At 38.1% G+C, this 57671-nt stretch carries 56 protein-coding genes, 1 tRNA gene and 2 pseudogenes (2 of these 59 only partly in view); 24 read left to right on the top strand and 35 right to left on the bottom strand.

Going from position 1 to position 57671, the window contains the following annotated elements; all coding sequences use genetic code 11:
* The 7 genes from EYB29_RS02345 to EYB29_RS02315 form a co-directional block, all read right to left on the bottom strand.
* Positions 1–856: the 5' portion of an ABC transporter substrate-binding protein gene (locus EYB29_RS02345; protein WP_205710584.1), read on the bottom strand. It extends 500 nt beyond the left edge of the window; 856 of the gene's 1356 nt are visible here — the first part of the coding sequence; it begins with the start codon at positions 854–856; the stop codon falls past the left edge of the window.
* Positions 857–862: 6 nt separating this feature from the next.
* Positions 863–1684 carry a carbohydrate ABC transporter permease gene (locus tag EYB29_RS02340; protein ID WP_026867046.1) on the bottom strand — a complete coding sequence of 274 codons (822 nt, stop codon included), beginning with the start codon at positions 1682–1684 and terminating at the stop codon, positions 863–865.
* Between the two features lie 12 nt (positions 1685–1696).
* The gene (locus EYB29_RS02335; protein ID WP_166626453.1) at positions 1697–2590 is read right to left on the bottom strand and encodes a carbohydrate ABC transporter permease; all 894 of its coding nucleotides are present in this window, start codon (positions 2588–2590) and stop codon (positions 1697–1699) included.
* A complete protein-coding gene (locus tag EYB29_RS02330; protein WP_166626452.1) occupies positions 2580–3635 on the bottom strand; it encodes an ABC transporter ATP-binding protein in 1056 nt (351 codons plus the stop codon). The genes EYB29_RS02335 and EYB29_RS02330 overlap by 11 nt, the downstream gene beginning before the upstream one ends.
* A gap of 303 nt (positions 3636–3938) precedes the next feature.
* Positions 3939–4730, bottom strand: a complete 792-nt coding sequence (locus EYB29_RS02325; protein ID WP_166626451.1) for a VLRF1 family aeRF1-type release factor — start codon at positions 4728–4730, stop codon at positions 3939–3941.
* A 96-nt stretch (positions 4731–4826) separates the two neighbouring features.
* Entirely contained in the window at positions 4827–6008 is a 1182-nt protein-coding gene (locus tag EYB29_RS02320) for an MFS transporter (protein ID WP_035856450.1), read from the bottom strand.
* Between the two features lie 89 nt (positions 6009–6097).
* Positions 6098–7510 (bottom strand): FAD/NAD(P)-binding protein, encoded by a 1413-nt coding sequence (locus EYB29_RS02315; protein ID WP_166626450.1) that lies wholly within the window; start codon positions 7508–7510, stop codon positions 6098–6100.
* Positions 7511–7602: 92 nt separating this feature from the next.
* Between EYB29_RS02315 and EYB29_RS02310 the strand changes: the two genes are divergently transcribed.
* Genes EYB29_RS02310 through EYB29_RS02300 form a run of 3 tightly spaced genes read left to right on the top strand, consistent with a single transcriptional unit; the run spans position 7603 to position 9874 of the window.
* Complete coding sequence (locus EYB29_RS02310) at positions 7603–8130, top strand: pyridoxamine 5'-phosphate oxidase family protein (RefSeq protein ID WP_166626449.1); 528 nt, start codon at positions 7603–7605, stop codon at positions 8128–8130.
* Positions 8131–8140: 10 nt separating this feature from the next.
* Positions 8141–8656 carry a GNAT family N-acetyltransferase gene (locus EYB29_RS02305; protein WP_026867042.1) on the top strand — a complete coding sequence of 172 codons (516 nt, stop codon included), beginning with the start codon at positions 8141–8143 and terminating at the stop codon, positions 8654–8656.
* 21 nt (positions 8657–8677) lie between these two features.
* Positions 8678–9874, top strand: a complete 1197-nt coding sequence (locus tag EYB29_RS02300; protein WP_166626448.1) for a CynX/NimT family MFS transporter — start codon at positions 8678–8680, stop codon at positions 9872–9874.
* 47 nt (positions 9875–9921) lie between these two features.
* Here EYB29_RS02300 and EYB29_RS02295 read toward each other — a convergent pair whose 3' ends face one another.
* The 5 genes and pseudogenes from EYB29_RS02295 to EYB29_RS11465 form a co-directional block, all read right to left on the bottom strand.
* A complete protein-coding gene (locus EYB29_RS02295; RefSeq protein WP_166626474.1) occupies positions 9922–11100 on the bottom strand; it encodes an Nramp family divalent metal transporter in 1179 nt (392 codons plus the stop codon).
* A gap of 63 nt (positions 11101–11163) precedes the next feature.
* A complete protein-coding gene (locus EYB29_RS02290) occupies positions 11164–12105 on the bottom strand; it encodes an agmatinase family protein (RefSeq protein WP_166626447.1) in 942 nt (313 codons plus the stop codon).
* Positions 12106–12466: 361 nt separating this feature from the next.
* The gene (locus tag EYB29_RS02285; RefSeq protein ID WP_166626446.1) at positions 12467–14629 is read right to left on the bottom strand and encodes a DEAD/DEAH box helicase; all 2163 of its coding nucleotides are present in this window, start codon (positions 14627–14629) and stop codon (positions 12467–12469) included.
* 106 nt (positions 14630–14735) lie between these two features.
* Positions 14736–14939 (bottom strand): annotated as a pseudogene (locus EYB29_RS11470) (winged helix-turn-helix domain-containing protein); the annotation flags it as partial.
* Positions 14940–14951: 12 nt separating this feature from the next.
* Positions 14952–15233, bottom strand: a complete 282-nt coding sequence (locus EYB29_RS11465) for a response regulator (RefSeq protein ID WP_205710582.1) — start codon at positions 15231–15233, stop codon at positions 14952–14954.
* 193 nt (positions 15234–15426) lie between these two features.
* Here EYB29_RS11465 and EYB29_RS02275 point away from each other — a divergent pair, with 193 nt between their 5' ends.
* Genes EYB29_RS02275 through EYB29_RS02250 form a run of 6 tightly spaced genes read left to right on the top strand, consistent with a single transcriptional unit; the run spans position 15427 to position 20319 of the window.
* Positions 15427–16050 carry a DUF2848 family protein gene (locus tag EYB29_RS02275; RefSeq protein WP_051220529.1) on the top strand — a complete coding sequence of 208 codons (624 nt, stop codon included), beginning with the start codon at positions 15427–15429 and terminating at the stop codon, positions 16048–16050.
* A 5-nt stretch (positions 16051–16055) separates the two neighbouring features.
* Positions 16056–16853, top strand: a complete 798-nt coding sequence (locus EYB29_RS02270) for a carbon-nitrogen family hydrolase (RefSeq protein WP_026867038.1) — start codon at positions 16056–16058, stop codon at positions 16851–16853.
* Positions 16854–16876: 23 nt separating this feature from the next.
* On the top strand, positions 16877–17863 hold the full coding sequence (locus tag EYB29_RS02265) for a TRAP transporter substrate-binding protein (protein WP_166626445.1): 987 nt from the start codon (positions 16877–16879) through the stop codon (positions 17861–17863).
* A gap of 15 nt (positions 17864–17878) precedes the next feature.
* Positions 17879–18352: a TRAP transporter small permease gene (locus EYB29_RS02260; RefSeq protein ID WP_051220528.1), complete on the top strand. Its 474-nt coding sequence runs from the start codon at positions 17879–17881 to the stop codon at positions 18350–18352.
* Positions 18334–19620, top strand: a complete 1287-nt coding sequence (locus EYB29_RS02255; RefSeq protein WP_166626444.1) for a TRAP transporter large permease — start codon at positions 18334–18336, stop codon at positions 19618–19620. The genes EYB29_RS02260 and EYB29_RS02255 overlap by 19 nt, the downstream gene beginning before the upstream one ends.
* 24 nt (positions 19621–19644) lie before the next feature.
* Positions 19645–20319 (top strand): GntR family transcriptional regulator, encoded by a 675-nt coding sequence (locus EYB29_RS02250; protein WP_166626443.1) that lies wholly within the window; start codon positions 19645–19647, stop codon positions 20317–20319.
* Between the two features lie 46 nt (positions 20320–20365).
* Here the strand turns inward: EYB29_RS02250 and EYB29_RS02245 are convergent, their stop codons facing one another.
* The 8 genes from EYB29_RS02245 to EYB29_RS02210 all read right to left on the bottom strand — a co-directional run bounded on the left by EYB29_RS02245 (position 20366) and on the right by EYB29_RS02210 (position 28008).
* Positions 20366–22264, bottom strand: a complete 1899-nt coding sequence (locus EYB29_RS02245; protein ID WP_166626442.1) for an endonuclease MutS2 — start codon at positions 22262–22264, stop codon at positions 20366–20368.
* Positions 22265–22635: 371 nt separating this feature from the next.
* Complete coding sequence (locus EYB29_RS02240; protein WP_166626441.1) at positions 22636–22962, bottom strand: branched-chain amino acid transporter permease; 327 nt, start codon at positions 22960–22962, stop codon at positions 22636–22638.
* A complete protein-coding gene (locus EYB29_RS02235; RefSeq protein ID WP_166626440.1) occupies positions 22962–23669 on the bottom strand; it encodes an AzlC family ABC transporter permease in 708 nt (235 codons plus the stop codon). The genes EYB29_RS02240 and EYB29_RS02235 overlap by 1 nt, the downstream gene beginning before the upstream one ends.
* A 16-nt stretch (positions 23670–23685) precedes the next feature.
* On the bottom strand, positions 23686–24240 hold the full coding sequence (locus tag EYB29_RS02230) for a helix-turn-helix domain-containing protein (RefSeq protein ID WP_166626439.1): 555 nt from the start codon (positions 24238–24240) through the stop codon (positions 23686–23688).
* 293 nt (positions 24241–24533) lie between these two features.
* Positions 24534–25007 (bottom strand): nucleoside 2-deoxyribosyltransferase, encoded by a 474-nt coding sequence (locus tag EYB29_RS02225; RefSeq protein ID WP_166626438.1) that lies wholly within the window; start codon positions 25005–25007, stop codon positions 24534–24536.
* A gap of 51 nt (positions 25008–25058) precedes the next feature.
* Entirely contained in the window at positions 25059–26450 is a 1392-nt protein-coding gene (gene nhaC, locus EYB29_RS02220) for a Na+/H+ antiporter NhaC (protein ID WP_026867026.1), read from the bottom strand.
* A gap of 26 nt (positions 26451–26476) precedes the next feature.
* Positions 26477–27571: an NAD/NADP-dependent octopine/nopaline dehydrogenase family protein gene (locus EYB29_RS02215; RefSeq protein ID WP_166626437.1), complete on the bottom strand. Its 1095-nt coding sequence runs from the start codon at positions 27569–27571 to the stop codon at positions 26477–26479.
* Positions 27572–27654: 83 nt separating this feature from the next.
* Positions 27655–28008 (bottom strand): DUF2200 domain-containing protein, encoded by a 354-nt coding sequence (locus EYB29_RS02210; protein WP_166626436.1) that lies wholly within the window; start codon positions 28006–28008, stop codon positions 27655–27657.
* Positions 28009–28078: 70 nt separating this feature from the next.
* On the opposite strand from EYB29_RS02210, the gene EYB29_RS02205 reads away from it, so the two are divergent.
* From EYB29_RS02205 to EYB29_RS02190, 4 genes are all read left to right on the top strand, one after another.
* Entirely contained in the window at positions 28079–28960 is an 882-nt protein-coding gene (locus EYB29_RS02205; protein WP_166626435.1) for an SAP domain-containing protein, read from the top strand.
* Positions 28961–29100: 140 nt separating this feature from the next.
* Entirely contained in the window at positions 29101–30279 is a 1179-nt protein-coding gene (locus EYB29_RS02200) for a M20 family metallopeptidase (RefSeq protein ID WP_166626434.1), read from the top strand.
* A gap of 15 nt (positions 30280–30294) precedes the next feature.
* Entirely contained in the window at positions 30295–31101 is an 807-nt protein-coding gene (locus tag EYB29_RS02195; RefSeq protein ID WP_026867021.1) for a DUF3100 domain-containing protein, read from the top strand.
* A gap of 2 nt (positions 31102–31103) precedes the next feature.
* Positions 31104–31559 carry a hypothetical protein gene (locus tag EYB29_RS02190; protein ID WP_166626433.1) on the top strand — a complete coding sequence of 152 codons (456 nt, stop codon included), beginning with the start codon at positions 31104–31106 and terminating at the stop codon, positions 31557–31559.
* A 42-nt stretch (positions 31560–31601) separates the two neighbouring features.
* Here EYB29_RS02190 and EYB29_RS02185 read toward each other — a convergent pair whose 3' ends face one another.
* The 5 genes from EYB29_RS02185 to EYB29_RS02165 form a co-directional block, all read right to left on the bottom strand.
* A complete protein-coding gene (locus tag EYB29_RS02185) occupies positions 31602–32003 on the bottom strand; it encodes a hypothetical protein (RefSeq protein ID WP_166626432.1) in 402 nt (133 codons plus the stop codon).
* A 128-nt stretch (positions 32004–32131) separates the two neighbouring features.
* Positions 32132–33784, bottom strand: coding sequence for a BCCT family transporter (locus tag EYB29_RS02180; RefSeq protein WP_166626431.1), 1653 nt, complete (start codon positions 33782–33784; stop codon positions 32132–32134).
* Between the two features lie 325 nt (positions 33785–34109).
* Positions 34110–34991 (bottom strand): RluA family pseudouridine synthase, encoded by an 882-nt coding sequence (locus EYB29_RS02175; RefSeq protein WP_166626430.1) that lies wholly within the window; start codon positions 34989–34991, stop codon positions 34110–34112.
* Between the two features lie 23 nt (positions 34992–35014).
* The gene (locus EYB29_RS02170; RefSeq protein ID WP_166626429.1) at positions 35015–35458 is read right to left on the bottom strand and encodes an SRPBCC family protein; all 444 of its coding nucleotides are present in this window, start codon (positions 35456–35458) and stop codon (positions 35015–35017) included.
* A gap of 32 nt (positions 35459–35490) precedes the next feature.
* Complete coding sequence (locus EYB29_RS02165; RefSeq protein WP_166626428.1) at positions 35491–36894, bottom strand: YfcC family protein; 1404 nt, start codon at positions 36892–36894, stop codon at positions 35491–35493.
* A 356-nt stretch (positions 36895–37250) separates the two neighbouring features.
* Between EYB29_RS02165 and codB the strand changes: the two genes are divergently transcribed.
* The 4 genes from codB (at position 37251) to EYB29_RS02145 (ending at position 40672) form a co-directional block, all read left to right on the top strand.
* A complete protein-coding gene (gene codB, locus EYB29_RS02160; protein ID WP_166626427.1) occupies positions 37251–38531 on the top strand; it encodes a cytosine permease in 1281 nt (426 codons plus the stop codon).
* Positions 38521–39783, top strand: a complete 1263-nt coding sequence (locus tag EYB29_RS02155) for a cytosine deaminase (RefSeq protein WP_166626426.1) — start codon at positions 38521–38523, stop codon at positions 39781–39783. The genes codB and EYB29_RS02155 overlap by 11 nt, the downstream gene beginning before the upstream one ends.
* Before the next feature lie 104 nt (positions 39784–39887).
* Positions 39888–40034, top strand: a complete 147-nt coding sequence (locus tag EYB29_RS02150; protein ID WP_166626425.1) for a hypothetical protein — start codon at positions 39888–39890, stop codon at positions 40032–40034.
* Positions 40034–40672 carry a DsbA family oxidoreductase gene (locus EYB29_RS02145; protein WP_166626424.1) on the top strand — a complete coding sequence of 213 codons (639 nt, stop codon included), beginning with the start codon at positions 40034–40036 and terminating at the stop codon, positions 40670–40672. Before EYB29_RS02150 ends, EYB29_RS02145 begins: the two co-directional genes overlap by 1 nt.
* Before the next feature lie 35 nt (positions 40673–40707).
* Here EYB29_RS02145 and EYB29_RS02140 read toward each other — a convergent pair whose 3' ends face one another.
* Positions 40708–41847 (bottom strand): glycerate kinase family protein, encoded by a 1140-nt coding sequence (locus EYB29_RS02140; RefSeq protein ID WP_166626423.1) that lies wholly within the window; start codon positions 41845–41847, stop codon positions 40708–40710.
* A 117-nt stretch (positions 41848–41964) separates the two neighbouring features.
* On the opposite strand from EYB29_RS02140, the gene EYB29_RS02135 reads away from it, so the two are divergent.
* Complete coding sequence (locus EYB29_RS02135) at positions 41965–42963, top strand: acrylyl-CoA reductase family protein (RefSeq protein ID WP_166626422.1); 999 nt, start codon at positions 41965–41967, stop codon at positions 42961–42963.
* Positions 42964–43091: 128 nt separating this feature from the next.
* Here the strand turns inward: EYB29_RS02135 and EYB29_RS02130 are convergent, their stop codons facing one another.
* Together EYB29_RS02130 and EYB29_RS02125 are read right to left on the bottom strand one after the other, a co-directional pair.
* Entirely contained in the window at positions 43092–44687 is a 1596-nt protein-coding gene (locus EYB29_RS02130) for a M20/M25/M40 family metallo-hydrolase (protein ID WP_166626421.1), read from the bottom strand.
* Between the two features lie 126 nt (positions 44688–44813).
* A complete protein-coding gene (locus tag EYB29_RS02125) occupies positions 44814–45320 on the bottom strand; it encodes an SRPBCC family protein (RefSeq protein WP_166626420.1) in 507 nt (168 codons plus the stop codon).
* Between the two features lie 100 nt (positions 45321–45420).
* On the opposite strand from EYB29_RS02125, the gene EYB29_RS02120 reads away from it, so the two are divergent.
* Complete coding sequence (locus EYB29_RS02120) at positions 45421–46101, top strand: DUF554 domain-containing protein (protein WP_166626419.1); 681 nt, start codon at positions 45421–45423, stop codon at positions 46099–46101.
* A gap of 34 nt (positions 46102–46135) precedes the next feature.
* Positions 46136–46208, top strand: a tRNA-Ala gene (locus EYB29_RS02115).
* A gap of 178 nt (positions 46209–46386) precedes the next feature.
* Here EYB29_RS02115 and EYB29_RS02110 read toward each other — a convergent pair.
* The 4 genes from EYB29_RS02110 to EYB29_RS02095 form a co-directional block, all read right to left on the bottom strand.
* Positions 46387–46791, bottom strand: coding sequence for a hypothetical protein (locus EYB29_RS02110; RefSeq protein WP_166626418.1), 405 nt, complete (start codon positions 46789–46791; stop codon positions 46387–46389).
* 379 nt (positions 46792–47170) lie between these two features.
* Positions 47171–48199, bottom strand: coding sequence for a M42 family metallopeptidase (locus tag EYB29_RS02105; RefSeq protein WP_166626417.1), 1029 nt, complete (start codon positions 48197–48199; stop codon positions 47171–47173).
* 110 nt (positions 48200–48309) lie between these two features.
* A complete protein-coding gene (locus EYB29_RS02100; protein ID WP_026867004.1) occupies positions 48310–50064 on the bottom strand; it encodes a GMC family oxidoreductase in 1755 nt (584 codons plus the stop codon).
* Positions 50064–50858 (bottom strand): gluconate 2-dehydrogenase subunit 3 family protein, encoded by a 795-nt coding sequence (locus EYB29_RS02095; protein ID WP_026867003.1) that lies wholly within the window; start codon positions 50856–50858, stop codon positions 50064–50066. The genes EYB29_RS02100 and EYB29_RS02095 overlap by 1 nt, the downstream gene beginning before the upstream one ends.
* Positions 50859–51146: 288 nt before the next feature.
* On the opposite strand from EYB29_RS02095, the gene EYB29_RS02090 reads away from it, so the two are divergent.
* From EYB29_RS02090 to EYB29_RS02080, 3 genes and pseudogenes are all read left to right on the top strand, one after another.
* Positions 51147–51881, top strand: a complete 735-nt coding sequence (locus tag EYB29_RS02090; protein ID WP_051220523.1) for a hypothetical protein — start codon at positions 51147–51149, stop codon at positions 51879–51881.
* Between the two features lie 99 nt (positions 51882–51980).
* A pseudogene (locus tag EYB29_RS02085) lies at positions 51981–52715 on the top strand (class I SAM-dependent methyltransferase).
* 24 nt (positions 52716–52739) lie between these two features.
* Positions 52740–54884 (top strand): DNA topoisomerase III, encoded by a 2145-nt coding sequence (locus EYB29_RS02080; RefSeq protein WP_166626416.1) that lies wholly within the window; start codon positions 52740–52742, stop codon positions 54882–54884.
* A gap of 131 nt (positions 54885–55015) precedes the next feature.
* Here EYB29_RS02080 and EYB29_RS02075 read toward each other — a convergent pair whose 3' ends face one another.
* The 3 genes from EYB29_RS02075 to EYB29_RS02065 form a co-directional block, all read right to left on the bottom strand.
* Entirely contained in the window at positions 55016–55312 is a 297-nt protein-coding gene (locus EYB29_RS02075) for a HesB/YadR/YfhF family protein (protein WP_026867001.1), read from the bottom strand.
* Between the two features lie 81 nt (positions 55313–55393).
* Complete coding sequence (locus EYB29_RS02070) at positions 55394–56080, bottom strand: phosphoribosylaminoimidazolesuccinocarboxamide synthase (RefSeq protein ID WP_166626415.1); 687 nt, start codon at positions 56078–56080, stop codon at positions 55394–55396.
* Positions 56081–56254: 174 nt separating this feature from the next.
* The gene (locus EYB29_RS02065; RefSeq protein WP_166626414.1) at positions 56255–56848 is read right to left on the bottom strand and encodes a TetR/AcrR family transcriptional regulator; all 594 of its coding nucleotides are present in this window, start codon (positions 56846–56848) and stop codon (positions 56255–56257) included.
* A 147-nt stretch (positions 56849–56995) separates the two neighbouring features.
* On the opposite strand from EYB29_RS02065, the gene EYB29_RS02060 reads away from it, so the two are divergent.
* A protein-coding gene (locus EYB29_RS02060) for an ABC transporter permease (protein ID WP_166626413.1) crosses the window boundary here: on the top strand, positions 56996–57671 show its 5' portion. The gene runs 527 nt beyond the window's last position; only the first 676 of its 1203 coding nucleotides appear in the window; it begins with the start codon at positions 56996–56998; the stop codon falls past the right edge of the window.

The raw sequence follows: 57671 nt of genomic DNA, 5'->3' as shown, positions 1-57671 counted from the left end.
CACCACGGCTAAATGGACCTGACATATATCCATCTTCCCCAGCAGTTCTTGCCCATCCTGCGTCAATTCCATCTACTATATACTGCATCGGTTCTGTCGCATTTTCTTCACCGATATCGACTGTTGAAAGGTCATCTGAAATCCACTCAGCCCCATTTTGTCTCGCCATTGTTTCAAGTTCCATTTCAACACCTGCTTCAAGACCTAAAGCAAAACGCTCATCTCCAGCTTCTTGCATCTCTTCACCTAATGCTTGTACATCTTCAAATGTTGTTGGTACTTCTGCGTCATACTCTTCTAAAATATCTTCATTTACATACATGATTCTTACTGATTTAGAAAAAGGTAAAGCCATCGTTTGATCTTCATATGAAACACCTTCTAAAAATCCTGGAATAATGCTGTCATAAGTCTCTTGATCAAAATTTTCTCCTGACAATAAGTCATCTAATGGGATGATTAAATCATTTGATGACCAGTCAGGAATATTCGAAGCAGTCGCCTGTGAAATTGTCGGTAAATCATCAGATACCCCTGAAGCCATAATACTTTGGTTTAGAGTTTCATAGTCACCTTGATTTTGTTCAACCACTTCATACTCATCCTGTGATTCATTAAATTTGTTTGTTAGTTCCGTGATCGCTTCTTGGTGTGGACCATTCATTGCATGCCAAAAAGTAATTTGTGTCGTGTCACCTGAAGTTTCTTCTGACGATTCTTCAGAAGTTTCACTACTTTCTGTTGATGTTTCATCTCCTGAAGTTTCTTCTGTCGTACCCTCTTCTCCTCCACCACAAGCTGCAAGTACAAAAATCATCATTGTTAACATTAATCCCATCAATAATTTCTTGTTCATGGTAAATTATCCTTTCGTTCCGGTATTTGCAATACCTTTAATAATATATTTTTGGAAAATCATGTAGAACACTATCATTGGTACAATCACAAATGTCGATGCTGCCATAAGTAGTTCAAAACGCGTACCAGCCTCTGTCGTGAAGGCTTGAAGTCCAACAGGTAAAGTTCTCATCTCAGTGTCATTCGTTACAAGTAACGGCCATAAGAAAGCATTCCATGAGCCAATTACTTTTAAAACAACCATCGTAATAATTGACGAACGACTTAAGGGCACAAGCACTTGCCATAGAAATCTAAAGTCCGAACAGCCATCTATCTTCGCTGCGTAATAGAGGTTATCTGATATCGACTCAAACCTCTGTTTAACGATAAACACTGATAGCACACTGGCTAACCAAGGCACAATCAGAGCCATGTATGTATTTATCCAGTCTAAGTTGGCTAAGGTTACAAAGTTCGGAATGATCAATAATTCTCCAGGTACCATCATCGTCGCAAGCAGTAAGGCAAATAGTACATCTTTCCCGTAAAAATTTAATCGCGCAAAGGCAAAGGCTGCAAGAATTGCCGTTAAGACCTCTCCTAAAGTACTCAGTGCTGTAACAATCACACTATTGACGAGGTACCGTACAAAAGGTGCGACTTGAAAAGCTTCAACGTAATTACTAAACACCATCGATACTGGCCACCAGATGGGTGGCATTGCAGTTGCTTCTCCAGCTGTTTTTAACGATGTTGCAATCATCCAGTAAAAAGGAATTATCATTGTTAATGCACCGATGCCAAGTAATACATAGATGATTATTTTCTTTGAAACACTCGCCATGAAATTCCCCCTCTATCTGTAATGTACAAATCGCTTGTTCATCCAAAGTTGGATGAGTGTAATAACGAAAATAATTAGAAACAATACAATTCCTGATGCTGATGCAACACCGTAGTCAAATTCTGTATAGAATTTTTTGTATAAGTAATACACAACGGTAATTGTTGAGTTCGACGGTCCAGGTTGACCATTAAATAAGGCATATATTTCATCGAACACCTTAAAATTATTAATTATTGAAAGAATTGAAACTAAAAATATTGTTGGTCCAAGTAACGGCACAGTCACATTGGTAAATCTTTGCCATGCATTCGCTCCGTCAATTCTCGCAGCATCATAATAGGTTTTACTGATGTTGTTTAAGCCAACTAAGAACAACAAAATATTAAATCCTAAACTCTTCCATATCGCCATAATAATTGCCGCAGGCATAGCCCAATCCGGGTTTGTTAACCAGTTGATACTGTCAATTCCAAATATGGCCAACAAGTAGTTAATTAATCCGTAATTTGAATGGTACAGCCATCGCCAAACGATGGAAATAGCTACTGTGCTCGTGACAAATGGGAGAAAGTAAATAGATTGAAATAATGGTTTTAAGAAATTGACATTATTTAACAATATTGATATCGCTAAGGCAATCACAATAGAAAGTGGTGTGACAAAGAGTACATAAACAAAAGTGTTCATCAAGGATTCAGCAAATTCTTGATCACTAAACAATGTTTCAAAACTCGTTAAACCATAACCGCTTGTCTCACCTGTAAAGATGTTGTAGTCGTTGTAAAATGCCATCGCAAAAGATTTTATTATCGGGTAAATGTTAAAGACACCAATGATGATAAACAAAGGTAATATGTACCAGAATGCTTGAAAAGTCGTTTTCCAAGTTTTTCTATTCTGCATCTTTAATCACCACTCGATTTCCATATCCATCAAAGAAATGCATAGCATCAAAGTTCGTTGTGAAAGAAACTTTATCACCTTCAGTGAAGTTGATATCAACATCTGTAATGTCGACAATTTGTTCATTATCTAGCTTCAATCGAACTGTACGTTCCTTACCTACGATTTCTATGCGGTCTACCACACCCGTTATAAGACCTGACTCACCATAAACTTGGGTAAATGATTCTGGTCGTATACCGATGAGCTTAACGTCTTTACTCTGTAATCTGTCTCGAAGACTTGAGTCAAAACCTGCTTTTAAATCATCAAAGTCAAAGGTGCTAATCTCCGGACTTCCAAGAAACTGAGCGACAAAAATATTATCCGGTCGGTCATAGAGCGCTTGCGGTCCACTATGTTGTTGTATTAACCCTTCATTCAACACCATCACTTTGTCTGAAATACTTAAGGCTTCTTCTTGATCGTGAGTAACAAAAACCGTTGTCACACCCGTCTCCTTTTGAATTCTTCGTATTTCTTCACGCATGCCCTTCCTCAATTTTGCATCGAGATTAGATAATGGTTCATCCATCAACAAAATTGACGGTTCCTTACTGAGGGCTCTCGCAATGGCGACGCGCTGTTGCTGTCCGCCTGACAATTGTCCAGGCTTCTTGTTCAAGTGCTCTGAAATTTGTACAAGTTCTGCAAGTTCTAAGGCTCTTTCCTTACGTTTCTTTTTGTTTACTCCAGCCATTTTTAAAGGAAACATAATATTATCGATAACGGATAGATGGGGGTATAAGGCATAATTTTGAAAGACCATACCCACTTTTCGTGCATTCGCATCTTTTTTCGTAACATCTGTATCACCGAAGAATATTTTTCCGTCCGTTGGCATGAGTAACCCTGATATAAGCATGAGAGTTGTGGACTTACCACACCCAGACGGACCTAGAATTGAAACCAAGGAATGATCTTGAATGTCAAAACTCATGTCGTCTAATATCGTCCTATCATTGCCATCATATTTCATTGATACATTTTCAAATCTTACTTTCATGTAAATCCTCCTTGATCCGTCTGTCTCTCTTACCAGGCGTCTTCAAGTTTAGCAATTCACCTTTAAATCCTTGTTAATTTATAGAAAAGTTATTGTTTCTTTTATCATTTTGAGCTAATCTAAAGTGCTACACTAATATAGATTTAGCTATAAGTAGTGAACAGAATGCCTCAAACATTAGCTTTCTCTGAATAAAGATTTACGATAAACAACCTTGAACCCCACACTTTGTGTTAAAAATTTGTAAAAATTCATAAAAAAAAAGCACTTAACTAGGCTCACATAGTTAAGTGCTTTTAAATTTTAGACTAAGGTATCAAATACTTCTGCAACAATCTCATTATCTGGCTTAGATCCGAGATTTTTTGTAATTACACCAAGGACTTTTGTGCCATTTAAATGCGTTTCTACTTCTTGTACACTCTCTTGACTACCCACTAAGTAGACACCTTCAAGCTTACGCTTTTTGACATCCCTATCAATTTCTGCTGCGAGACTCTTATACCAGCGATGTTGGTTTTCTTCAAACCGTCGTTGGAACTCGTCTCTTCCACCGCCGCGTGTCTGTTGATGGACGACTTCATCATAATCCAACCAACTTTCACTTTCAACGTCCCATGAGAACTTTTTGGTATCTCTAATAATACCTAGTGATGTTTCGATAAAGGTCACATCAGCCTGTTGGACAGACACGATTGCCGTTTCTGGGAAGCGTTGTTCTAATTCTTCAATCTGCTGAGTTTCTGCAGTCTTACCCCAATGGAAAGATGTTGTTACTGGAACTTGTAAAACTCTTGCACGGTAGAGTTCACCATCTGACGAAGCAACGAGAATAAACCCTTTACGCATCTCTCTTTGATGCATGGCCACTTCCTTCTCTACCTTTTCTTGTAACTTCTTCAAAGCTTTTAACTCATCATCAGCGTTTCTGTCCTTCACTTCTTCTTTTAGGGTCTTAAAGCCATTTTTTAAATGAATTTTCCACTCACCATTATTACCGTTACCTGCGCTTGAGTCTGTATTCAAATGAATCGTAAGTATTCCTGTCTCGTCGCGTTTTTCTCTGATTTCTTCAATGATTTTGGCTAATGACATAGATGTATTCCTCCTCATATTAAAACAGATAATTCCAATACAGTACCCTGGTCACGTAAAAATAAACCAGGGTAGCATTTTTTATCTTTTTTAATTTTACTGAGAAATATATTTGTCCTTACGCCCATGTAAGAATAAGTATATCGGAATAATAGCTAAAACAAATATCGATAGAATAAAGTACAAGCCACTGTACCCAAAGGCTGCTACAATACTACCTAAAATAAATGGTCCAAAACCGAGACCGAAGTCTAAGGCAATAAAGTAAGTTGTATTGGCTAGACCCACACGTTCTGGTGGGGTCACCTTGATGGCGAGTGCTTGTGTGATGGACTGAGCATTCCCATATCCAAAACCAATAAATATTGCTGCCAGTAGGAATATTAATGTGTTTGATGCTGTTCCAATAATGAATAAACCGATGGCGAATGAGATTAGTGCTGGGTACATAATGATGTTGGCACCTTTACGGTCAAGTAGAGGTCCAGTAATCGGTCTAGATAAGAGGACCGTAATACCATATACCGTAAAGTATAAGCTACCAGCTTGAACTAAATTGATGCTATCTGCATAGGCTGTCACATAGGATAAAATCCCAGAACAAGCGAAAGCTAAGAAGAACATCACTATAGATATTGGTGCCGCTCGCTTCTCAAAGAAATCACCTAGACTTATGCCTTTACTCACAGGTTTCGACAACTTCATTTGCGGTGCACGAACTGTTAAACCAAGTCCGAGTGCAACGACTGCCATAATTGAAGAAAATACAAAAATACTAGTAAAGCCGTAAACATTGATAAGTGACACACCGATTAATGGACCCACTGCTGTTGCGAGAACGACCGACATACTAAAGTAGCCGATACCTTCACCATTTCGACTAGGTGGAATGACTTGGGCAATAATTGTACCTGTAGCTGTCATCGCAAAGCCCATAGCAATACCATGGAAAATACGTACACCAATCAATGGGTAAATACCCATCGGTATAAAGTAAGTTAACGCCGCTACTAAGACAAATATAGATGAAATGACAAGCATTCGCTTACTACCAACGCCAGCAATTGAACGCCCACCAAATAATCGACCGATCAGAGATCCAATAATAAACGAACTGGACACAAGTCCTGCTAATCCTATCGAAGCACCGTATTCATCAATTGCATACATTGTCATAGTTACCAACAATAGATATTGAGACATCATCAATGCAAAGTTAACGATCGAGGTATTGATGAAGTCTTTGGTCCATAATTTTTCTTTAAATACTTCTGACAAAACAATTGCACTTCCTTAAAATTTAATTGACTCTACTATTCTCCGCCTAATTAATCTACTTGTCTACCACTTTGACCAAAACTTCCTTATTAATTACGTGTGAGAAAATGATTTACTAGATGGTAGGTCTCAGTTGATAACATCGTCACCCCTTTAATTAAATAATCTGAACCGACAGTTAAGGCACCAATTGTATAAAAATTGTGCATCGTTCCATACCTCGGACTGATGACCCTATGGTATTTATCGATCAATAGTCCTCCAAATTCATCCGGTTCAACAAGCATCCTATTGTAGAGATTTTTAATCAATAAGGTGTTATCTTTTCTAATATCAGACACGGGTCCTGTTGCATTGATGAGTACATCGAATGGTTCTTGGTTTTTATCTTCAAATCCAACTAAAAACTCATCATTAACTTCTACCGATTCCATATCATCTAAAAATTCGAGACGTCCTTTATCAATCCATTCAAGTATTTGTTTGGCACCATGCGGTGGCATTGGCGAATGATTGCTTTGAATAAGTTCGTGATATTCTTCCATAAACCGAGTTTTGTCTTTTCTTGATAAATATTTATACAGTACTTTAAATGTATCTTCTAGACTAGTAATAAGATATTGTATCTTTCCGACTTCATCTGGATGTTCTAAATCAAACTTTAAATCAATCTCTGGCCGGTCAGTTTTTCTAGTTAATAATTCTTCTTGTATACCGTGCGCCCTAAGTTCTTTTCTAAATAAATCTACAATACGATCTAATGGGATTAGATCTTGATTTTTGTCGGACATCGCATGCTCAATAGAGAAGTATTCCCCACTGAGATCATAATAAGTGCCTCTAACAGAAGGTAATTCTCCACTTCTCGACAAAACAGTCACCTTAGAATGTCCATTTTTTAATAAATATCTAAAACAATCTATCGCAGACAAACCGCTTCCTATAATTCCAATTCGCCCTTTAACATTTTTCAAAACATCTTCAATTGGATACGGATTATATATGAAGTTCTTTTCACCTTTTAGCTCATAAGGATCACTATATGACATCTCACCATTTGTTAAGAAGATTGCATCATATTTCGAGACAGCACCATCTGTATAAACAGTATAAATATTTTCGTCATTCTCAAATGATATATCTTCAACAAAGCTTTCGACTGTATTTATATTTTGATGACGATGTACAAAATTCATCAGAGTAGAATGTATGTATTCTCCATATAAGCTTCTACTTGTGTAACTTTCAGCTTCATATTTATTACTTTCCAACCACTTAATATAGTCTCCTTGATCTGAAGTGAGTGACATCAGCTCCGCTGGGAGATTCACAATTAAGTTTTCATCATCATGCTGATAGGCATAACCACGTCCCATTGTCTTTTTACCATCATATAAATCAATTTCATAATTCTCGTTAAAACGTTCATCACTTACAAAAAATTTTACTAGAGACGTCCCAGCAACGCCTGTTCCAATAATAGCTATTCTTTTCTTAGCCACATCATCACTACCTTCTTAAGAAATGATTCTCTTTATCTAAAATATACCTATATGTGATAAAATCCAACCATAATATAAATAGGAGTGTCACCATGAATATTAATGAAATGCTTAGCCAATCACCAGTGATGTCTGGACCTTTCCCTAGTTTCGATGATCGTACTTTTAGTTCACCGTTATCTCATTTTCAAGAATGGTTTAAATGCGCTGTTGCAAAAGAAGTGCTGGAGCCAAGAAGTATGGTGCTGGCTACTTACGATCAAACTCACCTTGTAGATTCTAGAGTCCTGGTTATAAAAGCAATGGATGATGAAGGATTCTTTATTGAAAGTGGTAAGGGAAGAACAAAGGTCGAACAACTTAAAGAAAATAGTCATGTAGCAATGAATTTTTACTGGCGAGAACAAGGTAGACAAATTCGCTTGCAAGGTAAAGCTGTAGAAGTAAGATCAGAAGATTTTAAACATGTCAGAGACTATCTCGATGCTAAGACACGAGACTTGGCAGTTTATAAAGTCATACCTGATAGAATGGAATTCTACCAAGCTCTCGAACAGGGCGGTTATGAGAGAATGCTGTATACTAAAGAGAATAATAAGTGGCTAACAAGCTGGCTATAGGAGTATTTATATGACAATACATATTAGAAAATGCAATTTAAATGATTTAGATCATCTTCTCGCGATTAGTTATCAAACATTCCATGAGACATTCATGGCACAAAATTCTGCAGAAAACATGAAGGCTTATTCTGATGAGGCATATACAAAGGAAAACTTTGCAGCTGAATTAAAAAATCCACATTCTCAATTTTTCTATATATTCTATGATGATGAATGCGCTGGTTTCTTGAAATTAAATATTTTAACAGCTCAGTCTGAACCGATGGGTGATGATGCACTCGAAGTCGAAAGAATATATATACTGAATAAATATCAGGGACTTGGGCTGGGTAAAGCATTGTTAAATTTAGCGCATGAAGAAGCTAAACGACTAGATAAGAAGTCGATTTGGTTAGGTGTTTGGGAATTTAACAATAAGGCAATTTCCTTTTATAAAAAGAAAGGTTTTAAAAAAGTGGGTTCACATTCATTTTTTATGGGTGATGATGAACAGACGGATTATATATTCCGAAAAGAATTATGATTGTAATGAGGTGGATAATCTTTGAACAATGAATTGGACCAAAATAATAACAAAAATTTATATATTTTCCTAATAATTGGGGTGATCTTGGTCGCAGCAAACTTGCGTGCACCACTGACATCTGCAGGTGCCTTAGTATCATTCATTAGGGATGACTTTGGCATCAGTAATGCTTTAGCAGGAAGCATTACAACCTTACCGCTTATTGCCTTCGCTTTACTATCTCCATTCGCACCAAAAATTGCGAGACGAATTGGCATGGAAACAACGATTGCACTATCTTTGGTCCTCCTGATTTTAGGAATGTTTATTCGTTCAGCAAGTGGTATTGGACTTCTGTTTACTGGTACATTAATGATTGGCTTAGCCATTGCGGTTGGTAATGTTTTATTGCCAGGTATCGTTAAGATGAATTTTCCGCATAAAATTGGCCTGATGACAGGCCTATATGCAATTGTAATGAATGTCTTTGGCGCCCTTGGATCTGGTTTGAGTATACCGATTGCGACCTCAGGAAATTTCAACTGGCGTAGTGCACTCTTAATCTGGGTGTCTTTATCAATCTTGGCACTGTTAGTTTGGCTCGTACAATTAAAAAATCGCAGCAAACCAAGGGGCAATATTAAAAACCAGCAGTTAGGGGGACTATTTAAGTCTCCACTCGCTTGGAAAATCACCATATTCATGGGTGCCCAGTCCTTAATTTTCTATACATTAATTACTTGGTTGCCAACGATTCTTACTTCCAATGGGTATGATATACATTTAGCCGGTTGGGGTGTATTCGCCTTCCAACTTGCCAGCATTCCTTTTACATTCATTATTCCTGTGGTTGCCGATAAGATGAAAGATCAAGTACTCATCGCTGCTCTGAGCGGGTTAATCATTCTAATCGGAATTGGAGGATTATTACTCGGTCACTCAGAACTATCGCTACTTTGGGTCATTTTACTTGGTGTCGGTAACGGTAGCGCATTTTCATTATCTATGATGTTCTACACACTAAGAACAAGAGATGGCTATCAAGCGGCTGAACTATCAGGTATGGCACAATCCTTGGGCTATTTATTAGCAGCCCTTGGACCCGTTTTAGTTGGTGGCTTACAAGATATTTCAGGATCTTGGTTCCTACCACTAAGTTTAATGCTCATTGTCTCACTCGTTATGGTACTTACCGGTATCGCTTCTGGTAAAAATAGAAATGTTACCGAGTCTTAAAAAATGAAATACACGAACATCTCGTTATAAAGATGTTCGTGTATTTTTTATGCTAGAAATGAGATTACAGCATCAATTACACTGTAAATACCTAAAAACGATACAACAACGACAACTAGGAAGCCTATCACATTTAAAATAGGTCCATTCTTATATTGTCCCATCAATCCTTTTTTATTTATAATGACAAAAATTAGTATTGCAATTAACGGTAAGATGACACCATTTAAAGCCTGTGCTAATAGGATGACTTCTAACGGTTCAAAACCAATTGCAGATGTGACAACACCAATAAGTATTACTGTTCCAAACACGATTTTATACTTGGTGTTTTTCATGCCACCTTCCCACTTGAAGAAAGAACTGACTGTTGCGGCTGCCCCCATAGGAGAAGCCAGAGCAGATGAAAATCCTGCAGCAAACAAACCAACACTGATAAATATCGGTGCCCAAGTTTCACCTAACACTGGTACAAGTGGCCCTGCTAAGGCGATGACACTGTCAATTTCTTGACCAACAATTAATGCACCTGCAGAGATGAGGATAGCAGCAGATATAATCCCACCAATAGTAATAGAAATAATCGTATCCCAGCGTGCAAGCTTCAAGTCTTGCATACCGTTAAAACGTTCATGTACCGTCGTTGCATGAAGGAAGAAGTTGTAAGGCACAACTGTTGTTCCGATCAGAGCAATGACCATAATAATAGAGCCAGTAGGAATTGAAGGCATGAACATGCCTTGGAATACCTCTCCCCAATTGGGTTGAACCATGAACATCGTCGTGATAAAAGTACCACCCATGATGACCATCAGTCCTATAATAATTTTTTCAACTAGCTTATAACTACCCTGGATGCCAATCAGAAATATTATAATCCCAACAATCGGTGCGAGTATGTTAGTTGGAATGTTGAGCAAGTGACCTAAACCGAGTGATGTCCCTAGAAGATCACCACTCATGTACGCTGCACATCCGACTGCAACAGCAATCATAGAAATCCATACTGTTATAAACTTACCTATTTTATGATTGAACAAATCGTAAATCGCTTCACCTAATCCTCGACGCGTCACAAGTGCTAGTCTGATAATCATCTCTTGAAGGACGATCGTCGCAATAACAGAGAATAAGACAGCCCATAAGAGACTATAACCGAAACCTGCACCCGCACGGGTCATGGCAGTCACAGTTCCAGGTCCAATAAATGAAGCAGTAATAATCATTCCTGGTCCGAGTGCCTTAACAATATCTAAAATCTTGCTAATAATCACCAACCCCTTTAAGGTTTATATCTTGCCTAAATACTTAACATGACCCGCTAAAACGTAAAGTACTGCATATGAGACAAAGTGAGCAGATTGTTGGTTTTGATCCATCATTGGATAGACTTCCACATAATCCATGCCGACTAAACCGAGTTTACCGAATTCATGAATTAAAGTGAGTAATTCGTAAGACGTTAAACCATTACCATCAACTGGCCCACCAGGATTGTATGCGAAGTCCAGGACATCACTACAAATAGACAAGTAAACCACATCAACGTCTTTTGCAGCTTGCTCGTAAATCTCTTTAGCTAAAGTTCTTAGATCATTAGATTCTTTAATTTCATTAATGCCAATAGTTACAGCACCATTTTCCTTAGCATACTTCCCAGTCTCAGGCTTATTACGTGGCCCATGAATCCCCGTGTGAATAATCGATTCATTTCTCACACCTTCTGTTTCATATAACCTCATAAAAGGTGTGTTTCTTGCATATTTCTCACCTTCATAATCAGGCATGTTGTCATAATGTGCATCCAAGTGAATGATTCCAACAGTCTTCCCACTATCTGCCAGTGCTTTTAAAATTGGATACGTTACACCATGCTCACCACCAAAACCAACAAGAAACTTGCCCGTTTTCCATAGCTCAGCAGAAAAATCTTCAATGTTCTGATAAGATTGTTCATTATCATGCGCAACAAATGGCACATCACCCGCATCACCAAAAGTTAAATGTTCCTTCACATCAATATGATCTAACTCAGGTAAGTAACCACTATAACGCGCAGAAGACGAACGAATTTGTTTGGGACCGAGCTCCACACCAGTGTAGTCCCCCCACGTACTCTCTCCTTCGAATGGTGCACCATAAAAAATAACGTCTGTATCATATTCACCTTTTTGCACTAAATTCTCTGCCCCTAAAAAACATGGAATATTACCGTAAATATTATCTTTCACTTCAATAACCCCTTTATTTTTATAATAGTTAGATAATTCAATTTATATCATACTTCTATGTTTTTACAAGATAAATTTCTAGCTAATGGTGGAAGGTGGATTGTCTATTCGTTGCTGAATTATTCAGGACGAATAAACTTTTTAGCTTGTTTTTTCTATTGGAGTCTAGATTTTTGCCCTCTAATAGAATTTCTCGCCCGTTTTGTCTATTCGACATCCGATTTTTGCTCTTGAGTAGAAATCCTCTCCACATCACTACATTTATATGCGTAGTCGTTGTTCCATTAATCTGGCCATTTTACTAATACACAAAGCGCGATGATCAAACAAATTTGATTGTCGCGCTTCTTCATGTTTATACTTATCCTGCCTGTTTTTCTGCCAATCGTTTTTTCTCCATTTCCATGACTTGTTTGGTCATAGATGCTTCTGACTCTTCTTCTGATTTCAGCAATGCTTCAGCATTCATCTGTCTTTGTGCAATATCTGCAACTTCTGAGTCTCTGGCATACATATCAAATAACTTAGATTTTTCACCAAGTAATTCCAACATGCTAACGTCAATGCTATCTTCAGTCAACAGTCGATAAACGACAACACCCCGTGTTTGCCCCATTCTGTAAGCACGACCAATAGCCTGTTCTTCTGTAGAAGGCTTCCACTGTGGTTCACATAAAATAATAATATTGGCTGCTTGTATATTTAAACCTACCCCACCTGCGATAATCTGAGCGGTCATGACTGCACCAGCTTCTGCACTTGTAAATTCATCGATAATTTTTTGCCTCTCATCATTTGGAACATCACCGGTGATTGCAGGAAATTTTGCTTCTGTCACATGTTCTTGAACTGTCTCGATGACATCTCTAAAGAATGAGAAGACAAGAACCTTATGTCCATTTTCTTTTGCTGAATCACAAATATCAACGAGGGCATCAAGTTTAGGTGATGCTTCAGGTGTCCCACCTTTCCATGCTGCCCGTCTCATCGCCATCATCTGACCTTCAGACACTGCTTGATCGTATATCTCTTCTTCTTTTTCACCAAAGTTAGACCATTGTTCAATGATTTCAAGGTCTGGTAATTCTCCTAGTACATCTGCTCGATTTCTTCTTAGGTATACTGGGGAAATCTCTATTTTAAACTTCTGTGGATCTAAAAGATGAAGTTCTTTTGATATTTTATTAGCAATATCCGGCTGCAACACACCTAATAATTGTTTCATCTCAGCAAGTTTATTTTCTAAAGGTGTTCCGCTCATATAGAGAACATGGCTGGCGAGTTCTGATAAGGCATAGATACTTTTAGAACGTTTGGCCTCAGGATTCTTAACGAAGTGAGCCTCATCAACAACGAGCATATTCAACTCTTTAATGAGACTTTTATCGAAATTACGGGTATGTTCGAAGGTGGTAATCAAAATACCTTTCTTATCTAACCACTCTTGAAATACTTTTTCTCTACCATTGCCATGGTAAATAAAAGCATTGAGCTTAGTGAATTTTTCAGTCTCACGTTTCCAGTTGGCGACGACGCTAAGCGGACAAACAACAATCGTATAAGGCTGATTATTCAAGTTTAGATGATTAATAACAGCAAGTGCCTGGACAGTTTTACCAAGGCCCATCTCATCACCGAGTAGAATCCGCTTATTATATAAAGCATACTTGGCACCAAATTCCTGATAGTTCCTTAGTGTCAGATCTAGTCCATCAACATTTAGTTCCACATTATTGACTGCTTCAACTAATTCTGAAGGAATATCATCTGCCTGCTTTTGATTCGTATAGCCAGTAATATTTTCAATCGCTGTGTAATACTGAATACTATTGTCGATAAAATCTTGTTTTAACGTATCATCAGTCACTTCAAATTCCTTGATTGCAGAATAAGCTGATTTTATATCAGTAAATTTTTGTTCTACCCCTTTTTGATTTACCGCTTCAATTGCAGCATTAACTCCCTCCTTCTCCTGAGCATTTTGAAATAGTTTCATAAAGATATTTTTCTGTTTTTCTATCACAGAGAAGTCTTGTTTAAATTCTTGTTCAAATGCTTCAATCTGATTTTCTACTTTCTCAGCATCAACAACTAGTTTCCTTTTTAGGTAAATTGTACGAAGTAAGTCGAAATCTAATCGTTCAAGCTTATCTGGATCAATACGCCCTTTGGCACGAATATGCACCGACTGCTTTACCTTTTCAACCGCTTCTTTTAAAAGGTATGCTGATTTTTCGCCGACACCTTTAATTAGGAGAAACTGCTCCGTACTATAGTTCGAAATCTCATATATATTCTTAAAGCCTGCATTTTCTAACTGACTAAGCGGCATCCCTTTTTCAAAATCTTTAATACTATCAATCGGTATCTTTTCTAATTGATGTTTGGCAGCACGTTCTTTTACATATTGCCAAAGCTCAACAATTTTTGGATCATAGGCCGGCTCATCATAATTATGTAAATCTGTTTTTATATCTTCTAAGTCATTTTGAATCTTTTTTATATCCTTCTTACCAGTAATCATATTTCCACCTACTTTTTATCAGATGTTTATACTATTACCCTAAAATTGATAAAAAATATATAAAAATAGAGATTCGAACCTTGTTATTCGAATCTCTACTGCTAAACTAATTAATTTTCTTAAATTTGTACCCCACGCCCCATACTGTTAGAATCCATTCTGGTTCAGCGGGATCACGCTCTATCTTTTCACGTAACTTTCTAATATGGACTGTCACTGTCGTATTGTCGCCTACAGCATCTAGTCCCCAAATTTTTTCAAACAATTCTTCCTTGGTAAACACCCGGTTAGGGTTTAGCGTTAAAAATAGAAGTAAATCAAATTATTTAGCAGTTAGGTTAACTGAATGATTCCCGACCTCCACAGTACGACCCTCAATATCGATGATCGTTTGGCCGAATACTATGAACTTCTTAGCATCATCACCTTTCAGTCTGTTGTAACGTTCAATATGCGCCCTCACCCTAGCAACGAGCTCATTAGGGTTAAACGGTTTTACGATGTAATCAATCGCTCCATGACTAGAGCCTGTTAATTTTTCTAAGTCATCACCTTTAGCCGTTACCATAATAATCGGTACATCAGACACTTCATTAATCTGCAATGAGAGATATTTTGTATTAATTATGTAATTCTTAAATATTTCTTAAGTATAATTTTATAATTTCTACTTATCTTTATTTATATTTCTATAATTTTTACATATATAAGTATCAGAAATTTCTGCATGTAAGCCTTTACAAAATATTTTACTTTTATATAATGTATACATAATACATTAAAGGGGATGTTTTTAAATGGTTAAGCTTTTTGCAATTGGTTATGCAGGCAGAGACAAAGATAAAACGTGGGAACATATTGAAGAATTAAAAGAGATTGGCGTTCCAGAGCCAGCGAGTGTGCCGGAACTCTATGCATTAAGCCCTTCTCTTATCGATCAATCAGATGAAATATCAGTGGTTGGTAACAAAACAAGTGGCGAAGCTGAAATAGTTTTAATCTTTGATGAAGATGGTGACGTAAAAGTTACAGTAGGTAGTGATCATACAGATCGTGACTTAGAAACCGTATCAATTCAGAAATCCAAACAAATATGCGATAAGCCTCTAGCTAACGAAACAATTGATTTAAATGATATTAAAGATGAATGGGACGACATTAAATTATTTTGTGATGTCCTAGTTGACGGTGAATGGAAAAAATACCAGGAAGGTACATTCGCTTCTATAATTCCATTAGATGAAATCTTAGAATTTCTAGATCAACATGACGTTCCTAAAAAAGATTCTATTGTTTACTCAGGTACTGTTCCTTTACTAAATGGTTTTATATATGGTGACGGTTATCGTTGCAGTATTCACTCAGAAAAATTAAACAAAACAATTAGCGTTGAGTATAAATTAGAGAAATTAAAGGAGTAACTGATATGAAAATCAAAGTTTTTCAATTTGCAGTCAAAGACGGTAATGTTCAAGAGAATCTCGATAAAGTAGCTTCACTATTCCACTCTAAAGACTTATCAAATACCGATGTCGTTGTACTACCAGAAATGTGGACATCAGGCTATGATTTACCAAACATTCATGATTATGCCGATAATAATTTGGAGCCGACTTTTAGTATTCTATCTGAACTTGCAAAGCAATATGAGGTGAACATTGTTGCAGGATCTGTACCAAATATTAAAAATGGCAATGGTGTTTATAACACTGCCTTCGTCGTAAATACACAAGGTGAACTGGTTCACGAATATTCCAAAATGCATCTAGTGCCAATGCTTAATGAGCCAGAATATCTGAAGGCAGGTAATGAATCTGTTGAGACATTTAAATTAAACGGCGAGAATGCAGGTCTAGCAATTTGCTATGATCTCCGCTTCCCTGAATTGTTCCGTGACCTTACCATGTCTGGAGCTAAAGTCATATTTGTGGTTGCGGAATGGCCAATAGAAAGAACTGATCACTGGCTTACACTGCTAAAAGCAAGAGCCATTGAGAGTCAGTGTTACTTAGTGGGTTCAAATATTATAGGAACTCAAAGTAATCAAACAACTTTTGCTGGTCATTCAATTATCATCAATCCCTTTGGGGAGGTACTTAACGAAGCTTCTAGTGATACAGAAAATGTCATTTCCGCAGAACTTGATTTAAATTACATCGATAAAATCCGCAAGGATATTCCGATTTTTGATAGTCGTCGTAAGGACCTTTACAAAAATCTATAGCCACAATAAGGGGGGATGGAACTATGAAGAAACTCTTTCTTGTCTTGCTTTTAACAATTTTTATATCTGCTTGTAGTAACGAGACAGCTGATAAAAACTCTGGTGAAAAAGTGATTAAACTAGCACACACAGGCTCTGAAACTCACCAATACCATGTAGCAGCTGAAAAGTTTAAAGAAGTTTTAGAAGCTGATGAATCCACCGATATATCCGTGGAAATACACTCAAACGGAACTTTAGGGTCTGAAGGAGATGTCATTGAACAAGTAATAAACGGATCAATTGAAATGACTACAGTGGCGGCGGATAGTAACCTAGCCAACACTGTCCCAGAAATGAATTTATTTGGAATTCCTTTTCTCTTTGAAGATAAAGAGCATGTCTACAAGGCCTTAGATGGTGACCCCGGCAAAGAGATGTTGGAATATGTGGATCAAAAAGGAATGAAAGGTCTTGGCTATTGGGAGGTTGGGTTCAGACATTTAAGTAATAACACTAAGGAAATAGTAACACCTGAAGATGCAGAAAATCTAAGCATTAGAATCCAACCTGCATCAGTTTGGGCAATGTATTTTACAGCAATTGGTGCAAATCCTATTCCTGTTGATTTTAATGAACTATACTCTGCACTAGATCAAGGAGTAGTCGATGGACAGGAAAATCCACTCCCTACAGTAAATTCCATGAAATTTTATGAAGTTCAGCAATATATCTCGCTCACATCACATACCTACACACCTGCCGTCATCTTGATGAGTGATGAGTTTTATTCTTCCTTATCTAAAGAGGAAGTTACTGCAGTAGATAAGGCAATAAAAGAAGCAAGATATTACCAACGTGAAGAACTGAGTAATCAAGAAGATGAGATTCTTACTATGTTAGATGAAGAAGGCATTACCATTACCGAACCAGATAGAAAAGCATTTGAGGAAGCGACGCTTTCTGTTCGAGATGAAATCTCTGACAAAGTTTCAAAAGATATCATACAAAGTTTCATAGAAGCAAAATAATAAGGATGTGATTAAATGTTTGAGAAAATCGATGATTCAATCACAAAATTCTTAGAATTCATCATGATCTTATGCTTATCACTGACAGTAATCGTAACCTTCTTACAAGTGTTATTTCGTTACTTCATTCAAATTAGCATACCATGGTCTCAAGAATTTTTGATGATTTGTTTTGTCTATAGTGTATTCTCTGGAGCCGCTGTACTTGTAAGTAAAAATGAACATCTTGTAGTAGATTTATTTGAAAAATTACCTAAAAAATACGATGTGCTCTTCAGAGTAATAGAATGTCTGGTCGCTCTGTTTGTACTCTCAATCCTTGTCATATATGGCAGTATTCTAGTCAATCAAAATCTAGTTTCAGGACAAACACTCGGTTTACTTCCCATACAAAGAGCGTACTTGTACATGGCTGTCCCATTATCATCACTGTTTATGATTTATTTCTATGTAAGGAGGCTATATAAAGTATGCTTTGGATATTCCTAATTATTTTACTGTTTGTTCTCATCATCTTGCGTGTTCCTATCGCATTTGCAATGGCGTTTATTTCACTACTAGGAATTATGGGAAGTGATGTATCTTTACTCGCAAATGTTCCAAGAAATATATTTAGCGGTACGAATAGCTTTACGCTAGTCGCTATCCCTCTGTTTGTACTTGCAGGTGAAATCATGGCTAAAGGGGGTATTTCCGAACGTCTCGTTAACTTCTCTAAAATAATAGTAGGTCCAATTCCTGGGGGATTGGCTTTAGTTGTAATCATCAGTAGTATATTCTTTGCCGCCTTAACGGGTACTGCATTAGCTGCCGCTGCCGCAATTGGAGGAATGTTAATTCCAACCATGTTAAGAGAAGGTTACGACAAAGGTTTTACAACTTCTTTAATAGCTTGCGCCTCAACAATTGGACCTATAGTGCCACCTAGTATTGTACTAATACTTTACGGAGTAATTGCAGGAGTTTCAATCAGTGATCTATTTATTGCTGGATTTATTCCCGGAATTCTTATGGCACTCGGTTTGATGGTCTATAGTATTTATGTTGGTAAGAAAAATAATTACGTCATTAAACAGGAAGAGAAAATCACTGTAGGTGTTTTTCTCAAGTATTTTAAAGATGCAATCCTCGCTTTAATGATGCCAGTCATTATCATAGGAGGAATTATATCCGGACTATTTACAGCAACTGAATCAGGTGTAATTGCTGTTGTTTATGCCCTCATAATCTGTATATTTGTCTATAGAGAAATAACATTTAAAGACATAGTAGCTGTTTTAAAAAGTACAGCTTACACTTCGACAGGTATAATTTTCTTAATTGGTTCTGCAGCTATTTTTATCTGGTATATTAATTATGAAAATATCCCAAATCAATTGATGAATCTGCTTGGATTCGCTGCTGAGAATCCAATTTTACTATTGCTTATTATCAATATTATTCTACTATTAGCAGGAACATTTATAGATACAATCAGTGCCGTAACAATCTTTACACCACTGTTTGCACCAATGATTGTTGCAGCGGGAATTGACCCGGTACACTTTGGCATAATACTTGCAGTAAACCTAACAATTGGTATGGTCACTCCACCATTAGGTGTTTGCTTATTCGTAGTATCTTCAATTGCAAAACAGAAGATACCTGTAATGTTCAAGCACCTATTCCCGCAAGTTGGAATTTTAATTCTTGTACTACTTGCAGTCACTTATTTACCGAGCATCATTATGGCTCCAGTTAAATTCTTGAACGGTTAGATTATCTCAGAAGGAATGATATGTATGAATGATTTCAAAATTAAAGGCATCAAACACAAAACACTGAAAGATACGATTTACACAACCTTAAAAGACATTATTCTAAACGATGGATTTCCTTCTGATGATTATATAAATGAACAGAGCCTTGCCACACAACTCGATGTATCCAGAACACCCTTAAGAGAGGCAATGTATGATTTAATAAATGAGGATTTAATTGAATTTCGACCAAGGAAAGGCTATCGCTTAAAACAACATACTCAAGAAGAAGTAAAACAGATTTTCCTCTTAAGAGCGACGATTGAAAAAGGTATCAAAGATCCTTTGTTTGATAATGTCGAGGACACAGACATTCAAAAATTGAAGAATATCATTGAGAAACAAAATAGAGCGATGGAAGAAAAAAATAGTTATCACTTTATGCAACTCGATAAAGAATTCCATCGAACAATGTTCATGATTGCCAAATACAATATCTTCTTAAAATCGTATGATGTGTTTCATAACCTCACCATACTTATTGGATCCAAAGCAATTACCAAACAAGGTCGTATGAAACATGTTATTCAGGAACACATCGAGATTGTTAAAACAATAGAATCTAAAAGCAAAGCTGATTTTGGTGAAAAGATAGAAAGGCATCTATCGATGACCTTAAAAGCATTAGATTCAATTAATTACTTATCGGAAGAATGACAAGTAAAAAGCCCGATAATCCTTTTTGGATTATCGGGTTCTTCTCTTACTTATTCCTGTCTGCTCTTATTTCCTTATCAACCTTACGCAATGCTTTCTTAGAACCTCTTTCAATATCATGTTTCCATTTTCTAGTTTGATAATCAGTAAATAAAGTGTCTAAATCATAATCGTCTGGGTACAATTCTTTGGCTTTCAACTCTAAATTCAGACGTTTTTTATTCACTTCTAGCATATCACCTTTATAATATACCTGAACATTAGAGAATTTATCTTGTGTTGCATAGACTATACCAAAATCATCATAATCCAATAGCTTCACACGATCGCCTTTTTCATAAATTGTTGTATCTTTAGGTGTTTCATCAATTAATTTTTCTTTGCGTACTTTATTTTGATCTACTGTCTCTAAACCATAGTCTTTTTCAATCATATAGTTTTCCGCTCGATTCAACACATTTTCAGGAATATTCATCTTCCGTGAAATCCACAGTGCATTACTGTCTCCCGACTTCCCAATTTGTAACTTAAACAACGGTTCTAAAGTTTCCTGATTAAACTGCATCGCCGCATTCATAAAGTCGCTATGCATTTCTGAATACCGTTTAATTTCACCATAATGCGTGGTTGCGACTGTCATGCATCCTTTATGGTAAAACTCTTCTAATAATGAAATTGCCAAAGCTGCACCTTCATTTGGTTCTGTCCCGCTTCCGATTTCATCGAATAGTAGCAAGGTATTGTTGTTAACTTGCGGTAAAATATTTGAAAGATTTTTCATATGTGATGAAAAAGTACTGAGGGCATTTTCTATGCTTTGATTATCACCAATATCCACAAAAATGTTATCAAAAATCGCAATTTCTGTATCTGATGAAGCTGAAATATGAAAGCCTGACATCGTAGCTAAGGTGACGAGACCAATCGTTTTAAGTACAATCGTTTTACCACCTGCGTTTGGCCCTGTAATGACCAAGCTCCGATAGTCATCTCCGATTTCAAAATCTAACGGCACAATATCTCCTGTTAGTAGTGGATGTTTACAATTTATAAGCTTAATTTTTCCATAATCATTAATTTTAGGCTGAACGCCATCAATTGCTTTACTAAATCTTGCCCTTGCATTGATCATGTCATATTGTGCAATCAATTCAATGTTGATATTGATTGTATGCATATTTTCATTTATAAGCCCTGTCAGTGTCGCCAGTATTTGATACTCCAACATCGCCTCTTCTGCTTTTAAACCATCCAACTCTTCACTTAATTTCCTAACCACACTCGGTTCAACATAAGCAGTAGTACCTTTAGATGACAGTTCAACGATTGTACCATTCACTTGGTTCTTATATGTCGCTTTAATTGGTACCGTATAGCGCTCATTTTTCACACTTATAAAAGCTTCTTGTACATAATTTTTATTACTGTTTATGAATTTATTTAATTTATCTTTAATTTTAACTTCTGTCGTGTCGATAAACGACCGCACTCGCTTAAGTTCTTTGTCAGCATGCGAATCCACCTTATTATTCTTAATGGCCACACTAATTTCTTCCTCTAAAGATCTTAATTCTGTCATTGAATTCACATAAGAAGTTAATGTTGGTGCTATAAACTCTTTGGTCGACATAAACTCAATTATTCTTCGACATCCTCTTAAAAAGTCAGTCACATACACGAGTTCTTCAGGTGTCAAAATAATTCCTTTTTCTACTTTTTCGATTAGAAAATCAATATTAGACACATTCATGAAAGGCATTTTTGCCCCAGTATCTAGTATATTTCTCGCTTCAGTTGTCTCTGTTAATCTATGTTCTACAATTCTTTTATTCGAGCTCGGTGTTTGTTTATCGAAAAGGTCTTTACCTAACCCGCTAACACAATATGATTTTACTAATTCTTTTAAGTCGTTATATTCTAACTTCTCATAAGTCATTTCATTCATAATTTTTCTCCTTAATGTAAGTAATATTCCATTATTGAAGAACCTTTTAGATTCAATAAGTTAAACAAAATAAAAAGCTACGGTTTCCACCGTAGCTTTAAAAACAAGCGCGAATAAACCCATAGAAATCCCATATTTCAGGATTATCTATGAATCGAAGTGCTTGTGGGTAAAGTCGGTAGGTATCTTCATAATAGGAAATTTGAGTACGACAAATAAAGGGTATAATTCTCCCTATTATTTTCATCTCTTCATGTTTTCCTAGATAGATCCTACGACACTCAAAAAATGCACCTCTTAAATATATTTATACTTATTGAAATTGACTTTATACACATTTAGTATAAGTGAAAATAGCGATGATGTAAATATTAGAACACAGCTTGTACCAATATCATGTAGAAAATTGTGCCACCTGCTATAGAAAGCAACATGTTTTCTTTCCAATAGTGGAGCACTATAATCAATCCAATTGCCAAAGCTTCTGGAACAAAACCACTGAATGAAGTCACGTCTACCTCTCTCAGTGCATAGACGACGAGTAACCCAAAAACTGCAGGCGGTAACATATAGCCGAGATATTTTATATAGGCTGGTGTTTCTTTATCATTGTTAAATATAAGAAAAGGTAGGAATCTAGTCGTCATCGTACCTAAAACTACACAAGCAATGATGATAATTTCTTCTGTTAAGGACATTACGAGATCACCTCTCTTTTAGACATCATCTTTTTGATTGCCGTTAGGGCAATTATTATAATGACCATGGCAGGTAGAATGAAGTTTTCACTGCCAAAAACAATTAAGCTGAGTACTGAGGCACCAACTCCAATGATGGAACTAATATGATATCTTTCCTTTTTCCATTGATCTAAGAAAATCACAGCAAAGAGTGCTGTCATCACAAACTCTATACCTTCTGTGTTAAAGGGTATTGCTGTCCCAAAAAGGCTACCTAATGTTGTGCCACCTACCCAGTAAATTTGATTAAACAAGGTTACATAGAACATAAACCAACCTGAATTAATGTGTGTCGGCACCTTGGACGTAGAGTTGATGACGAAGGTTTCGTCACACATGCCGTAGATTAAATAGGATTTCTTTTTACCTACACCCTTAAACTTATCGAGCATGGCAATGCCGTAAAACAGATGACGGGCATTTATCATTAAGGTTAGGATAAAGGCACTGACCGGGTTAAAGGCGCCGAGTAACATACTACCGGCAACGAATTCCATGGATCCGGCAAAAATAAAGATACTCATCAATATGGCGTACATTGGCTCAAAGCCGAGGGAATTCATGTATATCCCATAGGCAAGGCCAATGAAGGTAAAGCCGGCCATGATGGGAATTGTTTTCGGGAAGACGTATTTGATTGTTTTTATATGTTCATCAAATGTCATGATTACACCTTCTTCTTTAATTTTTGTAGTACATAATCATTGTTAACTTCACTAATTCATCGCCTGGATTAATATATGTATGTGTCTGGCTACCATCAAAAATTATGGCTTCACCTTCTTTTAAATCAGTCACTGTCCCATTAACATCCATTTGAAAACTACCTTGGTTAACAAAGATATGCTCTTCCACACCTGCAGTATGAGCTTCTGCGTAGTGACGGCATCCTTGATCAATTTCTACTATATACAATTCAAATAGTTTCTCAGGTGAGAACGGTACGATATTATGAACCCTATAGGCTCCATCTTCTTCTGTAACAGTATGTACATCATCTTGACGAATGACTTTAATAGAATGTTGTTGCTGAGTAATCAGAGATGAGAACGAGACCTTTAAGCCCTTAGCTATTTTCCATAATGTAGTGACTGTAGGAGTAGACTCCCCTCTCTCAATTTGAGCGAGCATCGCCTTACTCACCTCAGTAAGCGCAGCTGTCTTATCTAGACTTAATCCACGTTCCTTACGTATACTTTGTAAGTTGTCTCCGATTAATGCTATATTTTCTTTCATCAACCATTCACCTCCACATCAATTTAAGTTACTATAACATATTTTTGTACGCTATAACATACAGAAAATTTAGAACTGCATGATTTTTAGTGTGATGAAGATAGGAGATCCGCCTCGTTTTTGTTTCGAGGCTTAGCTATCCTATTAGATCCGCTTCGTTTTTGTTTCGAAGGATTTCTTTTGTAATTCCTATCCTTCGAAACAAAAACGAATATTACCATCTCTCAACAAATACAAAAAATCCCGTTAAACTACAAATATCTGTAGTTTAACGGGATGTATATTAAACACGCCTACGCCTCATCTTTCGCAACCGGAGCGTGAGTGTAATTTTCATAACGAATCGGTGTCTTTTCATTGAAATCATAAGTTGCTAGATCTTCAATGTTTTGGAGGTAAGCATCCAATGAATCAGTTAACATTAAGTTAACTGGCGCTTCTTTTATAGGATCTTTTTCTTGGTATAAAACAATGAATTTATCTAAAGCTTTACCATAACCAATTTCAAAAGCAGTACCTGGGTCGACATGTTCACCGACGTAATCATGAACTGCGACGACTGCATCGCACCACTCTACATGTTTGATATCGTTGTTGTAAATTGTTTCTCTCCATTCATCAGAACCATGTTCAAGGTGATCATCTTGTTGTAAACGTGGCGAAAACACTTCTTCTACAGTTGGGTTCTTTTCCAATGCCGCTTCAACACGCTTTACACGTTCAACTTGTTCTTTATCGAAAAATGGACTTGCTAAGTAAATCCTCATAAAATAACGCACCTCTTTTTTCTTTTAGGATATCATAAAAATTTGCAACACCTAGGCAGCTTTTTTCTTCATTCCGATTCCTGTTACTGCATAAATCATGGCAAATACAATACAGAGGTAACATGGGACAGCCCACATCCAATAATCTCCTACCCCTACACCTAAAACTTCCATGTAGTAAATAGCAGAAACACCCCATGGTACAAATCCTAAAATCATCGTTCCAGAGTCTTCTAATGTTCTAGATAGATTAAGCAAATTTAGGTTCTTCTTATTGTATGCGTCCTTCATTAGAACACCAACCATTATAATAGATATCGATGCAACGCCAGCTGTAAATACAATGATTATACTACCTAAAATTGTTGATCCAATAATTTGCCAAGTGGATTGAACCATTTTTGTAAATGATTCTAATATTCTATCTAAGCATCCGGCTGCTTCTACTATTCCAGCAAAGGCATATCCACAAAAGATTGTCACGACAATTGTTACCATTGAGAATATTCCACCGCGGTTAAGTAGTGAAAGGACTGTCTCTGAAAACTCTGCATTAGAGTTGACCATATCTACCGAAAAGCCATTGGCCATTGCTGTAAAGCCATCAACGAGAGAAAAACCATTGGATAATACCCCAATAATCACTGCAACAACTGAGGATAATAACATGATTGGAACAATCGGTTTTTTAAAGAAGGCGCCCCATAGAATTAATACAAAAGGTAGAAGCATAAATATATTCCAGTTAAATATTTGATCCAAATCTGTTGTTAAACCACTCACACTATTTCCAGAAGCGCTACTCGCATCGATTTGCATACCTGCAATATACCAGACGATTATACCAATTAAAGATGCAGGTAAGGTTGTCCATAACATATGTTTAATATGATCATAAAGGTCTACACCTACAACTAATGGTGCTAAGTTAGTTGTATCCGATAAAGGCGATAATTTGTCACCAAAAATAGCACCAGAAATAATAGCGCCTGCCGTTATACCTAGGGGCATATTCATTTCTACTGCGATACCCATCAATGCGACACCCGCTGTAGCAGATGAGCCCCAAGCTGTTCCTGTTGCTACTGACACAATGGCTGAAATTACAAAGGCGGTTACTAAGAAATATTGAGGATCAATTATGAGTAATCCATAATAAATTAGCATGGGAACTGTTCCTGAATATATCCAAGTTCCAACTATTATCCCGACTGCAAAAATAATAAATATCGCTGGCATTGCTGTATTCAGGCGAGTAGAAATTCCTTTCTCCATGTCTTCCCAACTTAGCCCTACTCTGTATGCAATAAAAGCTGCATATGCTGCAGATAGTAATAATAATGGCTGGATCGGTATTTCAAAATATCCAAAGCCGATACCAATAACAACAGCTAGAAAAACAAAACAAGAAATAGACTCAAATAAAGTTGGTGCTCTCTTCATAACAATTTCCCCTTAGTTTAATTTTTTTACAAACGATTGATAATTTCGTTTACGCTCAAATTAGATAGTCCAACTTTCTCAAGCGTTAAGCCTTCTTTGTGAAAGTCCCTATTTAGTATTGTTCCTCCAATTGTAATGACTGCGTCGATATTCGGAGTCGGAACATCTGCTTCTCTTCCAAGGTCTGACCAAAAAACCAAGCCGTCTGCAATATCCTCAGTGAAGTATCTAGAGTCCACAGCAGTTGGTCCTTTAATATTTCCATAAACCTTACTCTCATTGAACAAAGTCTGTATATCAGATTCATTGTTCTCGAAATATCCTCTGTTATAGCGACTCGTAATTGCATCTTCTAACTCAAAGCCAAAGGCTCTCCCAATAGCAATTCGTTCACTTTCTATTCCGCGTAATAATCTAACTGTATGTTCTGTAATGCCCTCTTTGTATAAGTAAAATTCACCATTCGAATAATCAATTCGTCCTGCATTAAGTAAAGAAGGGCCAGGGTGAACTTCAGGATTTCCGTTTTCCATGGTCGAGTGTAATACATTTTTAGCTGGTACTAAGCAGTCATACAACGTTTTACACTTATCAATTAACTCACTCGTTTTACTAGCTGGGAAGGCTGAGAAAAATAGTTTTTTTACTCTTAACCCAAGCTCAACTTTTGCTTCCGCTGGAAATGCACGTGTCCCGTAGGTTAAAGAATTTGTTTCTCCAATCTTAAGTTCTTTGTCAAAACCGAGCGCTCTAACTTTGTTTGTGAATCTTATTGCCCCCATAGAACCTGCCCCATTTAGCATTATTACTTGTTCTTTTTGAACAAATGGGGCAAGAGCTTCTGCCATATTTTCTATAGCAAATCCAGGGATTGTTAACATAATCACTTCTGCACCTTCAATAGCTTCTTTTATATCTGTAGTGACCTTATAGACAGGAACAAACTTGTCATTTCCATTCTCATGAAAATGTATACCACCTAGTTCCCTTATTTTTTCTAAATTACTAGCAAAACTTTCATTTTCATAAAGTGTAATTTCAAAGCCTCTATCAGATAAGTCCGCTGCTGCTGTGATTCCACCGTTTCCCGCTCCAATAATTGCTACTTTTTCAACTTTCATTTCAATTCCCCCTTATAAAGATAAGTTACACTAATCTTTATGAAAATAAAATACCTCTACAGAATATTCTGCAGAGTTATTGGCTATCCTTCTCTTAAAATTTTCTCCATCTTTTTACCTTTAGCAAGTTCATCAATCAACTTATCTATATAGCGAATTTCCTGCATTAAAGGATCTTCAATTTCTTCAACTCTTACACCACAAATAACACCTTTGACTTCACGTCTATTTGGGTTCATATTCGGTGCTTGATCAAAGAATTCTTCAAAATTAACACCTTTTTCGAGTTGTTCATGAAGTGCTTCATTCGAATATCCTGTTAACCAAGTGATAATTTCATCCACTTCTTCTTTGGTTCTATCTTTTCTCTCTGTCTTTGTAACATAATGAGGGTAAACACTAGATACTGCCATCTTAAAAATTTTATGCTCTGCCATATTACTTCACCTCGTTTAATTTTTCATCTATAATTATATCAAACATACGTTCGTAAAGGATGTGATATTATTGACCTTAAATGCAACAGATCTTTTATTCCTTCATCAAATAAAGGATAAGCCAAAACATGTGTTACAACGTTACTATTTTTGGTCGACAGAAGCTCAGTCTATAGACCAACGCTTAGAACATTTACTGTCTGCTGGTCATTTACACGAATCCACACATCTAGCTACTAAATTATCACAATTCACGATTCCTGTAATTAAAGAACTTCTCAGAGCACATGATTTAAAAGTGTCTGGGAACAAGGACATCCTCTTATCACGCTTACATGAGTATGATGGTGTAATTGACTTAAGTCATTTACAAGTAGAGTCTGTTTATATCGTTGATGAAAGTTTACAGGAACTAATGGAACAAACAAGATTTCTTGTTTATATGAGTATGAATGGCCCTTTGACAATTGATGATGCATATTCATTTTACCTTGATCACCCCACACTCACCAATTCAGAAGTCATTATCAAACTCCACGAAAAGGTAATCGCATCTCATCAAAATACTTACCAAGTCATTAAGTGTCATCTCCTACTATCCGATTACTACGATAAGGTACACTATATACAGAGTAAAAGCCTCAATCATTTAAATTCTTTCACTTTACTCATCGTATTAGAAGCTATGAGGCGCTATCTTGAAGTGACACACACACCTGGGGAAATATTTTTTGATATTGATAACAACACCGTTGAAAAATACCGTTCATTGTTACTCTTGAAACAATGGACAGTAAGTGACCTATATCAAGGTCTTCTAAGGGCAGGAGAAAATCTACCGTACAGTGATAAGGCAATCACTTTAGCAAGTCAATTTATTATTCGCTATATCATTAATAGTAATAAGGCAGAACAAGAACTGATTTCCGGTATTAAGAGCGGTGACGATTAAACATTGTCACCACTCTTAATTTGTTTTCTCTATAATTCATTTCTATACCCTCTAATTATTTCAGATTATTTTGACTTAACAGATATTTAAGCATATAATTTGGCAATATAATTACTATTACAAAAAGGGGATTGATAGGAATGGAAACACTTTTTGCTAGTCTAGATGAACTAAACGAAGAAATCATTTCAATACGTCGACATTTACATCAACATCCAGAATTATCATTCGAGGAAGTTGAAACACCTAAATACATAGCTGAGTTTCATGAAGTACTTGGCCACGAAGTAAGGACAAGTGTCGGTGGTAATGGTGTCGTCGCTTACTTAAAAGGGGAGCATGACGGACCTACGGTTGCCTTACGTGCCGATTTTGATGCATTGCCGATTGAAGAGGAAACCGAGCTCGACTTCAAATCTGTAAACGAAGGTGTAATGCACGCTTGTGGACACGACGGCCATACCGCTACTTTACTCGGTGTTGCTAAGGCATTAAATAAACACAAGAATGAACTTCACGGTAATGTTGTATTCATCCACCAACACGCTGAAGAATTACCACCGGGTGGTGCGAAACCTATGATTGAAGACGGCGCCCTTGAAGGTGTTGATGTCATCTTTGGCACTCACTTACAAGCACAACTTCCATTGAATGAAATTGCCTACCGCACTGATGCCCTTCAAGCGTCGTCTGATTCTTTTGAAGTGAAGATTCTTGGTAAAGGCGGGCATGGTGCCATGCCTCAAGATACAAAAGATAGCATTTTAATTGCGTCTCAGCTCGTAAATAATTTTCAACAAATAGTTAGCCGACGCGTCAACCCGCTTCAGTCTGCAGTCCTATCAGTCTGTTCTTTTGAGGCAATTGGTCCTTATAACATCATTGCAAATACAGCTAAAATCAAGGGCACTGTGAGAACTTTAAATGAGGAAACACGTGAATTGATGGAGCAAGAAATGGAAAGGGTTATCAAGGGAACATGTGAACTATCCGGTGCAGACTACGAATTTAACTATGAACGTGGGTATCCAGTACTCATTAACCACAAAGAAGAAACTGAATTTGTCGTAAAAGTTGCAGAAACCGTACCTGATGTCGCCACTGTAAAAGAAATTGAACCGATTATGGGTGGAGAAGATTATTCATATTACTTACAAGAAGTTAAAGGCACATACATTTTTACTGGTGCACAACCAGATAATACAGATAATCCATATCCACATCATCATCCTAAATTTGATATTAATGAAAAAGCCTTACTCACAGCAGCTAAAGTACTAGCTAAATCGACTGTTGAATACATGAACCAAAATAAATAACAGTGGGGATATGTCATGGAGAATACTACACTAAACTTATGGAAAGATTGGCGCTTGCATGCTGTTGTCTTTGCCATCGTCATCATAACTGAGTTAATCGGTACGCATCAATTTCAAATTGGTCCAGGTACTGTTTTACTACTGCCAATGCTCTATGCTGTTGTTATCGGTCTAGCAACTTTCTTTACACCATTAATTAGTAAAGTTCAATCAAGTAAAGCTGAATCCTTGGTCTTTATGTCTGTCACCTTATTGATTGCAAAATTCGGTGTTCAAGCAGGACCTGCTCTACCTGAGTTGATTCAGGCAGGTCCTGCACTAATCTTTCAAGAATTCGGTAATTTAGCGACAATATTGATCGCCTTACCAGTTGCTGTGTTTCTCGGGTTAAAAAGAGAAACTATTGGTATGACACACTCAATTGGTCGAGAATCCAACTTAGCACTAATATCAGAAAAATATGGAGTCTCTTCACCAGAAGGTCGTGGTGTTGTATCCATGTATATATTCGGCACATTATTCGGTGCAATATTTTTAGGGCTGACTTCTGGTTTCTTTGCGTCCGTTTTTCCGATTAGTCCACTATCATTCGCCATGGCAACAGGAATCGGAAGCGGGAGTATGACAGCCGCTTCACTCGGTCCACTCGTTGCCATGTATCCTGATCAAGCAGATCTCATCACTGCCTATTCTGGAGCGAGTAATTTACTTACATCCGTCACAGGTTTATACATGAGTATCTTTATAGGTTTACCTTTAACTGAAAAATATTTCTCTCTAATGTCGAGAATTAAAAATAAAAAAGCCAAGGAGAGTGAATAGGTATGGTCGGAAAACTAATAGATTGGACACTCACTCTCAGTATTGTCGCCATCATGACGCTCGTTGGTAATTTCATCGGTTATGAGGTCATGCCTTTAACAGCTTTACCCGGAATCATTATTTTAATGATTATTGTTCTAATAGGAATGGTCATTCATGAAGCTTTACCTTTTAAGAAGCTACCTGCCATTGCTTATATCGGGATACTTGCCTTTGTAGTTACGATGCCATTTTTCCCAGGTTCGGGAAAAATCGTCGCTTGGACTTCAGAAGTAAATTTACTTGCTCTAACTACACCGATTCTTGCCTATGCAGGTATTTCCATAGGTAATTCATGGGTAGACTTTGCTAAGATGGGATGGAAAACAATCATCGTTGGTATGCTCGTCTTATTAGGAACTTATCTTGGATCAGCCATTGTCGCTGAGATAATCTTAAGAATACAAGGTATTGTATAAATAATTACCCGGAGCAAGTCATTGATATGCTCCGGGTAATTTTTATTCTTGAAAGTGATCTTCGATAAAGGCCTTGTAGCCAATCACTTTTTGTGTGTCGTAAAATGTTTTAAATAACTCAACAACTTCTTCTAGTGTTAATGATTCCTTATGATATATCTTCCCAAATTCCTCTGAATCTTTTGCAGGGAGCGCTTCAAATGAGTAGTATTCATCATCTTTAATACATTGAATTGTATCCACTTCTAGGTTGTAGTTAACAAAGGATAAGGTCGCAAAACTATCTTCTGAATCCACAACATCATGTACAGCACTTTCTACTTGTGACCATGAAGGATTTTCATAATCATCTAAACCGGTGGACAGCTCAACGTAGGGCTCACCATTCTTTAGTTGTTCATCATCTATTTGATCTTCATTTTTTAGGAAGCCAAATATTCCCATAGAAAACACTCCTATATTCTTACTGTATTTAAACAGTCTTTATTTTTTATATATTCCCCTTTTTATTTAAGTTAATCATAAAAAAACTGCTTGGCTTAATTAAGCCAAGCAGTGAAACAATAACTTTATTATTTATTTTCTTCTTCGCTACCATCATCTGCAAGGTGTGGCGCAATCTCATCTGGTAATGTTTCTTCGAAAGCTTCTCTTCTTTCTTCAAGTTCTTTCTCAGTTTTTACTCTATGAGAATCTTTATAAAGTAATTGTTGTCTTTCTAATTCGATAATTCCATATTCACTCCGTAAGGCTTTATATAGAGAAATACCGAGCATAGCAACAATGAACGTGAATGGGAAGGCTGCGATTAACATCGCCATTTCAATGGCTGATAAACCACCAGACCATAGTAATACGATAGCAGTACCAGCTAAGATACCACCCCAGATTAATTTAACTTTAAGTGGTGGGTTTAATGAACCACCAGTTGTTAACATACTGATTACGAATGTACCACTATCAGCTGAAGTTACAAAGAATGAAGCGATAAGTAGTATCGCAACACCCATAATTAATGGTGCAGCTGGGTAGTTTTCTAAGAATGCGAATAGAGCGACTTCATTACCTTCAGTCTCGATTAAGCTATAGATTCCGCCACCTAAGATGTTATCTGATTCAATACCAGCAACACCGAAGATCGCAAACCAAATCGCACTGAAGACAACCGGTACACCCATCACACCAACGATGAATTCTCTAATTGTTCTACCGCGTGACACACGTGCGATGAAGCTACCAACAAAGGCAGCCCAACCGATCCACCATGCCCAGTAGAATAGTGTCCAGTCATTTAAGAATGAACGCTCGCCTGTAAATGAATTCATGTTAAATGTCATACTGACTATGTTATTAAGGTAGTTACCTAAGTTCGTCATAAATGCTTCTAGCATTTGTACAGATGAACCAAAGATAAATACGAATAACATTAAGGCTATCGCAATAATAACGTTACCAATACTCAAGTAACGGATACCTTTATTGACACCTGTAGATGCAGAAATCATAAAGGCTACAGTAATAATTAGGACGATAATTGTCTGCGTCCAAACATTGTTTTCAATGCCGTCAAAGCTGTAGCTAAGACCTGCTGTAATCTGAGTTGCACCAAGTCCAAGTGATGTTGCGATACCGAAAATTGTACCGAATACTGCTAGAGAGTCGATACCTGTACCTAACCACCCTTTAGATCGTTCACCAATTAAAGGTGATAAGGCTGAACTCATAAGTAGTGGTGCATTGTGTCTGAAGTTAAAGTAAGCTAGAGACAGACCCACTACTGCGTATACACCCCAAGGGTGAATTCCCCAGTGGAACAGTGTATGCATCATAGATTCTTCCTGAGCAGCAATAGAACCAGGCTCTGCCGATGGTGGGTTGTGGAAGTGAGTTACAGGTTCGTTAACACCGTAGAACACTAAACCAACACCCATACCTGCTGTGAATAAGAATGAGAACCAAGTAAAGTAACTGTACTGTGGTTTTTCATCCTGTCTACCTAAACGTATCTTACCGTATGGGCTGAAAACTAAATAAATCGCAAAAATAACAAAAGCTGTCATGCCCAGCATGTAAACCCAACCAAGTTGGTTAGAAATAAAATTGTTAATTACACCAAGAACTGAACCAACATTTTCTGGGAAAAATGCACCCCATAAAATGAAGACAGCTGCTAATGAAACAGAAACGTAAAAGACCGGTGTGAGTACCGATTTTTTTTCTTTCATAAAAAAGTATACCTCCTGTAAATATAGTTTCTGTGATTAAGACAAAACAAAAACGCCAGTCTTAAAAATGATAGTTTATCGTGCTGTATCGTGAAATTTGGGAACTGAAACTTCCCTAAAAAAAGAAAATAGAAATGTTACATGAAAAATCATGTCAAAAACTGCAGTGAGTGCATCTCACAGCTAAAAAGGATTTTACTTGACTTAAAATAAAGCCTTGGACAACTTGTAATGCTAACACAGTTATATCGAAATTAAAACAGTTCTGAAACAATTATTTATAATAATTACAAAAAGCCAAACCCCAATACGGTTTGGCTAGCTTCTATTTAAACCCTCTTGTAAAACTGCTAGGTGGCTTTGATTCAAACCTCAAAGACTTTCCACTAGTTGGGTGTTTAAACTCTATAACACTTGCATGAAGACCAAGGCGATTGATTGGTTTGGTTGTTGATCCATATTTTTTATCGCCTACTATTGGATGGCCAATCGTTTCCATATGCACACGGATCTGATTTTTTCGTCCCGTCTCTAAGTTGACTTTTAATAGAGAAAATCGACGATTTTTTCTCATCACTTGGTAATGAGTAATTGCTTTTTGCCCACCATTGTCTTTAGGACTTGAATGCATTTTAAAGGTCTTATCTTCTTTAAGCCAAGAAGTAATCGTCCCGTCTTCTTTAACTTGGCCCTCTACTAAGGCAATATAAGTTCTTTCACTTACGATGTCTTTCCAGTTATTTTGTAACTTTTGTTGTACTACACGTGATTTTGCAAGTATCATCACACCTGAAGTATCTCTATCTAAACGATGTACTATAAAGATGCGATTGTTTGGTCTGATACTCTGTACATAATCCATTAACATTCTAAAGGCTGTCGCTTTTTTCTCGAGTTTAGAGCCCATAGTTAAGAGTCCATGTGACTTTTCAATGGCAATAATATCATCGTCTTCATAGACAATCTCTATGCCTTTCATCTTAACATCAGGCGATGCGGCACGGTCTCTTAAGGTGACGACATCACCCTTTTTCAAGCATTCATCAAACTGTGTCGTCGGTTTACCATTAATAGTAACTTGGCCTCGTTTTAACATTCCTTTGACTGTACTTCTGCTCTTATTTGGCATCACTTCAAATAGGTATTCAAGTAGTTCGTTATTCTTTTCTACTGTCCATTCGGTATTACCTTTATTCTTATTCTTCATTTAATAATAATCCCTTTCATTGATCAGGCTGATTTATCTTCTAGATATTTAACTAATTTATTCATTTCTTTATTCATAACAGCCTTCACAATAGGTTTCACTGTCATTACAAACATTCTGACTCCCATTTTACTATCGATGCTAGAGCGTACAGTTAGCTCTGAATATTCTCCATTTGGAACGATATTAAATAACGTTGTAATAACGCCTTGTTTAAGCTTAGTTTTCATTGTAATACTACGATTCTCGCTGTATTCAACTATTTCATTTCTAAATTTGTATGTCTTATTTCTAACGCCTAGCGTTATTCTAAATTTTGTACCCTTAGCACGTTTTTCTTTCGTATTATACTCAACTTCCTTTAGGATGGTGAATATGTCTATTAATTGATTGTCATCATTAATTACACTAAAGATATCATCTGCAGATGCATTAACCTTTTCATTTCTATAGCTATAAATTTCCATCTAAGCCCTCACCTGTATCATCGTATTTAAATCTAAAATGGTCCTAGATTTATCAATGTTGCTACCACTAATAGTATCATAGCAATGACTGACCAGATAATAAATAACGGCAAGAACCACTTTGCCCATTTAATCCACGGTACACCCGCAACAGCTAAACTCGCCATTAGTGTGCCTGACGTTGGAAAAAGTGAGTTAGAGAAGCCATCGCCAAACTGGAATGCAAGTATTGCGACTTGACGGGTCACCCCTACCATATCAGAAAGTGGTGCTTGAATCGGAATCATAATTGCAGCCTGTCCACTGCCCGACGGAACAAAGAAGTTAAAGATTGAGTTCATGATGAACATACCTATTGCTGTTGCAACAGGAGGTAAGGCAGATAAAGGATCTGATAGCACACTAACTAATGTATCTAAAACCATGCCGTCTTCCATAATAATGAGTACTGCTCTTGCTAAACCAATGATTAAGGAACCGTATACGAGTCCTTTACAACCTTCCAAGAAAGTTAAGGTAATTTCATTATAGTTCATCTGAGCAATCATACCTGCAATAATTGCAACGATGATAAACAAGGCAGCCATATGATTGGTCGTCCATTGGAACTGGATCACTGCAAATATGAAGAAGATTAAGGCTAGAGCGGTCACAGCCAGTATCCATTTATGTCTTATAGTAAACTTTTCTGTGTTCTTAAATTCTTCTGCTGATGCTTCAACACCCATAATACTTTTTGTAGGGTCATTCAATATTTTTTTACAGTATCGCCATGTAAACCAAATCGTTACAGCAGTTAAAATCACAAAGGCAATCAATCTAATCAGCATTCCCGAAAAAGGTGGTAGTTCAGCTATATTGTGTGCAACACCCACTGTATATGGATTTAAGAATCCTGCTGAAAAACCAATAAAGGCCGCATTAAATGTAATTGCAACTGCTACAATGGCATCGAGTTTTAACGCTTTTGCTAACATTACCCCAATGACTACAAATGCGATGACCGAGTTACCTAATGCACCAACCGCACCGCCGATTGCAAAGAGAACAATAATCGATGAGATTAATAGAAATTCTCTCCCTTGCATCTTATCAATTGCAGAATATATTCCTGCCTGTATAGCACCTGAGCGATTAATGACTTCGAACATCCCACCTGCAAATAGAACTAGAAATATAATATCCGCACTCTCTATCATCCCAGTTTGAATCGCTAAAAAGACATCCATTAATCCTGCAGGTTCACTTTCAACCGTTTCATATGTATCGGGTACAATCGTCGTTACCCCGTCAATTTCCTCTCGTTCAAATGATCCTGCTGGCATTAAGTATGTGGCTAGAACCGCAAGCAACATTACTCCAAATACTATGACATATGTATCCGGAAACTCCCATCTTTTCTTCAATTTCTTGTTTTTTGATGAATTCACCGACATTCATTCACACTCCTTAGTTAAATGATTGTTTCTATATTACCATATGATGAATTTATAATTAAACTTTATTATGCATATTTAAACGTAAAATATTAAGTAGACAGTTCAACTTTTATATGTAATACTATTCATGAACTAAATACTGGTGCCTTTAACTCAGTCCAGAGAGACTGACAAGGACAGCGCGTATAATATCGATTCGGTTAAACATATCCTAATTCTGGGTGTTTAATCTTCTTTATTATAGAAATCAGCTTCTTGTCTTCTTTCGGGCAAGAAGCTTTCTTTTTGTCTGAATGAAACAAGTTGTGCCCTTTCGGCGCCAGTTTCTTAAATAAGAATCTGGAGGAATGAACATGTCTATTCAAGACAAAGAATTTTCACTTACAGCAGTACCTCAGTCTAGCCGTAAAGGATTTTGGAACATCTTAGTCGTTATGGTATCACTCAGCTTTTTCTCTGCCAGCATGTGGTCAGGTGGGACACTAGGAGAAGGTTTATCTCTTTTGAACTTCATTTGGATTGTCCTAGCTGGTAATTTAATTCTCGGTTTATACACTGGATCACTTGCTTACATCTCAGCCAAAACTGGTCTCTCTACTCATCTACTCGCTCGCTATGCCTTCGGTAAAGAAGGTTCATATATTACTTCATTTTTACTCGCAGCCACTCAAGTGTGCTGGTTCGGTGTTGGTCTTGCCATGTTCGCCGTCCCTGTCTCAATGGCAACAGGTGTCAATGTCTACATACTCATCGGTGTCTTTGGAACCTTGATGACTATTTCATCTATATTCGGTCTTAAAGCTCTTGCCATCCTCGGTTTCATCAGTGTCCCTACAATTGCAGTCTTCGGAATTTATTCAACATCAGATGCAGTTGCCTCAATGGGCGGCATGGAAGCACTTATGGCCTATGAGCCAAGTCAAACCATGAGTATCGCTCTGGCACTCACAATCTGTGTCGGTTCATTTATCAGTGCAGGTACTTTAACGCCTGACTTCACACGCTTTAGTAAAACTGCTAAATCAGCCGTATCATCTACAGTCATTGCTTTCTTTATCGGTAACTCATTAATGTTCTTATTTGGTGCCATCGGAGCAATGGCCTTTGGTATCGCTGATATTTCAGAAGTCATGATGTTACAAGGACTCATGATTCCAGCCATCATCGTCTTAGGATTAAACATCTGGACAACGAATGATAGCGCCCTTTACGCATCAGGACTTGGCTTTGCAAACATCTTTAAGCTACCTAAGAAGTATATTGTTGTCTTCAATGGTATCTTAGGGACAATCGCAGCAATGTGGTTATACAACAACTTTGTGGGTTTCCTAACCTTGTTAGGTTCAGCCCTACCTTCAATCGGAGCCATTATCTTAACGGATTACTTCATCGTAAGAAAAAGACAATATGCTTCAATTGAAAGTGCTAACTTTAAAGCCTTAAACCCTGTCGCAATAATTGCTTGGATTGCCGGTGCTCTTCTAGCAAACTTCGTACCAGGCATTCCACCATTAAATGCTCTAATCGGCACAAGTGTCATCTATGCAGTCGGCATGAAATTAGCGGAGATGAAAGCACCAGTTACAGTTAAAGCACCGCTTAAAGGAAAGGATGAAATAGCACGTGAATATTAAGAACGCAACTTTAAGAGGACAAGAAGGTCTATGGAATATAGAAATAGATGACGGGATCTTTAAGACCATTACACAAAAAGAACTTTCAGAATCAGAAGACACCTTAGATGTGAATGGTGCTTTAGTCTTACCCCCATTCATAGAACCACATATTCATTTAGACACCACCTTAACCGCAGGTGAACCTGAATGGAATTTAAGTGGTACCTTATTTGAGGGCATCCAAAGATGGTCTGAAAGAAAAGAATCCTTAACTATAGAAGATGTGAAAAGCCGTGCGAAAAAAGCGATTAAATGGCAGATCGCTGGAGGTATCCAGTATATTCGTACGCATGTTGATGTGACAGACCCTGAGTTAACTGCCTTAAAGGCTATGATTGAGGTTAAAGAAGAGCTCAAAGATTTCGTTGACATCCAGCTGGTTGCCTTTCCTCAGGAAGGGATTTTATCATATCCAAATGGTAAGGAAATCTTAGAAGAAGCTGTAAAATTAGGCGCTGATGTGGTCGGCGCTATTCCTCACTTTGAATTCACACGTGAGTACGGGGTAGAATCTTTAAAAATTGCCTTTGACCTCGCAGAAAAATACGATAAACTCATCGACGTTCACTGTGATGAAATCGATGATGAGCAATCGAGATTCGTCGAAGTCGTTGCAAATGAGGCCTACCAACGCGGCTTAGGTGAGAAGACAACAGCCAGCCACACGACAGCCATGGGGTCTTATAATGATGCCTACACAGCTAAACTCTCCCGATTGTTGAAGATGTCGAACATTAATTTTGTTTCTAACCCATTAATCAACATTCATCTACAAGGCCGCTTTGATTCGTATCCTAAACGCCGTGGCCTCACACGTGTTAAAGAACTGCAAGCAGCGGGTCTAAACATCTGTTTCGGCCACGATGATATTTTTGACCCTTGGTATCCACTCGGCACAGGAAATATGCTACAGGTCTTACACATGGGCATACATGTCGCACAACTCATGGGCTATGAAGAAATCGTCAATTCAATTGACTTAATTACTAAAAATAGTGCCAAGACCCTACATATTGAAGACCAGTATGGCATTGAAGTTGGTAAGCCTGCGAACTTTATCGTCTTAAATGGGGATAATGAGTATGATGTCATCCGAAAACAAGCCGCTGTCACATACTCTTATAGAAATGGTAAATGTGTGGCGAGAACTAAACCCAGTGAATCTACGATTAATCTCGGCCAAGAGGAAATTATCGATTTTGAAAGATAAAACAGATCCTGCTTACAACATGTAGGCAGGATTTTCGTCTTTTTTAATGCATCCTGTTAAACTATCATTAGTATAGGAAATTACTTATGGAAAGGAGCATTGCAATGACGGAAAAAGAACAAGAAAAGAAAACTGACAAACAAGTTCAAACGATAGAACCTATGGAATTTGGAAGTTCTACCGGCATGGTATGTGACTTTGAAACAGGGATATGTGGCCCAACTAATGAAGAGAAAGAGGATAAGAAATAATGAAAATTACAATTTGGTCAGACTTCGTTTGCCCGTTCTGCTATATCGGACAAGCGAACTTAGATGCAGCGATGGAAAAATTTGAACACCGTGATGATGTTGAAATCGAATATAAGAGCTTCCAACTCATGCCTGGTGCAGTGCACACTGAGGGAGAAAGCTATGCAGAAACATTCTCTAAACTAAAAGGTATGCCAGTTGAACGCGCACAAGGTATGCTGCAACAAGTCACAGAAACAGGTAAAAATGCAGGCGTTGAGATTAATTACGATATCGCCAAACTTACTAGCACATTTAAAGCCCACCGCGTGTTCCAATATGCACGTACACAAGGTAAAGGCACACCGTTCTTTAAAGCATTTTATAAAGCCCACTTCACTGAAGGTGCTGACATCGATGACAATGACACAATTCTACGATTAGCAGAATCTGTTGGCTTAGATACTGATGAAGTACAAAATGTTTTAGCTAGTGAAGACTACGCTCAGGACGTTAATGTCGATATCTCACAAGCCTCACAATTAGGCGTACAAGGTGTCCCATTCTTCCTAGTCAATGACAAATACTCAATCTCAGGTGCCCAGCCACCAGAATTGTTTGAAGAAGCACTCAATAAAATTTATAGTGAAGGACAATAGATAGAAAAAGAGCAGTACGCGTGCGCACTGCTCTTTTATTTGCCTATGTTGAAGAGTCTGATGACTTGCTCTGTCGTCCTTCTAATATTTTCTATCGTCACTTCTTTTTCCATTGCCTGATCCAAGGGCATGGGCTCGGCTTGAATGGAGAAGACTGCATTCAAACCACGTTCATTTAACTGATCGGCATCTTTAGACAGGCTTCCAGCGAGTCCAATGACTGGCACTTGATAGTGCTCGGCAATTGCTGCAATGCCTACAGGGACTTTCCCCATAGCGGTTTGGGCATCGAGTCGACCTTCACCGGTTATCACTAAGTCTGCAGTTTCAATTTCTTCTTCAATTCCTAACATATCTGTAATCAGAGACACGCCTGTTTCTAGTTGACCACCAAGATAGCCATGGAAGGCCGCGCCTAAGCCACCAGCTGCACCTCCCCCTGGAATTTCTGCTATGTCTATGTTCATGTCCTCTAAGGTTTTATCTGCATAGTGTTTGAGTCCTTGATTAAGTACTTCTAAATCCTCAACTGTCACACCTTTTTGCGGTCCGAAGACATAGGTTGCACCCGCTTCACCATACAGCGTGTTATTCACATCACAGGCCACTCTAAAGTTACAGCCATCAAATTTAGCCGCTTCGTTGGTTTTAATAATTTTACTAATTTGATTTAAGGCCAGACCACCCTGCTCAATGTCCTGTTTGTTTTTATCTAGAAATTGATAACCCATCGCTTGTAGCATGCCAACACCACCGTCATTGGTCGAACTTCCACCTAGGCCTACGATAAAGTTCCTCGCACCGAGTGCATGGGCATATTCAATCAATTCCCCCAAACCATAAGTCGTGGCAAGTTTGGGGTTCAGCTCATCTTGACTCAGCAAGGTTAAACCGGACGTTGAGGCGACTTCTATAATCGCTAGATTTTCACTCGGCACCAAACCCACATAGGATGTCACTTCCTTACCCAGCGGTCCTGTGACCACCTTTGGAATCTTTTGACCGCCTAAACTATTGACCAAGATATCCGTTGTGCCTTCTCCACCATCAGCCATTTCATATGTCTTAACTTCCGCCTCACTGAAGGCTGACTTGATACCTACTTCCACCGCGTCACTTGCTTCCTTCGACGACACACTCCCTTTAAATGAATCCATAGCAACGATTATTTTCATAGCGATCACTCCTTAGCTCCACTTTACCATTCCTTTAGTCATTTCTAAAAACGGATTAAATGCATTCCGAATTATAAGTTAGTAAAATAGAACTATATTATATGAAGGAGGCTATTTATGAATTCGTATCGCGCATTAGTGGTGAACAAATCGACTGAAGATGAAGGTACAGAAATAAGCATTCAACCCGTAGAAAGAAAGCCTTTAGCGGATAATGAGTTGTTTATCGATGTGCATTACTCAAGTATAAATTATAAGGATGGTATGGTGAGTGCCCTTGGACAAATCGCTACGACCTTCCCGATTACACCTGGTATTGATTTAGCTGGTGTGGTGAAAGAATCGAATGATGACCGCTTTAAGGTCGGTGATGAAGTCATTGCAACAAGCTATGATATCGGTACATCAATCGACGGTGGATACCAAGAATATGCAACACTCCCTGGAGAATACGTCATTCCACTTCCTGATGGATTAAGCTTAAGAGAAGCGATGATTCAAGGTACTGCTGGACTGACAGTAGGAATTGCCATTGATAAATTAGAAAAAGTGGGCGTACACCCTGACAACGGAGATGTCTTAGTTGCCGGTGCATCAGGCGGATCTGGTAGTTTAGCCGTGCGCATGTTAAATCACTTAGGCTATGATGTCGTCGCGAGCAGTGGTTCATCATCCCGCGAAGACTATTTAAAATCTATTGGAGCGAAAAAAGTGATCGCTCGTAGTGAGGTAGAAAACACTCAAGAAGGACCTGTAAACCAGCCACTTTATCAGGCTGCGATTGACCCTGTCGGTGGTTCAACTACAGAATATATTTTAAAAACCTTGGAGCCTGAAGGTGCCGTTGTGACCTATGGCCTAGTTGGCGGCATTGACGTTTCAACGACAGTACTGCCATTTATTGGTCGAGGCATTCATTGGATGGGTGCTGATTCGGTCTACTTCCCAATGGCGAAAAGACAACACATTTGGAAGCGCCTTGCGACTGACTTAAATATCGACCTAGAAAGCGAAGGCCTAGTCAACGAAATTGGTCTAGACGACTTACCACAAGCACTCCATGACATTATCGACGGTAACCTGCAAGGCCGTACTATTGTTAATTTGAAATCATAAAATAAAAAGGGAGTTATCACCCGTGTGCACAATACCGGTGATAACTCTCTTATTTTTTATTCACTTATCACCGATTCTTTCTAAAACGGTGATAACTCTCTTTATTTTTTGCCTACTTATCACCGATTCTATATCGATCGGATCACAGTTTTTAATACCTGTGGCATCATTTCAAAGGCGTTCGCCTTGTGAAGTCGCTCTGTCATCTTGTGCGCATCTTTTCCGAAGGGCCCAATATTCATCACGGGTGCATTCAAGATTTGCATGTCTTTGAAGGGAATCTTATAGGTCTCGCCCCACAGCGGTGCGTTATTAACAAACACTTCCCAGCCATCGTCGTCTGCTTGATAGTTAACATAACTTAAATCAGAAATCCCGTTAAAGTAGTGTTTGTTGGTCACTTCATAGTTAAAGTTTTCTTTAAATGTTTCCTTAGTCACAGCAATCAGCTTCTGAACTAAATCGTCATCTGAGGAATTCACAGCTGGCATATACGGTGGTGCAAACATAAGTACTGTTGCTGGCGCGAGTTCCTGACAGTGTTCCATCAAGCGGTCAGCAATTAAAACGGTCGTCTTTCTTTGATCACTCACACCTTGGTTTAAGACCGCTTCAATCACCTGATTCGCTTCTTCTAGGCTGTATTTATCGATAAAATACTCTAGAACTTCATGGTATTCCATAATTCGAATGCAGGTAAATGGTTCGATGCCATTCGCTTCGGCAATCTTCAAGTAATCCGTTCGACATTGATGCATGGCGTCTTCGGCAATCTCTTTAAAGGTGCCCATGACATCTCGCGCGGTTTGATTCATAGTGAATACGTTGTACAACGAATATGCATGATGGGACGTTTGCACGTCATAGTTTTCTTTTAAATCGTTCGACTGCAGACAGATTGGTAAGGGTGTCGTCTCTCCGTCATAGGTCTCTTGGAATCTGTTGGTAAATTCCATTTCCTTGTTTAAATAAGACGATAAAAAGTGCGCTGTAATCCCATTTAACGGTTCCCCGGCATGGGTCGGAATACCGTAAAACAAGGCTGCCGGCATAATCTTGCCGATGGATCCTGAATATATGTAGTGATTATTGTCCAAGGGTTCTTGAGTGAATGAAGGTTCACCATTTAGGAATAGACGAATGTTTAGGTCGTATTCGTCTTTTATTTGAACCAAACCAGGCACAGCTCGGAGCATACCTGCTGAGGCTACCTCTTCATCCGGCACCGTGACGAGGCAAATATTGATTGGCCATTCTTCTTTTATTGCCTGTTCAAGAATATGCATGTGTAAGGCGAGCCCTGGTTTCATATCCATAACGCCTCGGCCAAACACAAAGTCCCCTGTTTCTAAGTCAACCTTCGTATCTTCAGTTAATAGATCTTTACGCGTTTCAAAAGCTGCAGTTAAATTGACTGGATCAAAGGCAAGGTGAGACAACTGACCGTATTCATCTACGCCAACCGTATCAAAATGACTAATTAATACGACTGTATCCTTTGTCTCATCATTTTTATAAAGCGCAGTTAAAGCATTACAGTTTTTGCCTGCATCAAATAGACGGATTTTATCGTCTTGAGTCGAAAAATAATCCAAGGCCATTAACTTATCCTTCAATTTATGTGGAAAATCAATCTCTCCTTGACTGCCAGACAAACTATTCCAAGACACCAACTCATATAAGAGGGCTTCGATATCCTCTGACTTCTGCCATAAATATTCCATATCAGACACTCCTTCTGCCAAATATCCCATATCATCTTTTTCTACCTATCATACCTTTCTTTCGAAAAATATGCTCGTATTTCCTAGGAAATGTTGGGGAATAAATAAAGCACCCATATCGGTGCCCTAGTGACCTTCGCCTGTATAACTTACCTTACCTGTTTCAACTAACTCTTTTAAGCCCATGAACATGTAGGTGTAGCCTTGTTCAGTGCTATCGTGAAATTCTTTTTCTGCTTTTTTGATATCCTCTTCTGTCCAGTTATCCTCGTGCAAGACGGTAATATCGTGGCTGAAGGTCATGAGCGTGCCGGTTTCGGTTTTATCGAGTTGAACGGCTAGCGTATCTGACTCATCATTGAACTGCGGCATATTAAAAGTGAAGACGAGCTTTTCGTTGTCGACGATTTCTTGATAGGTGCCGATTGCTCTGAAGTCCTGACCCTGTCTGTGGTCGACGATTTCCCATTCCCCACCCACTTTGAGGTCATTTTTTGCGACTTTATTTGTTGCTTGTAAGGTCATAAACCAATTTCTAAATAAATCAGGATTTACCCAGGCTTCAAATACCTTAGACGGTTCCACATCAAACGTTCGAGTCATCGTTAAATTTACTACTGATTTTCCAGCCATTCTATACACCTCTCCTAATTTTTTTCTAATTCACATACTACTTTATACTAAAATAGCGTAAGATAATAACTATCTTGTGTTTGACGTAAGGAGAATTTTAATGTTTGGTACAATATTTAACGTTGTTATGATTATCATAGGTACAACAATTGGTAGCCTATTTAATAGAGGAATTAAGAAAGAATATCACGATGTGTTGATGACTGCCATGGGCCTCGTCGCCTTTGCCATCGGTGTTAACGCCATCGTTCAATATATGCCGCTTAGTAATTACCCTGTTCTGTTTATTTTAGCTCTAGCCCTAGGTGGGGTCATTGGCCAGATGCTTAACCTTGAAGATAAATTTAACAACGCCATTAGTAAATACTCCAAAGGCGATCTAGCCCAAGGCCTATCCACTGCGATTTTACTCTATTGCATCGGGACTTTATCGATACTCGGACCAATCGAAGCTGCAGTCAATCAAAACTATACTTACTTAATTACTAACGGAATCCTTGATGGCATTACATCTATCGTCCTTGCCTCAACCTTTGGATTTGGAATTGTCCTATCCGCAGTCGCAGTATTTATTTGGCAAGGGAGTATTTATTTATTCGCCCTATTTATGCAAAGCTCCATCAACGTTGATATCCTAAACGAAGTCAATATCATCGGTGGAATCTTAATTGTCATGGCAGGCTTAGGTATCCTAAACATCAAATCCTTCAAAACGATGAACTACCTGCCCGCCTTAGCAGTTGTGCCAGTCTTGTACGTCATCTTTAACTTTTTTTCATAATGGTATAAACTATGTTTATTATAAAAGTAAGTTCGGGGCCATAGCTCATCTGGGAGAGCGTTGCACTGGCAGTGCAGAGGTCAGGGGTTCGACCCCCCTTGGCTCCATTATTTGTTTGGATGGTGATGAGAATCTCTCGTCACTTTTTTAATTTGGTTGAATGGTGATGTGCTTGCCTCATCACCATTCAAATCGATTAGAATTGAAGATCAACAACAGTTCACCGTTAACCTCCAAGCAACTAACAAAAAAGCACCCACTATCTGCAGGTCCCACTTCCAAAGTTTAAAAATATCGTTTTTCTTCACGGGTGTTGTCCGTTTTCTTTTTATAATCAAAGGCTCTAAGTAATGGGATAATAATCATAATTGCCCAGAACTCGAATCGTTTAATATTAAGTAAATTACTCGTCGGTTCTCCCCATAATAGGTTCAAGGAAATCACCAACACCACCAAAAATATAATCCACTTCCGACCGCCTTTAGTATCTGTCTCTTCTACTTTCTCCTCATCGTATGGGCGTTTCACCAACAAGCCCACAACTATAATAAAAGCCACAACTGCTGCAATTGGTCCAAACTGCAGTCCAAATGTGACCCACTCGTATTCATGTAAAAAGTCACACACGATAAAATTCACGACCACAAGTGGTAGCAATATTTTAAAGACAAACCATTCTAACTTCCGCACTTAAAATCACCTACTAAAAGTTAACTTCTTGCACCCATTTTACCCTCACCGACTAATTTTGAATCATCTACCTAGTTCTTAATAAATTCAAAAGTATTTTCTCATCATCACTTAAAAAATGGACAGAAGATCAACACCATTTCGCCGTTGAACTCCGAACACCATGGAAGTTCAACACCACTTCGCCGTCGAACTCCGAGCGTCCTGGAAGTTCAACACCACTTCGCCGTCGAACTCCGAGCGTCCTGGAAGTTCAACACCATTCCACCGTCGAACTCCGACCACCCTAGAAAATCAACACGACCCCACCGTTAACCTCCGACCACCCAATAAGTCCTGCCCCAACAAAAAAGCACCTGCAATCTGCAGGTGCCATTACCTAGTTCTCAATGTATTTCTTAATTAACTCAAAAGTGTTTTTCAAAGCATCCACATGGGTTCTTTCCATACCGTGACTGCTCGCGACACCGGGTCCGATCAGTGCGGCCCTAATATTTGCACCGCCTGCGAGGGCAGCGGAGGCGTCACTGCCATACATCGGGTAAATGTCGACTGCATAGTTCAGCTCCGCTTCTTTAGCAAAGTTAATCAATTTAGTGGTCAGTTCGTAATCATACGGTCCTGAAGAGTCCTTGGCACAAATGGACACTTCGTATTCTGTACATTCTAAATCTAAACCAATACAACCCATATCCACTGCTAGTAATTCCGTAATGTCTTCTGGAATCCATGCTGCGCCATGTCCGACTTCTTCATAGGTCGAGAAGATAAACTTCAGGTTCGTCTTCGGCTTCACCCCATTTTCTTTCAGCATTTTGAGAATGCTCACCAACAAGGCGACTGAGGCTTTATCGTCCAGGAAACGTGATTTAACAAAGCCAGATTCTGTCACGGTCACTTTCGGATCATAGGCCACAAAGTCACCGTTTTGAATCCCCAACTTCTGGACATCTTCCTTATTCTCCACACGCTCATCAATTTTGACCACGAGGTTATCGATATCTCTCTCTTTTTTAGAGGCGTCTTTGAAGACATGAATCGACGGTGATTTCGACAGAATTGTCCCCGTGTACACCTTGTCATCTCTCGTGATGATATCACAATACTCCCCGTCCAAGGTTGGCGTTAATGGACCACCCAATTTTGTTAACGATAAAGTCCCATCACTATTAATGGATCGCACCATTAAACCTAAAGTATCCACATGTGCACTTAGGCCTCTAGTGGCATTTGTATCTTCACCTTCAACACTTACAATTAAATTACCTTTTGGAGTAACCTCTGTTTCATAACCAATGTTCTCAACTGCAGATTTTAAAAAGCGGATGGCATTCGTTGCATAGCCGGTTGGGCTATTAATTGATAGCAATTCTTTTAAGAATGATACAGTTTCTTCTTGTTTAAACATAAAGATATCCCCTTTATTTTAAGTTAAGTCCAGTATACACTTTCAGATAAGCATCGAACAAAAAAGTGAAGCCTTAGAATAATCTAAAGCTTCACTAATTAAATCAATATTTATGCATTTGAACTTTCTGTTTGTGGTTCTACAAGTTGTTCTTCCTCTTCAAGGTATCGCTCAACACCTTCAGCTGCACGGTAAGCAAGTGCACCGATTGTTGGTGTTGGGTGGTGACCACCGAACTGAGGGAAGGCTGAACCGCCGACAACAAACAGATTGTCTACATCCCACATTTGAAGGTAGCTGTTGACTGCTGATGTTTCTGGGTCTGCACCCATCACGACACCACCTGTATAGTGTCCGCCTGCATATACATGGTCGAATTCATCTGGAAGTGGGTCTGCTTCTACAATATCTGCACCCATTGCTTCCATGATTTCAACACATTTATCTACTCCGAACTCTCCAATTGGACGTTCGTTTGAACCAAATTTATAAGTCGCACGTAGAAGTGGATCGCCGTACTCATCTTTATATGTTGGATCTAGGTCTAGATAGTTGTGCCAGTATGACATCGCAATACTTGTATACCAGATGTGCAATGCACTATAGGCATATTTAAGTGATTGTTTCTTATACTCAGCACCCCAGCTTGGTGTATCACTTGGGTAGTTATTACTACTAGAGATGGCACCAAAGCCATACTGTCTTAACTCAATCGCGCCTCCACCAATAAAGTCTAAATCAGTGTGGTCAAAGTTATCTGCTGCATAGTCATTAACTGCTGCACCTAGTGCACCAGCACCCATGTAAAGGTTCCACTTCTCATTTTCGAAGTAACCAATTGCACCATGGAAAGCAGAGTTATATTGACCGTTAAAGTTACGTCCAATAACACCTTCACGCGTTTCTGGATCGTACTGTTCACCAATATCAGACAACATAAGTAGACGGTTATTTGTAAATGCAAATGCAGCTAGTACAACAACGTCTGCAGGCTGTTCAAATTCTTCACCTGTTTGCTCATCTACATACATAACACCTGTCGCTCTTTGATCATCTTCGTTATAAAGGACACGGCGTACGTTTGCGCGTGTTCTTAATTCGAAGTTATCATGTCTAAGTGCAGTTGGTACTACTGTAGCAAGTGGATCTGATTTCGCATCAAAGTCACAACCTGCGCGAGTACAGAAAGAGCAGTACATACATGCATTGAGTTTTTCCCCGTCTGGGTTCTCATAGTTTTGAGACATGTTCCCTGCCGCGATTTGGAAAGGATGTAATCCGAGTTCCGCTGTCGCATCTTTAAATAACTTAAGTGATGGTGTTTCGTTTAAAGGCGGGTTTGGCCATTCCATCTTACGCTCTGGCGCAAGTGGATCCTGTTCACCAGAAATACCTGCAGTTTTTTCCCACTTTTCATAGTAGGGTTCCATTTCTTCATAAGTAATACCCCAGTCTTGCAAATTCATATCATCTGGGATCTTATCTTCACCGTAACGCTCGATTGTTTGGCTACGGATTTCAAATTCATATGGCCAGTAACGATAAGATGCACCTGCCCAGTGGACACTCGCCCCACCTACGTCAGCACCAAGTTGCATATCTTTCATTGTACGAATAGGTAAAGCTGTCTCATCAATTTCGTTTCTGGATGTAATTGTGTCACCTTTTAGTGACTGCATAATCTCAAATCTATTATCGAATCTAAGCTCATCTTTAACACCGATGTAGTCACTGCGTTTAGCGTTATGTCCTTTTTCAAGGCCGACTACACTTTTACCAGCTTTAGCCAGCTCTGCACTGACGATACCGCCAGACCAACCCATGCCGACTACAACAACGTCTACTTTATCTAATTCGGTCGCCATTACATTCCGCCTCCTTGATACGCTCTTAGAGATTCTGGTTCAATCTCTTGGAATTCTTCTGCTGTAATCTGATCCATCCAACCCATTCTTGGTCCTGGATATTGAATCATCTTCCAACCTTCCATATTACGGTTACCACCATATGTTGGATCTGCATAAACACCTTCAATTGTTGTGCTTCTTAGGAGTGAGAAGAAAGCAGCAGATTTCATACCATCAATTTCAACCTCATCAGCTTCAAAAGCTTGAAGGATCTCATCTTGTTGCTCTCCATCAAGGTTTACAAACTCATCATCATATTCTTCAACCGCATATTCCATCATACGTCTTATGCCCATTAAGAACATTTCACCACGGTCCATCTTTTCCTGACGACCGTGAGTGTCTGATGACATTGGTCGATAAGGTCCCATGCGATAGTCCGTTCCATTCGTACCCCACGTACCATAAAGCTGTCTATCGATAAAATAAGGCACACCAAGTTCAATTGCACCTGGACCATTATCATCTTCCGGATAAATTCTTTCCGTTGCCGCAGCAAGTGCAGCAAAGTCTTCTTGTCTACTAATGTATGTTCTAGCATCTGCTAAAGCTTGACCCGATTCACCTTCACCGCCTGCTGTTTCACCACCAGTATCCGTTTCTGCTGAATCTCCTTCAGATTGGTCTTCACCGAATTTAAATCCAGTAAATCCACCTAAAAGTGCACCACCAGCAATCCCACCGGCAGCAACGCCTGTTGTCTTCAGGAAATCCCGTCGTGAAAATACTTTTTCATCTTTCTCTCCAGCCATAATATCCCCTCTTTTCTATATTAAAGCGCATGTATGAAATCTAATCTCTTCTCCATTTTATAGTTGTTACAGAAATAAGTCAAAATCAAATTGAATTTCTAAAAATATCCTAATTATTGAAAATTTTTTGACAATTATATTAATCTTATATTCTTATATAAAGGAAGCAAATAGAATTTGTTGTAATTATCTCTCTGTAATATTTGTAACATATTTGAAATATAATATTACATATGCTACTTTAAGTGTAGAAATAAAGTTAGATATTCAGGAAGGAGATATCTTATAATGAAGAAAGTAACTTTATTTAGTACAGCTTTAATTGCAAGCGCTTTAGCTTTTAATGGATTAGGTGCAACAGCACAAGCGGACCAAGCTGAAGAACCCAGTGGTGCCAAAACAGTTTGGGGAGAGTATCTACCAAGTAGTACTGACCCAGATGGTGACGGATGGGCAAACACACACTTTGATGCGTCATGGATGCCACAAGAATCTCAAGACAAAATTAGCGACTTAAGCGTACAAAAAGACTCAGGTGAAATTACTCAAGTTGAATATAACGAAGCCGTTGCGGATATCTTTGCAAGTGAACAAAACAAAGGCATACCAGACGGATATGACGATCCAGCAAACGAACCAGTCAATGATAATAATGACGAAACACCAATTACTAAACCATGGACTGAAGAGAAACTTGCTGATCTAGCTCTAAACAATCCAGAAAAACTTAATGAGGCGCCGCTTCACGACATACCTTACAATTATCATTTCACTTATGACAATCGTGAATTCTTCTTTAGCTATGATGGTAACGAATGGTCATGGTCATATGAGGATAAGGTATTAACAGAACCGACAGATGAAGCCTACCTCGCTAAGTTAGCTCTACACAATCCAGAAGTTTTAGATGAAGCGCCGCTTCATAACGTGTCTTATGATTTCAACTTCAAGTATGGTAGTTTCGACTTCCACTTTGATTATGATGGCACGTACTGGAATTGGTCATACGAAGTAAGTAAATAATTAAGTTAAGATATTTTGGCATACTGGGGATTACCCTCAGTATGCTTTTTTCATGTTAAATTAGTATAATAAAACAGTCTTAGTCAGGGGTATGCTCCAATGAAAGAAAATAAGTATGATAATCCGAAATTCTTTAATGCCTATAGTCAGATGGCACGCTCAGTCAATAGACTAGAAGGTGCTGGGTAATGGGATATGTTCAAAACACTGTTACCGGATTTTAAAGATAAAAAAGTTCATGATTTAGGCTGTGGCTTAGGTTGGCATTGTCGCTATGTAAGCGAGCAAGGCGCACATTCAGTAATTGGAGTAGACATATCTGAGAAAATGATTGGAAAAGCCAAGGACATGACTGATGACCCTAATATTACCTATCTACAAAGCCCGATTGAAGATGTTAATTTTACAGATCAATGCTTTGATGTTGTCATCAGTTCTTTAGCCTTTCATTACATTGAATCCTTTGATACAGTTTGTCAAAGTGTATACAGATGTTTAAAGACTGGAGGTACTTTTGCATTTTCTGTTGAACACCCTATCTTTTCATCTCGTCCCGAACAAGATTGGATCTATGACGACGATAGTAATCCTTTATATTGGCCAATAGATTATTACAACATAGAGAGTAAGAGAGATACACAATTTCTAGAATCTACGGTAACAAAGTATCACCGTACCTTCTCAACTTACATCAACCAATTGATTCAAGCTGGTTTTACTGTAGAATCATTTAAAGAAACTCTACCACCCGATGAAATTATAGGACGACCTAAAATGAAAGATGAGGTCCGTCGACCGATGTTCCTCATGATTCTAGTTACAAAAAATAGTTAGAGTACGCATGAAAGGATGAATGTTTTGGCAAAAAGTCTTGTACTTGCTGAAAAACCATCAGTTGCACGTGATATCGCGCGTGTACTGAATTGTAAGCAGAAAGGAAATGGTTACTTAGAGGGTAACCAATACATTGTAACCTGGGCACTCGGTCATTTGGTGACCTTAAGAGATCCAGAAAAATACGATACTAAATATCAAAAATGGGATTTAAATGATTTACCTATGTTACCTACACCATTGAAACTGACTCATATACCTAAAACGACCAAGCAATTTAAAGCTGTTCAAAGTCAGCTTAATCGTAAGGATGTCAATGAAGTGATTATCGCGACAGATGCTGGTCGTGAAGGTGAGCTTGTTGCACGTTGGATCTTAGATTATGCAAGGGTCAATAAGCCTGTCAAACGTCTATGGATTTCATCTGTAACGGATAAGGCAATTCAAAATGGTTTTAAGAACTTACAGCCAGGTAATAAATATCTTAATCTCTACCATGCTGCCGTCGCTAGAAGTGAAGCGGATTGGTATGTCGGTCTCAATGCAACAAGAGCATTGACAACTAAACACTATGCCCAACTCAACTGTGGTCGTGTGCAGACACCAACACTTGCTATTATTCATGCACGTGAAGAAGCCATTAAGAACTTCAAACTGAGAATATATTATGGTATCGATGTACAAACACCTGTACTTAAATTCAAATGGCAAGATCCTTCCGGTAAAACAAGTATCTTTGATGAAAAGAAAGTCAAATCAGTAGAAGAAAAAATAAATGTTAAATCACTGACTATTAAAGATGTTCAGAAAAAACATAAAAAGCAACATGCCTCAGGACTTTACGATTTAACAGAACTCCAAAGAGATGCAAATAATATCTTTGGCATGTCAGCTAAAGAAACCTTACAGACAACTCAAAACTTATATGAGCGTCATAAAGTCTTAACCTACCCTCGTACAGATTCTAAGTTTTTATCGTCCGATATTGTAGAAACTTTAAAAGAGAGAGTACAAGCGAGCAGTAACGGAGAATTCAGCAAGCCGGCAGCAAAGATTTTACGTTCACCGATTAAAGCCCATGGCTCCTTCGTCAACGATCAAAAAGTAAGTGACCACCACGCCATTATTCCTACGGAAAGTCCGGTATTTTTTGCTGACTTTACCGAAAGGGAAAAACGTATTTATGAATTGGTTGTTAAACGTTTCTTAAGTGTCCTTCTGCCACCTTATGAATATGAAGAGACAACTGTTACTGCTGAGGTGAGTGGGGAAACACTTATCAGTAAGTTTAATCGTGTGATCGATCAAGGGTTCAAAATTTTATATAAAGAAGCAGCTTCAGATGTTGAACACAGCATAAAAGTTGGAGACACCCTTTCTATTAATAAGATTATTCAATCGACAGGTGAAACGAACCCACCATCAAGATTTACAGAGGCCTCTCTACTCCAAGCTATGGAAAATCCAGCTAAGTACTTTGATATGGCGGATCAGCATAAGAAAACATTATCCGCTTCAGGTGGCTTAGGTACTGTTGCAACACGTGCAGATATAATCGATAAGCTGTTTAATACGTTTTATCTGGAGAAAAATGGCCAGGCAATTAAGCTGACATCTAAAGGGAAGCAACTTCTAGAGCTAGCACCTGAGGTTTTAAAATCCCCTGTCACAACAGCTGAGTGGGAAAAACAACTGGAGCAAATTGAAAAAGGTCATTTGAAAAAGGATAAATTTATCGACTCCATGAAACAGCATACCAAAGAGATTGTCGCAGACATTAAAGCCAGTGAGAAAACCTTCAAACATGACAACCTGTCCGGTCGTGACTGCCCAGAGTGTGGTAAGCCATTACTTGAAGTCAAAGGCAAAAAAGGGAAGATGCTCGTCTGTCAGGACAGAGAATGTGGTTACAAGCGAAATGTCGCAAAAACTACCAATGCCCGCTGCCCTAACTGTAAGAAGAAAATGACCTTGAGCGGTTCAGGTGATGGACAAATCTTCACTTGTACATGTGGCCATAGAGAAAAATTATCTACCTTCCAGGCACGTCGTAAGAAACAGAATAAAGGTAAGGTCGATAAGCGCACGGTAAATAAATATGTGAATCAAAAAGAAGAGCCGATTAATAATGCACTCGCAGAACAATTAAAAGGTCTTAAATTTGATTAAAAACTAACAACAGGGTAGGAAATTGTTGGTTTCCTACCCTGTTTTTTGTTGATTTATTGATATATTCTTGTTTATGTGACGTCGTCATTCACACGATGGCACACAAATCCATCCGGTCCAGCATACCTGACCTACTGATCTATATACTCATACTTCACTTCATCTTTATCTTCATCAAAGGCGACTTTTAAATCATAACCATCAAAGAACCACACATCTTGTTCTTCAATGTAAAACTCTATACCTTCTTTTTCAACATGTACTGCTTTTTTAGAATCATCACTATCAATCTTAAATGCTAAAGAATAACCTTCTCGAATCGGACTTGTCCCATATATTTGGACGATGAATTGCACCTTATCTCCCGCTTCAAGTTCTACTTCATCTTTGTACCACTTTAAAGCGTCATCGGTAATCGTAATGTTCATCAAACATGCTCCTCCCCCCATTGGTTATCTTTATTGTACTTAAAATGTCTCAAATATAAAAAAGTAAACCCTCAAGTTATCTTATTCATTGAAGAGATAAGCATTTAATTTCAACGGTTCAATATACGCTCCGTCTCTATATACACGCATATTGCCACCGGAGATTTCATCGATCAGTAAAATTTCTCCTGTTTCCTCATCATAACCAAATTCTAACTTGATATCATATAAGTCTAAGTCTTTCTTGGCTAATTCTTCTTTTATAATCTCACTGATTTTCACAGTTAAGTCTGTAATTTCCTTATAAGATTCAGCGGATAAAATACCCAAAGCTTCAAGGGTCGATTCACTGATAACAGGATCTTGGCGATCGTCGTCTTTTAAAGTCACTTCCACTAAAGCAGGTAAGTCAGCACCCTCTTCAACATAAGCACCATATCGTCTGTAAAAACTGCCGACTGCTTTAAAGCGACATACCACTTCTAATCCTTTACCGTAGACTGCCACTTTTCGAACTTTCATTAAGCGATTTTCAATGTCAGCACTGAGGAAGTGTGTTGGAATGCCACTTTCGTTTATTTTTCCAAAGAAATAACTCGTCAATTCTAATCCAGCCATACCTGAACCTTCAACTTGTAACCCTACTTGGTTTTCTCCTGGATCAAAGACGCCGTCTTTACCTGTCATATCATCTTTAAAATATAGTACAGTGTCACCATTCTGATCTTTGAAAACATCTTTCGTCTTACCCTGATAGATTAATTCCACTACAAACACACTCCTAAAGTCAGTATATATGACTAACATTTTACTGGTTAGGTGTGTAATTATCAAGTAATTTCCGAATAAAAATTGGATTTTATGTTAAAATGTTCGTATTAAACTAGGAGTCAGACTAAAAATGATAATATTTACACATTAAAACCGAACATTAACGAAAGTTTAAGACTCATAAAAGCCCATCACTTTTGCAGGACCCTGTAGGACGATTTTAAAGATATAGTCTGCAGTTTTTTCTATATCCAGCTCATCTTCTGAAGTATATGAATATTTAACTAAGCCGATGAAAATTGAAGTAAATACAACCACTAGAACTTCTTTCGGAATATCATAATGCATTCGTTGTAAATGTTCACTAAATTCACCTTCAACTATAAACAACATCTTATCTTGCAATTTCTTTTCAAAAGAGTTGATATAGTTAGATTGGAGAATAAGCTGCATCAATTTTTGATTCTCCTCATAGCATCGCAATACCTGAATTAAGGTGTCGTAACGAGATGGTAAAAACTCTTGCTTGAAGTCTTCAGTCGGTAAGTTTTTCCGAAAGACATCCTCTAATTTCTCAATCATTTCATTTTCAAACTGCTTCATCATGTCATACTTATCTTCAAAGTGTAGGTAAAAAGTCCCTCGATTAATATCTGCCTTTTCAGCAATATCATTAATAGTAATGTGATGTAAGTCTTTACTTTTCATTAAATCAAAACACGCATCGATAATTGCTTGTCTGGTCTTCTTTTGTCTTCGGTTCATAGTGTCCCTCTTTTCTTAATGAACATATTTAATTCAAATGTTGAGTACTCAATAAAATGGCGGTTTTTGCTTATGGCAACTGATTTAAATGCAGAATACAATAAAGTCACAAGTTATTCAACAATATGTTCATTAAGGAGTGTTTAAATGGATAAACTAAAAAATTCAAACAAAATTTTTCTAGTCCCAATTTTATTTGTTATCGTCTTCACCTTAATCATGCTTCCAGCATTCTCACCAATAGTCAAGGTAGAACCGAATAATATGCCAATCGGTTTAGTCATTAATGATGAAGGTGAAATGGGACAAACGATCGAAAATCAAATCAGTGAAAACGCACCGGATATGGTGTCATTCACATCTTACGATTCTGTTGATGAAATGGAAGATGCAATGGATCAACGTGATATTTATGGCGCAATAGAACTACCAGCGGATTTTTCAGAGAATATTATGAGCTTACAATCTGCAGAAATGACAAAAGCAAATGTTAATATATATGTTAATGAAGGCGCTTCTGCTATGGCTGCGTCTCAAATCGAAACAGCTCTAAATAATATGGTCTCCATGATGAATCAGCAGATCAGCAAACAGATTGTTTCAGGTATTGAGACAAAAACAGAAGAAATGAAATCTCAACTGCAACCTGTCTTAGAAGCTCAAGGTTCAGATAGTCCACTTCAAGGATTATCTAATATGATTTCACCAATTTCACCAGATATGGTCGACGCTATATCTAATCCCATTGAATCTGAGGTAATTAAGGTCAATGAAGCAGGAAGTCTCGCAAACATTCCAATGGCATTCCTTGCGTTTACATGGA

It is taken from the genome of Jeotgalicoccus sp. S0W5 (assembly GCF_011634875.1).
GTDB lineage: Bacteria > Bacillota > Bacilli > Staphylococcales > Salinicoccaceae > Jeotgalicoccus > Jeotgalicoccus marinus.
This window is presented reverse-complemented; position numbering and strand designations above follow the sequence as displayed.

Excerpts from the sequence above, each read along its gene's own strand:
- EYB29_RS02150 (WP_166626425.1), top strand. The coding sequence starts at position 39,888 with ATGACGGAAAAAGAACAAGAAAAGAAAACTGACAAACAAGTTCAAACG.
- nhaC (WP_026867026.1), bottom strand. The coding sequence starts at position 26,450 with ATGAAGAGAGCACCAACTTTATTTGAGTCTATTTCTTGTTTTGTTTTT.
- EYB29_RS02270 (WP_026867038.1), top strand. The coding sequence starts at position 16,056 with ATGAAAATCAAAGTTTTTCAATTTGCAGTCAAAGACGGTAATGTTCAA.
- EYB29_RS02125 (WP_166626420.1), bottom strand. The coding sequence starts at position 45,320 with ATGGCTGGAAAATCAGTAGTAAATTTAACGATGACTCGAACGTTTGAT.
- EYB29_RS02145 (WP_166626424.1), top strand. The coding sequence starts at position 40,034 with ATGAAAATTACAATTTGGTCAGACTTCGTTTGCCCGTTCTGCTATATC.
- EYB29_RS02265 (WP_166626445.1), top strand. The coding sequence starts at position 16,877 with ATGAAGAAACTCTTTCTTGTCTTGCTTTTAACAATTTTTATATCTGCT.
- EYB29_RS02340 (WP_026867046.1), bottom strand. The coding sequence starts at position 1,684 with ATGGCGAGTGTTTCAAAGAAAATAATCATCTATGTATTACTTGGCATC.
- EYB29_RS02245 (WP_166626442.1), bottom strand. The coding sequence starts at position 22,264 with ATGAATGAAATGACTTATGAGAAGTTAGAATATAACGACTTAAAAGAA.
- EYB29_RS02065 (WP_166626414.1), bottom strand. The coding sequence starts at position 56,848 with ATGAACCGAAGACAAAAGAAGACCAGACAAGCAATTATCGATGCGTGT.
- EYB29_RS02120 (WP_166626419.1), top strand. The coding sequence starts at position 45,421 with ATGTTTGGTACAATATTTAACGTTGTTATGATTATCATAGGTACAACA.
- EYB29_RS02215 (WP_166626437.1), bottom strand. The coding sequence starts at position 27,571 with ATGAAAGTTGAAAAAGTAGCAATTATTGGAGCGGGAAACGGTGGAATC.
- EYB29_RS02130 (WP_166626421.1), bottom strand. The coding sequence starts at position 44,687 with ATGGAATATTTATGGCAGAAGTCAGAGGATATCGAAGCCCTCTTATAT.
- EYB29_RS02095 (WP_026867003.1), bottom strand. The coding sequence starts at position 50,858 with ATGGCTGGAGAGAAAGATGAAAAAGTATTTTCACGACGGGATTTCCTG.
- EYB29_RS02180 (WP_166626431.1), bottom strand. The coding sequence starts at position 33,784 with ATGAAAGAAAAAAAATCGGTACTCACACCGGTCTTTTACGTTTCTGTT.
- EYB29_RS02285 (WP_166626446.1), bottom strand. The coding sequence starts at position 14,629 with ATGATTACTGGTAAGAAGGATATAAAAAAGATTCAAAATGACTTAGAA.
- EYB29_RS02325 (WP_166626451.1), bottom strand. The coding sequence starts at position 4,730 with ATGTCATTAGCCAAAATCATTGAAGAAATCAGAGAAAAACGCGACGAG.
- EYB29_RS02210 (WP_166626436.1), bottom strand. The coding sequence starts at position 28,008 with ATGGCAGAGCATAAAATTTTTAAGATGGCAGTATCTAGTGTTTACCCT.
- EYB29_RS02230 (WP_166626439.1), bottom strand. The coding sequence starts at position 24,240 with ATGAAAGAAAATATAGCATTAATCGGAGACAACTTACAAAGTATACGT.
- EYB29_RS02240 (WP_166626441.1), bottom strand. The coding sequence starts at position 22,962 with ATGTCCTTAACAGAAGAAATTATCATCATTGCTTGTGTAGTTTTAGGT.
- EYB29_RS02310 (WP_166626449.1), top strand. The coding sequence starts at position 7,603 with ATGAATATTAATGAAATGCTTAGCCAATCACCAGTGATGTCTGGACCT.
- EYB29_RS02165 (WP_166626428.1), bottom strand. The coding sequence starts at position 36,894 with ATGTCGGTGAATTCATCAAAAAACAAGAAATTGAAGAAAAGATGGGAG.
- EYB29_RS02335 (WP_166626453.1), bottom strand. The coding sequence starts at position 2,590 with ATGCAGAATAGAAAAACTTGGAAAACGACTTTTCAAGCATTCTGGTAC.
- EYB29_RS02075 (WP_026867001.1), bottom strand. The coding sequence starts at position 55,312 with ATGAACATTACGATTACCGATGACGCTTTAAAGTGGTACAAAGATGAA.
- EYB29_RS02200 (WP_166626434.1), top strand. The coding sequence starts at position 29,101 with ATGGAAACACTTTTTGCTAGTCTAGATGAACTAAACGAAGAAATCATT.
- EYB29_RS02170 (WP_166626429.1), bottom strand. The coding sequence starts at position 35,458 with ATGGAAATTTATAGCTATAGAAATGAAAAGGTTAATGCATCTGCAGAT.
- EYB29_RS02235 (WP_166626440.1), bottom strand. The coding sequence starts at position 23,669 with ATGACATTTGATGAACATATAAAAACAATCAAATACGTCTTCCCGAAA.
- codB (WP_166626427.1), top strand. The coding sequence starts at position 37,251 with ATGTCTATTCAAGACAAAGAATTTTCACTTACAGCAGTACCTCAGTCT.
- EYB29_RS02260 (WP_051220528.1), top strand. The coding sequence starts at position 17,879 with ATGTTTGAGAAAATCGATGATTCAATCACAAAATTCTTAGAATTCATC.
- EYB29_RS02255 (WP_166626444.1), top strand. The coding sequence starts at position 18,334 with ATGCTTTGGATATTCCTAATTATTTTACTGTTTGTTCTCATCATCTTG.
- EYB29_RS02295 (WP_166626474.1), bottom strand. The coding sequence starts at position 11,100 with ATGATTATTACTGCTTCATTTATTGGACCTGGAACTGTGACTGCCATG.
- EYB29_RS02100 (WP_026867004.1), bottom strand. The coding sequence starts at position 50,064 with ATGGCGACCGAATTAGATAAAGTAGACGTTGTTGTAGTCGGCATGGGT.
- EYB29_RS02135 (WP_166626422.1), top strand. The coding sequence starts at position 41,965 with ATGAATTCGTATCGCGCATTAGTGGTGAACAAATCGACTGAAGATGAA.
- EYB29_RS02275 (WP_051220529.1), top strand. The coding sequence starts at position 15,427 with ATGGTTAAGCTTTTTGCAATTGGTTATGCAGGCAGAGACAAAGATAAA.
- EYB29_RS02305 (WP_026867042.1), top strand. The coding sequence starts at position 8,141 with ATGACAATACATATTAGAAAATGCAATTTAAATGATTTAGATCATCTT.
- EYB29_RS02250 (WP_166626443.1), top strand. The coding sequence starts at position 19,645 with ATGAATGATTTCAAAATTAAAGGCATCAAACACAAAACACTGAAAGAT.
- EYB29_RS02195 (WP_026867021.1), top strand. The coding sequence starts at position 30,295 with ATGGAGAATACTACACTAAACTTATGGAAAGATTGGCGCTTGCATGCT.
- EYB29_RS02330 (WP_166626452.1), bottom strand. The coding sequence starts at position 3,635 with ATGAAAGTAAGATTTGAAAATGTATCAATGAAATATGATGGCAATGAT.
- EYB29_RS02225 (WP_166626438.1), bottom strand. The coding sequence starts at position 25,007 with ATGAGGATTTACTTAGCAAGTCCATTTTTCGATAAAGAACAAGTTGAA.
- EYB29_RS02185 (WP_166626432.1), bottom strand. The coding sequence starts at position 32,003 with ATGGGAATATTTGGCTTCCTAAAAAATGAAGATCAAATAGATGATGAA.
- EYB29_RS02175 (WP_166626430.1), bottom strand. The coding sequence starts at position 34,991 with ATGAAGAATAAGAATAAAGGTAATACCGAATGGACAGTAGAAAAGAAT.
- EYB29_RS02190 (WP_166626433.1), top strand. The coding sequence starts at position 31,104 with ATGGTCGGAAAACTAATAGATTGGACACTCACTCTCAGTATTGTCGCC.
- EYB29_RS02140 (WP_166626423.1), bottom strand. The coding sequence starts at position 41,847 with ATGAAAATAATCGTTGCTATGGATTCATTTAAAGGGAGTGTGTCGTCG.
- EYB29_RS02105 (WP_166626417.1), bottom strand. The coding sequence starts at position 48,199 with ATGTTTAAACAAGAAGAAACTGTATCATTCTTAAAAGAATTGCTATCA.
- EYB29_RS02090 (WP_051220523.1), top strand. The coding sequence starts at position 51,147 with ATGAAGAAAGTAACTTTATTTAGTACAGCTTTAATTGCAAGCGCTTTA.